A 57,671-nucleotide genomic window follows, 5' to 3' on the forward strand; every position below is an offset into this window, starting at 1 on the left:
TCGAGATAGATATTGGCTCCAACAATGGGTTGTTGCCGCTTATCCATCACTTTACCCTGTATTGCTGTCTGAGCCTCAGCACAAATACTATAAAGGATTGCTATGAGAAAGATTACCAAACGCATGATCTTGTTTTTGAGTGCAAGTAAATACCTGCAGATACCCTAAAACAAAAAACATTAACCGAAGTCATGAATCAAAAGGATGAAATGATAAATATGCGGAGTGAATTACCAGTCTTAAGCAAGGCAAAAGTCAAAAAGTTAAAGTCAAAAGTCAAAAAGTAGAAAGGCAAAATGGTAAAAGCCCTGACAGCTATCGGAGAAGGCTAAAGGTGAAAAATTAAAGGATAAAGTGAAAAGGCTAAAGTAAAAAGGGAGTAACTTAAATGAATAAGGATCTATGGCTATTCAATAATTCTAAAGCTCTCCGTTTACAAATTTGTCAATAATCTCGCCGGCAATGCTTCTTGCAATAGGATGATTTGGAAGGTTATCGCGGCCAAACCAGTCGGCATGCTCTATTTCATGATTATCCACCTGTATCGTCTGATTCCCATCTGCATCAGCTAAAAAACCTATCATCATGGAACCTGAATAAGGCCAGGGCTGACTGTTGTAGTATCTGATATTCTTAATTTCAATACCAACCTCTTCCCTAACCTCACGGCGGACAGCATCTTCAATTGATTCTCCAACATCCACATATCCTGCCACTAATGAATAAAAACCTTCACGAAAATTAACGTTATGAGCCAACAAAATCTGGTCATTCTTAAATATGGCAACAATAATAGCCGGAGCAATCTGAGGATAAAGAACATTGTTGCAGGAAGAACAGACAATTGCTCTTTCATCTGTTTTCCATTGATTGGGGGAACCGCATTTCCCACAAAACTTATTTCGTTCGTACCAGGTTTTCAGTTGACGGGCCACCATAGTTGACCAATCCAGCTCTTTTTGCTGAAATGATTGAAATGAGGTAACATCATGATAAACAAAATCATCTGAAGGCAAATCAACCTCATCAAGCACCCAAAAACATGATTTATCATTAAGGGTAAAGAAGAATAAACCCGATTTAACCTCACCAATATCTTTCTTTAGTGGAAGCTCATACTGATCACCCGACTTTTTTACCAATATGTTATTCTCAGCAAAACAAAAAACATAATCATCCTCCCTGATGGGCATATCAGGCTTAAATTCATTTGCAAAAGTATGTGGATAAATATCGTGGAGCATGAGTTTGTTTAGGCTTACTATTACTCAAGCGAAAATAAAAAGTATTGATTAATAAATCCTGAATTTCAGATTAATTAACTTTCGAAGTAAATCTCATTAGATGTAATTAAAACTCATAAGAATCAAATTCGCTGACAGAAAACTCGCCACCCTCCAAAAAAGAAATTGTCAATTTTTAATTCAAATAGTAAGTACATCTAGTAATGATTTAACAATTCACCGATTTCCTGTTTCAACACAGCCGACACATCCACTTTTGATCCTTTAAAAATATAGACCGTTGTTCCCAGTTCCCGTGCATGCCTATTGGTTATAGAATCCACTGCATAGGCTTGGTTAAAATAGACGGCGGTTTCCTTAAATTCCGATTCTTTTTCTGATCCGTTAATAACCCTTATCAGGTTTACATATTGCTTATCCAAATCAAACCAATCAATGTAATCTGCACTAAACGACACAGCCTGTAATTGTTTTTTTGCATAAAAATTAATGGCTCCTGCCTGCCCGTAATTATCACACAATACTAAGGTCTCGCCCGATTGGATAGCATCGTCATAAGCTTTTTCTGCTATTTGGGCAAGCGTATTCCATTCCAGCATATCGGCAAAATCCTGAGGTATGTCGTGATCTTTTCCATCCTCCCAACGCAGCATACCCATTGATTTGTAAATATCCTGATGACTCATAATATATTCCGGTGTTTTATTGGGAAATAAAAAACCATACATATAGGCAAAAGAAGCCACAGGCGCCAGTATTAATAAAATCAGAACCCATTTGCCCCAATTCTTTTTAAAAAGATCGGTTAAAAAAACTGCCCCCAGAGCTATATAAACCGGGTACAATCCAATGGCATAATAATCTTTGGCTTTTAAATAGGTGTAAACCGTTAAGATGATAATAAAGCAAAAAAATAAAAAGCGAATCTCTTTAAACGGTTGATAAAACAACAATGCAAATAAAGCCGCGATAATCAACAGAACCGAACCGGAATAAAACAAGGGCTGAGTTGCGAGAAAATCAATTCTATTTACATTTACCAACTGAGTGGCACTTAATTCGCTTAAATGATTCACCACAGGAAAATGATGATTCCATTGCCAGATCAGATTGGGTAAAACCATTACGAAAGCAATGCCCAAAGCCCACAATATTTCTTTTTTCAAAAAGATGGATCGTTGGGAACTTAGCAAAATAGCTGGTAATAATCCTATGGCTAGGAAAGCAATATTGTACTTATTTAAGAAGCCAAGAGCAAAACTAACCGCACATAAGTAAATCCATTTCGGCCGACCACTCTTTACATACCTGATTAGAAAGTAAAAAACCAATGTCCAGCTTAATACATCAAACGAATTAGGCTGGTACAAAGTATTTAGTCGTAATAGTACCGAAAACAAAATACCAGCTGCAGCTAATATCTTAGCCAGTAGCTTTCCGTTGAACACTTCTGTCAGTTTCCATACGACTATGATGGATAAAGCACCATACAATGCAGGAAAAAACTTAACCCAAAACACACCGTTTCCCAATAATTGAATTAACCACGAATTCCAGGATGTAAAAGGCGGAACTGACCGATAGCCCCAGGCCAGATGATTTGCCTGATCGAGGTGTAAAAATTCATCCCGATGCAAATCGTAAACAGAATCAATCAGGATATATTGTAAGACAAATTTCGCAATAACAAAAAGTATCAGTATTACCGTCTCTTTCTTTTTCATCTATCAGGTTCTGGCTATGGATTATTGTACTTACTTCAAAGGTATTAATTAAAATAAATTACTCTGCAAAGGATGATTTAAACCCAATCATTTTATTAACAATATAATTTTGTAAGCCCATTTAATTGGAAAATACTTAAGATCTAATTATTTTGTATCCACAAAACCAAAGTTTTGCACGCTAAAACACTTTTGTATACACGGTATACAAACTGTAAGGGATAAAAAACAGCCAAATAAAATTGAGGTTAAGCATCGATGTAATAATTATTTACATTACTGTTGGTCTTAATAATGTTTTAGATTAAGCTCCCTTCTTTTTAGCGTTTAATACACCTAATGAAACAACCATGAGGAAGTTGTTCTTACTGTTTCTTCTTATTCCATTTACCAGCTTTGGGATGGAAATAGTCTGGGATGGATCGATCCAACATTTATCTATTGGTGATAAAGTTGAGATATTGGAAGACCCTTCTCAATCCATCAGTTTTGAGCAAATAATATCAGATTCCTTAAAGAGTGAATTTCAACCTTCAACCAACACTATTCTTAGCTTAGGATATACCGAATCTCATTTTTGGCTCCATTTTGTAATCAATAACAACACAAATGATGATGCCGTACTCGAATTAGCACAGGCGGGTTTACCCATTGCCAATTTATACTACATATTAAATGACAGCATATCTGAGTTAGTAAAGGCAGGTTATCAAATTCCAGTCAACAATAAATCATTTCACAGTTCGTACCAGGTTTTTACTTTACCTCCGGGCAAAGCCGATTGTTATATTCGACTTACAACCAATTCGGAACCAATTCCTTTGAATTTATATACCGAACAGTCGTTTTATAAAAAATCAACGAGTAATGTGCTGGGATATGGAATATACCTGGGACTTATGATCTTTGTTGTCCTCTATAATTTCTTTCTATTTATATCTCTTCGAAGAAGACTCTTTTTATTATATTCCATACTGGTTATCATCTACATAAACTATTCTGCAGCTGTCATTGATGGCTTTATCGTTTATTTTCTTCCTAATGTTAACCTTCTATTTCTGTATTCGACCATCCCTGCAATTGGTATCGTATTTCAAACCACCTATTGCCTGATATTTTTAGAGGCCAGAAAATATGTACCCGGAGTATTTAAAATCGTAACAGGCATTATTATTTATTTTGCCATCTGGGTTGGAGTTAAATTCTTTTTACCCCTTCCAATCGTTCTTAAAGTAAATACCGTTCATGCTCTGATCTCTTTTTTCACAATGAGTTTGGTTGGTATTCTGGTTGGCAGAAAAGGCAACAAAATGGGCTACTATTTTGCCTTCGCTTACTTTATATACTTCCTGTTGGTTGCCGCGCAGGCAATCTATATTAATACCGGATATCCTCAGTACATTGGAGGATTAAGCTTTGTAGCCTATGCCACACTCATTGAGGCTTTTCTTCTCTCCTTCCTGCTTTCCAGACGATTCAGATGGGAAAGAGCTGAGATAGAAAAGGAGAAATTTGAAGCTCAGCAAAAAGTAATTGAAAAAACACTTGAAAACGAAAAAATAATTCAGAATCAAAATGTGCAGTTAGAGAAGGAAGTAACCATGCGCACCAAAGAATTGCAGGAGATAAACGAAGAACTGCTAACCACCAATGATAAGCTTATTGATTTAAACAGAGAGAAAGATGGTTTGATGCATGTTGTGGCTCATGACCTTAAATCTCCTTTAAGCACCATCATTAACTATGTTGATCTTCTTAAAATGGAAGGTTCGCTGGATGATAACCAGAATAATTACCTGAAAACCATCGAAAATGTGGTTCAGGACGGCATGTATCTGATTGAAGACTTGCTTGATATCCACTCTATTGAATCGGGTGATTCGAAAATAAGACTGGAAGAAATTGAGTTAGAAAAGTATATGAATGCCTGGCTGAGAACTTTTGATAAAGAACTGTTGAATAAGCAGCAGAAGGCCAGTTTGACTTTAAACACTACTATCAACAAGCTAACGACTGACCCCTTTCTTTTAACACGGGTTTTAAACAATCTACTGTCAAATGCTATTAAGTTTTCTGAAAAACAAACAAGTATAGATATATCCGTTATTGAAAACAAAACAAAGGTTGCCTTTATCGTAAAGGATGAGGGGCCTGGAATTAGTTCTCAGGACCAGGAAAAAATGTTTAAGTTATTTCAAAAGCTTACTGCCCGACCAACCGACGGAGAGCGTTCCAACGGACTGGGTTTATCCATTGTTAAGGCATTGACAGATAAATTAGGTGGACAAATCGAAGTTAACAGCCAACCGGGTAAAGGAGCTGAGTTTAAAGTTCTGATTCCTAAAGCTAACATCCACGAATAATTTTACACCTTGCCGATATAATTGTTATAACAATCAGCCTTACAGCTATCCTAAATCATTTTATTTCAATACCATGCTATCATACACATAAATATAGATACTCTGATTAAGGCCTGTATTCTTCAAAATCGAAATCTACTTTCATATTGTTTCCTGAAATGGTAGCCTTTAAAAGATCTCCATTTTTTGAATACTCAATAATTTTAGGAAACTCATTCAATTGATTTTCACAAACAAAACACTGCTCTTCAATTCTAATCAACTTAAAATTAGTTGAATTGGACTCTCCCTGACCCGTTACATCAAAACTCCATTCACCATCTTTTTTAATCAGTTTGATATTTTCCTGCCAAATAGTGTCATTATTTTCTAGTGTAAAGCCAAATCCGGTATATTCCGAATCGCTATGCTTTTCCCAGTTCTCAAAAGTTAATCGGTTCTCCTGCTCATTGGTTCTTATCCAACTGCCTAACATCCAATCAAAATTATCTTTTGACTCTGTGGGCCTGTTTTTGCATGAAACACTTAGAATCAGCAAAATTACTATCATTAGTTTATTCTTCACTTTCATCAAAATTGTACAGGTGAAATACTTATTTATTTTCCATTCTGAACCATTTGAACAGGCCTTGTTGAGTTACTGGTTGAAAAGGCTTCGATCAAATGTTTTTTATTATCAAATAAAACATTGTTATCCACACCTAATTTATCATTAATACTGATACATAAAATACTAAAGCCCTTTCAAAATATAATTAGTCAATATTGTTTAATGCAAAGAATTAAATTGAATTCCTATAATCTGTGTAGTCTGTGGTTGAAAATCATTCCATACCGTCGCAATAAGGTTTAATGTTTATACAGATTGCTGCGTGCGACGGATTTACAGATCTCTTATACCGTGGGTTAAAACCCACGGCTAATACAGTCAGCCTTTCAGGCTTATTTAAACAGCTTTTATGGTTTAAACACTGCTTGAAAGTTAATTTGTGGAATCTGTGCAATTTGTGGTTGAAAATCATTCCATACCATCGCAATAAGGTTTAATGTTTAAACAGATTGCTGCGTGCGACGGATTTACAGCTTTCTCATACCGTCCTTAATGATGATATATTTTCAAAATCCTAATAGTAATTAGTACTACCAGGTTGAAACCCCAAATCATTAAACTTTTTATCAAACCTTGTTTATTCCTTTACAAAAACAATTGGTTTTTCGTTCTCTACTTTTAAAAAGTAGATTCCCTTGGAAAGCTTTTTAATTCCAATCATTTGATTATTTAAGGTCTTTCCACCCAGAAGCTTTTCACCAACTGAATTGTAAATCATATAATCAGCTGTTCCAGATATTCCTTTAATGCTTATATAATCTGTTGCCGGATTTGGATATATAACAATTTCTGCCTGATCAGTTGCACTCAATGCTGTTGGAATAAATCCTGTATCATCAACCCAATTAGATGTAGTACCTGTTAAGCTAAAGTTATTTAATACTCCGTTATTATTGTTTATTGATAAGTCTGTCAGTGAAGTCACAGTTGTATTATCTCCATTGGCAATACCCTGATTAAAGGTGTAATAAGCTATTAAATTATCCTCGTTTCCGTTTAAGGATATATTCATATTATTTTGAATCTGTTCTTCTGTTCTTAACACATTCCAAACCCTTAATTCTGCAATATTTACATTTCCATATGAATTACCATCACCAATCCAGGCACCAATTGTAAACGGAATACTGATGTCGTTATTTACACTACCGGTTAAAGTTGATGAGCCAACCAAATTTCCATTCACGTACATTTTATGTTCTCCACTGGTATAACAAACAGCCAGATGGATCCATTCGTTACCGGGTGAAACAGAACTTGTTATTGCCACAACATTATGCCGGTATGGTCTCCAGGTAATGCTTGCAGTAGTTGGATTACTCTCACTTAAAGCAATGATTTGATTACTGAAAACACTGTTTTTCTGACGAGCTATGACAGCTCCATAACGAGGTGTTGAGTTCGTTGTAGAACCTGCCTGACTTGATCCATTCCATTTTACCCACATTTCAATGGTGGCAGTTTGTAAATCGTTTAAAACTCCGTTATCCACACTCACATAATCATTTATTCCGTCGAAGTTCAATGAATTCTGACCAGATATATTTATTGTATTTACAAATAAAATAAACAGAACCACTAAGCTTCCTGCTTGATTAATTATTGATTTTCTCATAATTCCATCGGGTTATATAAAGACATATTTTACACCTATTTCCTACCTAAAATCACTACTTAAAATATCATACAATTGATAATCAGACTAATTTTCATTCCCATTTACAAGATCAACCCGGATCAGTTTTCCATTTTCGTACCTGGCAAAATCATACTTTATATCCAGTTTATTATTGTCGTAAGTAAAATTGAAATTTGGGATTTGAATAATTGTTTCGTCTTCCAGTAAGTAGGTTTGTGGCTTGACGTTGAGCATTTCGGAGTAAATTTTTAATTGCTCAATTTTATAATTTGTATTACTCTCTATTTCTGCAATTTGCTTCTTTGTTAGTGAATCGATGATTCCATAAGCAGTCAATCCAATTACAATGGCAATTGAAAGAATTAAAATCCATGATTTTTTCATAAGGTGTTTAGATTAGGGTAAAAAGTATTGTTGATATAAAAATATTAAAAAGGTTTATTTTTTAGGCTAATATTTAATTTAAACTTTTCTATACACTAATTCAGTTTTTTGAGATCCCTGGTTTATTTCATATCGAGGAATTCATATTCAATTTCAATATTCTTTACAGACTTATTTACATTCTCAAAACTAATAATACAAGAATCTGAATACCAATCAATACGATATTTTGAATGATACTCGCCTATCAATTGATGTTTATAAATAACATTTTTCCCATTCGACTGAATTAATTTAACTGTGTCGGTAAAATTTCCTTTTATTTTTAAATCAATTCCCAAGACATTTCCTTGCTTAGCTTTCTTTTTCAATTTCAACATTGTGTCAGATGTAATATCAAGTTTTAGTTTTTGATGATCTGTCTGATAAGTACAAGATGTTAAAATCATAATCAATAGTGAGATAAAAACTATTCTAATCATATATAACAAGTTAAAGGTTAGTGGTTTATTTTAGTTCGTTTAATACCTGATATGAAAATGTATATACGTTTCATTTGTCAATCGACATTAAATTATATTAAAGCTTTTGCGAGTAATTTCAATCAAAATCTATTCAGGCATATCCGGTATTATTTTATCTTCTGATATTTCAAAAATATAATCACTGGATTCAACCGGATTTCTTCGAAAGCTTGTTGGTAAATCAAATTTGCGAATTACTAATTTCCAAAAACTATCTTCATTAAAAAGGTTTTCAACATATCCCTGAACTTTGGCATGTGAAAATTTTATTCCAAATCTATTTTCATCAAAAGCACTTATATGGATACTGTCAAAAACCTCAATAGCTCTGATCGAAGGTTTACTATTTAAATTATTTGAAATAAAAATTTCTTTTTCGCTATCCACTTCCAATTCGAGTATTGTTTCACTGTACCCACCACCAAAGTCACTAAACTTATACAGATCATTATGCAAGTACTCATTTTTAGGAAATAACTCAATTGATATTTTATTTTCAGTTTTGTTCTCAATTACCAACTGCATTTGATAACTGGTTTCTTCTTTGCAACTATATAGAATCATGGATGTGAGAAGAAATATTGCTAGATTTTTCAGCATTACAAAAATCAATTAGATTGTTTATTGTTTTGGGAAGTACAACCCCGGCTGATTGAAACACTGCCATTCGATAGTTTGCTTTAGTCTTAATCGCAACCAAGCTATCTTTAAGTATTGGTCATTCAATCTTACTCTTTATTTCTATGTATGGTATCTACTGTTAACTTAAATATTTCTTCATTATCTATTCTTGTTTTCACCAATTTATACTGTCCGGTTACCGAGCCACCTGTAGGGCAGCAATTTGCATCACCTTTATTATAAATTAAAAAACTAAATAACATTGAGTTATCCTTAAAGTCTCTTATTTCTCCTTTACCTATAAATTCTCCGGCCCCTAACAATCCTAAATAATGATCTGTAGCAGACTCAATCATCACATCCTTCAATTCTCCTGAAGATGTTATATGTATGATTTTAATATCTGTTTGATGGCCACTACCATAATAGACTTTTTCTATTTTAATAAACTTATCTTCTTTGAAAGTAAACTCTGCAACATTCTCAATGTAATCCAATCCTTCACCTTCTGCATTGAATTCATATATTAGTTGATACTTCTTCTCATTATCAGTAGCATTATAACCATTTACGTTTTTCCAAATCTGTACTTTATCCGGAGGATTAAGATAACTTTCTCTAACACAACAATGTAAAGTCACAAACATATCTTCGATTCCATTTCTATAGATTGGAAATGCTTGTTTAAGTTCCCGTACATTTTTATCAGATGAATTAAGATTTAAAACAATCTCTTCTTTAGATTTCAAAAGATCTTGTGCAAAACCCTTGCTAACGGCAAGAGTCAACACTAATACAAATATTAATCGTTTATTCATAAAGTTGTAAAATCTTTAATTACTGGGATAAGGATTGCAATTCATTAACCAGGCTTTCGATTTTTAAATTGCATTCTATAAGTTTTTGCTCATCCGCTTGCCGATTATAGCGAACCAATTCCTGCATCGTTTCACAGGATTGAATACGCAGATTAGTATATTCCTTTAATATCTTAATCCTTTCTTCTAAAGCAGGATCTATATCGGTTAAGGAATTAAGCAATTCAAGGTTTTTTGACCACAAATCAATTCCTTCATTTCTGAACCTATCGTAATAATATTGAATTTTATCTTCAGGAATATAGGACAAATCCTCTTTGTACATCCACATAGCTTTCTCCTCATTAACAGCATACTCCTTCATTACAACCTGAAATTCGGTAAACATATTAGGTGCAGCTTTGGGCAAGGCAATAATAGAAATCAGCATTAAAAACGAAATACCCCAGTACACAAATTTGGAAAGACGCGAATTCTTAACGGATAAATAATAAATAACTCCGATAACCAATCCACTCACTAATCCTCCAATATGAGCAGCATTATCTATTCCTTCTTCTGTTAAACCATACAATAAATTATACCCTACAAAAGAAAATACACTTATTACAAAATTTTTACGGGTACTTTTGGGCAATTCAATTGCCTTAAATAACAATAAAGAAATAAGCAAGCCATACATACCAAAGATGGCTCCTGAGGCACCCACCGATACAATATTGTAATTAATTGTAACACTGGTAATGCTTGCAAAAACACCTGCTGCCAGGTATGCAAACAGATACCTTATATTACCAATTTGCGTTTCAATCTCTTTACCTATATATATCAGGGCATACATATTTAGTAACAGATGAAATAAGCCACCGTGAAGAAAAACACTTGTAAGCAAACGCCATTGCTGCCCGGCTAATGTTAAATCTCTTAAATTGCCTCCCCAGATAATTAATGAGTCAACCGTTGGTTCAAATGGATCAACACCCATTAATACCATAACAATATAAATGAGAATATTAAGATAAATTATTATGGGTGTGATGTAGTAATTCTTTTCAGGAAGCAAAGCCTCTATTAGTTCTTTAAATGACTTGTGATTATTAACCTCTTCTTTTTCCTGAACAGTCTGCTCAACATCCTCCTTTACCGATGTGGTATCAACTTTTCCTGATCTTCGTTTTTCAATTTCGTATAATGCTGCAGAATAAGCCTCCTCTTGATAGTCAAACCTATTCTCAATTATTTTTTTTAACTCCAGATCTGTTTTATCTGACATTATCTTTGTAGCATTGTTTTCCATTTTTTTAGTTTATTGCTGCTTGGGTTTATTTCATTATCCTTAATCCCGGCATTAGGATTTGTAAAGTCAAACACACTTTATACCTGCGTTTTATTTTTCAAGATTTATTTATAAACATTGTTATAATTTTGCCCCATGTATAGGACAATAGTTCCAGTTGCCTTTCATTTCTTCGCCATCAACCGGACAGTGTTTTGGAGGTAATAGAACTACCAGAGGCAAATTGTAGGTAAATGTTCGGGCCGAATGCTTTACAATTAATTTGCCTTCTTCAAACTCATTAAACACATTATTACCGTCGTTATCTTTTATTTCAAAAAAATAGAACGCCATGCCCTTGCCCAGCTGCCCTAACATTTGGGCAAACATAGGTTTGATGGCTTCTGAAAAAGAGAGTGCTTCTGCCGATAACCGGGCGTTGGTAAGCGGGTAATATTGATTGCCTGTACTGTCTTCGACAGAAAGTGTTTTGCGCAGTTCCTGCTCACTCGTATACCGCATCGAACCATCGGGGTTGATATACAGGTCTAAGGCACAAATCACCACGTAATTTTCAAATGCCTGCTCTACCTGATCAATTACCTCGGGTGTTACCTGCGGACTACCTTCCAGCGACATTCGCCAATAGCTTAAGGGTATCCACCAGGTTAAGGCCATATTATTATCCTGCTTATCCCAGATTTGAACTTCATGTATATACGCTGTTAAATCAAACTTTGGGGTTGTTTGACCAAAAAGCTGAATGCTGCAGATTAATGTTAGGGTTAAAAGTAGGGTTCTCATTTTTTGGTTTTGATTGAGTTTAGTTTATTTGTTCGTTAAGGCACATAGTTTACAATAGTTAAAGTCTCAAATTTATCACATCTCCCCGCATTACGTATATTTATTGTTAGCCCCAGTTAATAATTAGTGACAATATTCCTTTTGAAGGTTAATTACTTCAGTTCCATAGTTTGTTGTAAATCCTAAATCTAATGCTTTCTGCAAATCTTGACAAGACTTAGAATAATCACCAAGTTCTATATAAATTAATGCTCTAGTTCTATAGGCATAGGAGTTTTCAGGAAATAATTCTATTGATTTCTCAATATCTTTCAATGCCAAATCTGTATTGCCTATTTTCATCCAATTATAGCTTCTGTTACTATATCCATATGGTTCACTTGGGTCAAATTCCAGAACTTTATTAAACATATCTATTGCTTTATTGTAGTCACCTGATTCTTGATACAAAAAGCCAAGATTCCCATATGCTGGGTAATATGTTGAATCAACTTCAATAGCTTTCAATAGGTACATAATTGCATTATCAGGATCATTAATTTCTTCACAAACAGCTCCAAGGTTTGTCAGTACAGCAATATCTGTTGAATCAAATTTATAAGCATTAATCAGATCTTCATATGAACTCTCAAAATCCCTTTTGTGATATTTTGTTACTGCTCTATTCGTTAAATTCAAATAATATATAGAATCACTTTCTGCATATTTCATTGCATATGTTAGATCTTCAAGAGAATAATCATATTCACCAACTTTTTGTAATAGTAATCCTCTCTTACTGTATATATAACTATCGCTTTGAAACCGATTTAATGCTTGTGTATATATTTCATATGCTAGCTGAAATTCTTGCAAATCTTCATGTATAAGACCTTTTAAATCATAATATGAAACATTGTTTGAGTCTATAGCAAGTGCCTCATTAATCAAATTCAAAGCAGAATCTATATTATTATTCTCATAGGCAGCTAAAGATTTGTTATAGAAATCATCTGGACTTTGAGCATGAGAAGAACTCATGATTAAAACAAACAAAAATATAATTACATATCTCATAGTGTTATGCTTTAATTGGGGCTAACGGTGGCGGTATGGTTAGTTGCCGATTTCGAAGCTCTTACTTCTCAAGTTACAACTACTTTTGACACGAGCTGTTCTGTTCAAATACCCACTGCACCGGCAATTAACTATACCGCGTGTTGGCAGCTGGCGTTCTTGACCTCTGTGTCTGAAAGTCACTTTCTGCATGGGTTTAAATTATTCCTAGTTCTTTTAATATGTCACTTTTAAATTTGCTGAATGGTCGATTTACGAAATTTGTTTCATCGTATTCTGTCCCAAACACAATTCTATACAGGTCTTCCTTTGAAAGAATAACGTCTTTAAGCAGATTGGATTTTAATATTGTTAGGTATCTCTCCGAAAAATATTGTTTTGTCCTTAGAAGGTCTAACAATTCACCTGTATGAGAATTGTAAACTTCTTCAATAGCAAAGGCGTCTATTGTATTTTTTGCTTTTGATGGGTCGGGCGTTACGACCTTTACCTTTAAGCCATTTTTACTTTTGTGTGAGTATTTGTAAGAAAATTTGATGTCACCTAATGCGTTGTCAAGGTAAGGATGAGTATAATCATTCAAGGTCATTTTATGAGTTCCTTTGATGCTTGAGTTACAAATAGAGCAACTTGGAATCAGATTATAAAATGATACAGCCAATATTGGGTGACTTGCTTTGTCGAAGTAGTGGTCAAATTGAGGACGAGTCAACTTTTTGCCGTCATCTTTTATTACAGTGTTCGTATAGTTTCTATTGCAATATGTGCAAGTTCTTACGTCTAGTAATTCTGCCAGTTCATATGCATCAAATCTTGATTCTGCATGTGAAATAAAAATTTTATAGTTGAAAACGTATTCAATTGCTGTTTTAAAATCAGGAATATTATCAATTAACGGTTTCAAATAATCACTTATTTCAATTAGCTTAGACGGTTTCCCAATTAGAATGTCATCAAGATGGTCAATGATATGGATGTCGAATAAACGCATTACCATTTGGTTATTTACATTTGCTCTTGGTTCAATCCATTCAATTCTTTGAATAACAAAATCAAGCATTCCTTGATGGAAAGCCCTTTTGGCTTTTATAAATTTTGGTGTATTTGGATTGAGATACAGCATTATTCACCTAATCTTTTTCTAAGTTCTTGAAGTTTCTTGATTTGTTCGTCTATTACATCTGCTTGAAAATTATCTTGGGTTTTATCATCATACATTTCAGCCAATTTCCGTTGGATAATTGGTTCGTCAATTAACTTGATGATAGTTTTGTAATAGATTTTACTTTCAAGATTATCCTTGTTGTTCAACCATTTTATTGTTTCCTGAATCTTGTCTAAAGCAAAGTTTCCAATCAACGAATCCTCAATAAAGAACGAATCTGCAATTAAGTCAGATATGTTTGCTCCAAAAGTTTTTAATGGTCTCCGTTTATTGTTGAAATCTAGGATTCTCGAAGGACTACTATAATCAGGTCTTTCGATGTATATCACATTTGTGTTTGGAAGGTCTGAAAGTGTAATTGGGTCGTGCGTAGTAAAGATTATTTCAAGAGTTGGTTTATTTTCAAGTTCATCAAAAAAGTATGGCAAAGTTGATAAAAGTGCTTTCACATATTTCTTCTTCCATGTAATATGAAATGTGAGGTCTGCTTCATCGAGTAACAGAATATAATGGTTACTTAACTTCCTGTATTTTAATTCTTTTAAATTGGTATTTAGAAAATCATAAATTCTGGAGTAGAAATTAAGCAAGGCTCCTTCGCCTGAACTCATTCTTCTTTTGAAAGGCATATAATTGATGAACTCCTCTATTTTCTCTCTGTCTTCAATAGTTAATTCATCCTTATTCGCATAGAATTTTACATAGTAGCTATTCAACTCATTCAAAAACTGTCTTTGAAGTTTTAGAATTTCGGTTGCGTCTTCTGTTGATGTTCGCAAAGTGCCATTTGAAACAGAATCTTCATTATCGGTTTTTTCTATTGCTTCATATATTTTCTCTAAAAGTTTTTTCACAATACTTTCACTGAAAATATTTTCAGGTTTAGACGATTTTAACTTTATACCACTATGCTTAACGAAAAGTAAAAAGGTGTCGTAGGCAGATGCAGAATCTATTTGTTCCTTTAGTTCTTCATATGGAAAATAGCCTTCTTGCAGGAATGAATTCCTTCTCTCCATTTGTATATGAAGTAGCGAAATAATGCACCTGATTAGATTTCTTTTTAGGATGTATTGATTTACTTCAACTTGGTTTAAAACTCTGTCGTCTTTAAATTTTCTTATTGTATGCCATTCCGAAAGTTCTTTTTCAAGTTTTTCCTCTATGGTTTTTAAGATGGTTCTAAGTTGATATGGCGTGTTCCAGTCTTTCTCCCTTACGTTGTAACCTCTAAAATGTAAAATTGGTTCATAATGCCCTTGAAGTTCGAACAAGTCATTAAATATTTGCTTACGAACTAATTCAGAACTTATGAAGGTAATTTGACGAATAGAATTTTTGAAAAGTAATTCTTGTGATGCTGAGTAAGGCCAGCCACTTTCGTTGGTGTCTTTTTCTCTAAATTCTTTTAAATCTTCCTCTACAATCTTATCGAACGAAATATCATGATTATCAACTTCGTCAAAGTTTGGGTTGTATTTGTAGTCGAAGTGAGGAGAATAGTAAATCGTTTGTGGTTTTTTGGTCACCCCTTTTTTCAATTCAATTTCATAGGTGTTTTGAGGTGCTGATTCATGTAGAAAAACTCTATTGAAGTCATTTCTTAGAATAAGAGGATGCTTTCCTTCTATTTCAACAAGAAACAATGAATTTGATTGTGGTAAGGCATATTCATGCTCAATAAATTCACTTCTGATTACATCCAGTAACGTTGATTTACCAGCTCCGTTTTGCCCAACAATGGCATTTAGATTTGTTACTTTACTTTGTAACTCTGTAAGGTTGAAAAAATCGGGAATGAATTTTTCGTTTACTGTTCGTCTGACAATAATATTATTATCTACATTCTCAAATTCATAAAAGTATTGACCACCAAAGTTTATTGTCTGAGGCTCTTTGAATATGTATTCATGGTCTTCTATGTAAATCGCTGCTAATCTCATTTCCCGTGTCGAGTTATTCGCTGTCCGTTTTCAATATGGTCTGTATGTCGCTGTTCACCTGTCAAAATTTGTTACTCTTATACTTGTCAATGTCTGCTGTGTCGTATCGTTTTACGCTTGCTGCCAACTACCTTATATCCACTATTAACTTTCCCATTATATTAAACCACTGTATAAAAGCCACTAAAACACTTTAAATGCTTATAAGTGTTTAGAACAATTAAATCGTTTAAATACGGATAATGATTTGCCGGATTTGGCGGCTCTAAAGTGGAGGCTTGTGTATGCAGCTTCATAGCGTCTGGTTTAAATTTGGCGTTTACAAAAATAGCAGAATATGGCTATTATGCTAATAAAAACTACCTCTTTTAGCTTAACGAAGTAATACAGAAGATAAATGATAGTATTTTGTATATCAAGTACAAGAGCTACCATAAAACATACTTAAAGCTCTTTTATTGTTAACTATTCTAATTTTTGTAATAAATAGTATAAGTTGTATGGAGTGGTTATAATTAAATCCGCTGAAGGCGCATCCCAATGAGATTGTGGATAAATGGTAAGACCGATGCTCGGTTATTATCGTTTAGTATACATTAAATTTAATTTGTGAAATCTGTGAAATTTGTGGTTGAAAATCATTCCATACCATCGCAATAAGGTCTAATGGTTAAACAGGTTGCTGTGTGCGACGGATTTACAGCTCTCTTATACCGTGGGTTAAAACCCACGGCTAATACAGTCAGCCTTACAGGCTTCTCTAAACACATTTTCTTTTTTAACGCTCCATTCTCTGATTTTATTAGTGCATTTTCCTGAAGGCGCATCCCAGTGAGATTGTGGATAAATGGTAAGACCGATGCTCAGTTATTATCGTTTAGTATAAATTTAATTTGTGAAATCTGTGAAATTTGTGGTTTAAAATATTAGCTCTGATTAAGCTATTGTGTTTACCTGCAAACAACCGAATTAAATCTGATTCTGTATGTAGTAATTCTAAAATTGACGTTTCACTTTTACACATAGTCTGTAACAGGCCTAATTAGTATTTCTTTTTAACCTGCTCAAGCCGCAGGGGCTTTTACTTCTTCTCTGCAGCAAGAAGAAGTAAACAAGAAGTGCCGCGCTGTCATGAAAATTGCTAAAAACCAAATCACTCCGCTAAAAGAAAAGAACTCTCCCGATAAAGAAACTTGTGGCTTTTAATACTCAAAACCCTACAGTTTCTAAATCGGGTTCAAACAGCTTTTCTTTTTTAACGCTCCGTTCTTTGATTTTCTAAACGCATTTTCCTGAAGGCGCATCCCAGTAAGATTGTAGATTATTTAAAAAATTGATCATTTGAGGTGCGTACGGTGGGCGTCCACGAATGGAGCGGGCTTTTTGAAATGTGGCCCTTGTTCGGGAAGGCCTGTGCGATAACCATTTCAGAAAGGCATCATTCGTGGTGAATTTTCTTTGTTACTTTCTTTGTTTGGCAGACAAAGAAAGTAGTGTAGAGAATAACAGATTGCTGCGTGCGACGGATATACAACTCACTTATACCGTGGGTTAAAACCCACGGCTATAACAATCAGCCTTACAGGCTTCTCTAAAAAAGCTGATAGTTTAAGCAAAATATTCATCGTACTCAATCCATTTGACTTCGCAGATGGGGTACCCGCAGGTTGAGCGAAGGAAAAGAGAAATTTGATACCAAGCTGTAAATCTTTAAATTTCTCCCGTAGCAAGACCGTAGCGGGTCATCGAGGAGTCATGGTCCCGAAGCTTCGGGATCTTTGATTCTTTCTGTAGCTGATGACAGAAAGAATGGAGAAAAAAAGGATTCCATGCCGTCGCAATAAGGTCTAATGATAAAACAGGTTGCTGCGTGCGACGGATTTACAGCTCTTCTATTACCGTGGGTTAAAACCCACGGCTATTAAAGTCAGCCTTACAGGCTTCTCTAAACACATTTTCTTTTTTAACGCTCCGTTCTTTGATTTTCTAAACGCATTTTCCTGAAGGCGCATCCCAGTAAATTTATTGATAATATAGTAATGAAATAGTTCATTAAGCCAACACCTTATCCATTTAAACCAATGCATAAAAGAGTAGGAACTCCCCACTCGAAACTTAGTTTCGAATTTCTGATTGTCAGGGCTAGTTGCGAACAGGGCGGAATGGTGGCTTTGAGGCACGAAAAGTTGTACCTGAAGCCCTAGGTTCGTCAACGGTGCCTAGCAAGCCCCTCAATCAGAAAGATTTTTGCTTCCTTTTTCTAAAAAAGGAAGAGAAAAAAACAATCGTATTATTAAAACTTTTACCATAGGACTTATGCGGATCACATCAGGATGTATCGGCTGAAATAGAGAGAGAAAAAGGATTCCATGCCGTCGCAATAAAGTCTAATGGTTAAACAGATTGCTGTGTGCGACTGATTTACAGCTTACTTATTCCGTGGGTTAAAACCCACGGCTAATACAGTCAGCCTTTCAGGCTTATTTAAAAAGCTTTTATGGTTTAAACAAAGCTTCAAATTTAATTTGTGAAATCTGTGTAATTTGTGGTTGAAGATATTTGCTGATTGATCAATTAAGGTCATCAGTAACAAGTTGAATTGCATCCTAACTAATTTTAAAATTGGCGCTTCGCCCAAACCCGACTTCATTTTTTGTCTTAACACAAAAAACGAAGCAAAAAAACTCGATAGCTATCGAGTCAAGGCTACACCTGCTTCACTAAAAAAACTACGGTCAATTGACTGAAATCGTTTAAACTCGTTGACTTCGCTCAACTCAAACAAAAACGATTTTTAATCGTCAATTCAACCTTGTTTTTTTGTTCACCAGCTGAGGCCATCAATAAATAACAAATACCTACGCGTGACGGATTTACAGCTCAATTATACCATGGGTTAAAACCCACGGCTATTACAGTCAGCCTTACAGGCTTATTTATAAAAAGCTTAGAATTATAAAACTTTCTCCTCTGTTAACTCTCCGTTTTTATAATATTCTTCTTTTATTTTTTCGCCCACTTCACTCCACATAGTTTGCGTGCCCTCCTTTTTATTGTTTACAAAGCTAACTTTCGACAGCACTTCTCCATTCTCAAAAAACCAGGTCCATTCACCTTCCTGCAAATCATTTATCATATTACCAGTAGAATACAATCCTCCTGATTCATAGTAGTATTTTATTTCACCGTTTACTTGTCCTCCGGCATAAACCGCCTCGCGGTACAAGGCTTGATTACTCTCATAAAAGACTTTCCACAGTCCCTGACGCAGGCCATTCAGCATTTTACCCGATTCCATTAATTTATCACCATCAGGATAATAGGATTCATAGTTTCCATTACCGTCCTGAACCATTATTTTACCATCGGGGTACCAGGCCTTACTTAAACGAAAAATTTCGCCTTCATAAACACCCAACTCCTTTTTATTACCATTCTCATAATAAATACTCCACTCTCCTGTTCGCAAGCCTTCTTTAACATCTCCCTTCGCCACCAAAACACCTTTATCCGAAAATGACTGGTAAGTCCCTTCACCGTCTTTTACCCACTGTTTGCCGGATACATCCCATACATCCTGTATAATTAACTTTGTTTCCGATTCATGAATAATCCTGCTCTCCAACTCACCGTTATCAAAATAAGTAGTCCATAAGCCCGATGAAATACCTTCTTTCATCATTCCTTCGCTTAGCAATGCACCATTGATATGATAAAATTTCCAGATTCCATCCTGCCTATCCCTGGTAAAATTACCCTCCTGCATTAATGTTCCTGTCTCATTCCATATTTTCCAGTCCCCTTCCATCCGGCCATTTACATATAATCCCGAATCGTTTTTTACACCATTCTCAAAATAATTAATCCAGATACCATGTTCCAACCCCGACTTATAAGAACCTTCTTTAATCAACTTGCCCGACTCATTATACCATTGCCACAGACTATCCGGGTTTCCTTCATGAAAATGTGCTACAATCTGTTGATTACCGTTCTCATACCAATACGTCCACTTACCTTCTTCTTTGCTATGATGAAGTGTTCCTTCCGACATCTTCTCTCCCGACTCATAATAATAGGTTCTGAATCCGCTAACCCCTTTTCTGATCTTAAAAACGGTGAAGCCAATAAGCAAAACAGAAATAACCACCAACGGCATACGTAACCCGGCTAATGAAGGCATCGCATTATGTTTTCCTTCTTTCAGTTCTTTAAGGGTAAGTGGTGATATTTTTCGGAACGAGAGTTTATAACCTTCTGCAATTGCTATACCATAGAACAATAGATCAATGGGTGAAAATGCTTCCATTAACACCCCAACAATTACCGAAGGCGTAAGATAAGTCAGCACTTCAAAATAAGGCAGGGAAGCCTCCTGTGCATAGAACCCAACCTGCGAGAATAAATTTCCCATTATACAGCCTAATAATGACAAGGTAGCTCCCAGAATTCCGAATTTAATATCAATGCCTGCTCCAAAAAAACGAACAGCAAACCCCACCAACAGCCCCACTCCAATGGCCATATATCCAATCTGTACCTGGGTGGCTACAGTAAACATAGCCCATAAAACACCGCTGATGATACTTACCAGCAATCCACCAATGATGGCATAATAAAAATCCTGATGCGATTTTAAGGTATTCAATGAGGCATCATCCAGGTGTTGAAATTCGGGTTGAATGGACATATCCGTATTATTGTAAGTAGAAGAAGTTGAAAAATAAGGATCTCCTTCAAAATCTTTACAAGTTCCTTCAAAGTCTGCTTTTTCGTTTGTTAAACTGCAGATTACACCACGGTTAATGTCACTTTTACGTTTGGTACATTTCTTACAAAATTCAAGTTGTTCTTGTCGGGTCATAACTGATATGGGTTTATGTTACTCAGGACGATTACGGTTTTAACGTATTCGTATATTTTATTGATTTGATATTTTCGGAACAGAACCTTAGTATTCTTTTATCAATAAAGAATAATTAACGGTAGTATCAGGCTGAAATACCAACATTGGATAATCTCCTTCAGGCTTATAACAAGGCATGGATTGCACATTGCCTTTAACCTGATCTGTTTGGATTAAATGCTGACTAAATTGTCTGTCGGTTTTATCTACCTTCAAGTTATTCAGTAAGTCTTTTAAGTTATCCTGATATTTAATTTGATGATTTAAGCCCTGAGGTTTCTGAAAAGGCTTAAGTAATAACGGTGCACTAATAGTGTCAGTAGAAGCAATTTTTGTAGTTTGCGCTCTGGCCTCTGACATACCCAATAATGCAAGTAAGGTTAACAAGGTTAGCGATTTCATTCTGTTGGTTTTGATTCTAACACAATAGTAAACAATATTTTTTCTTTGCTAACCTAATTTCTCAATTATTTTCACCTGAATTCTAACATAATGCATTAACAGACAGGGATCATTTGCCTTTAAACAGCATCTGAAAAGCCTGCGGAACGGGCGTTTTAAAATGCATCTCTTTTTTTGAATAAGGATGTGCAAAGGTCAGCGATAAAGAATGGAGTCCCATCCGGTTTAGTACTTTATCTCTGCTGCCGTAAACCTTATCTCCCACTATCGGATGCCCTGCTTCCGACAGGTGAACACGAATCTGGTTTTTTCTTCCTGTAAACAAATCTACTTCCAGAAGACTGTATTTATCAGATTCTTTCACAACTGAATAGGCTGTTTTAGCATACTTTCCCTTAACCTTATCCTGGGTTGAAAACACATGACAGGAACTGTTTTCCATCAGGTATGATTCAATCACCCCCTTCTTATCCTGAAACGTTCCCTCAACAACAGCCACGTATTTTTTACTGAACTGCGACCAGTTCTCCTGCAAATATTGTTTGGCCTTTTCGCTCTTTGCAAAAACCAGCAAGCCGGATGTTTCCCTGTCGAGACGATGAACAATAAAAACACGGGCCCTCGATTTAGGATTTCCTTTTCTTACATAGTCATTCAGCATAAAATGTGCGGTATTGATCTTCTCTTTTACAGTAGCAATCGTTAACAAACCGCTTGCCTTATTAACTACAATAATATCCTGATCTTCATGAATAATAGTAAGCCCTTTTAAAAGGTGTTTTTTTGCCATCTTATTTTTATATACTGGTTTTGAATAAACTTTCTCCTTTAATGTATAACTGCAATTGATTCATACTTGCATAACCTTCTTCCCTTTGTACCGTAAGTGAGTCAACACCATTTCAATGGCAACGGTTATAGCCTTGGCAATCGGATACAGGTTATGTGCTTCTTCAAAATGAATAAACAAAAGTCGTGAATAATGATCACTTGTTTCACATGGTAAGAAGAAAATTTTTCAACGATATAATACATTCAGCGATTTCAATTTACCAAAGATTAGATTTCGATATAAAGATGTATTTAAACAAAAAAATGGATGGTAATATTTGTTTCAAATCTTGAGAAGATGCAAATCTTTTTAATTTATCAACGCTATTTCTTTTATGGCCTCAATGTAATATTATTAACCACAGATTACACAAATTTCACAGATTGGATTTGTTATTGAGGTAGAAGGTAGACAACAGAGTTAAAGAAGTGAAATGGTTTTATTTGTTTCAAATCCTAAGAAGATGCAAATCTTTTTAATTTATCTACGCTATTTCTTTTATGGCCTCAATGTAATACTATTAACCACAGATTACACAAATTTCACAGATTGGATTTTGTTATTGTAGTAGCTAGCAGGTAATAATAGTTTTACTTTATAGCTATTCAACCTCTTTGACGTTGACATATTATTTGATCATTGATTGCTCAATTATTCATTTCATTTTCTTGATAGGTGAACTAACCCTTTGATAATCCTTACAAACTTATGATATACCCTAACGAAAGACGAAAATAAGAAGTATTGGCGTAGGACTCACTGTCGCCAATGGTTCGGGGGATATTATAGATATACGAAAGTTGCATATCAAAATTCTTCCAGTTCAAACTAAGAGGAAGACGTAACTGGGTATTCAACAGTGTAAATACATCCTTATAATATGTATCGACTTCCAAATTAGTGGTTTGATCCACATACGCTTCGTTAAGTAAGAACTCAGCTGCTTCTGATCCAAAAAATAAAGATACTTCGGGCTCTAAACGCAGATAATTGTATTTCCCAAACCGAAGCAGATACAAGTAAGCATAGTTATTCCAGGTAAACTGTTTTCCTACTTCCTGTCCAACCAACAACGAACCATCGAATCGTGTTCCAAAGGACTTGCTTTTTAGTGTGATTCCGGCATTTATACTACTGTTATAGATAGGCTCAAACTCAGGATCATTAACATGAAAAATAAAATAATCGGCTGATAAACGATATCGAAAAAAGTGCTTATTCTTAATGCCTTGACCATAGCCAACAGTTAAGATGGTGCTGCGATAATTAGGATCGAGCTGATTATACCAGCTACCGGATAAACCAGCAAAGAAACCCGCTGAATTCATGTAATAAATCTGGCCTGACAAATTGGATTGATAGTCACCATTCTCACGGCCTGCATAAAAAGTACGGTTACTATAGTTTGTGGCAAAATAGAGGAATTGAAAAGTCTGGTCTTTTTCTAACAGACTATAAATATCTTCATCTTCAAACAAGATATCATCCAATAATGAATCTACCCGGGCAATACGATCTTTGTCCATTATATCGGTCCGCTGTGCATATAACTGAACAGATATAAATAAAGCTAACAACAGAATTTTTACTTTTTTAACCATATGATATTTCCCGGTTTGTTTAACTATGACGAAATTCTAAGTGCAGAGATTAATATAAAAAAGAAGCTGCCTTTGATGCAGCTTCTTTTACAGAGGATTATTTACCTCCATTTCCATTACCTGACCCACCATTTCCTGAACCTTGTTGCTGTTGAGCTTCTTGTTGAGCCTGCATCTGTGCCTGTTTTTGTGCTTGTTGACGGGTACGTTCCTGAACGGCTGTAGCTGTCTCACAATTTTCACCTTGCTGCAGTTGCTGACGAACCTGTTTTTTCTGTTCAGACGAAAGACTACTGCGTAATTGCTGACGGTTCTGATCTTTAACCTGATTTTGCTCCTGAATCATTTCTTTTTGCTCTTCTGATAGGCTGGCCTTGATAGCTTCACGTTTTTGTTCACGTGTCATTTCCTGATTTTCCAGAATAGCTAATTGCTCATCGGTAAGTGTTTCCCTAAAGGCAGCTCTGAATTGTTTTGAGCCTTGCTTATTTTGTTCCATTAAAGCTTCTTGCTCATCGGTAAGATTCAAATGCAACTGATCACGTTTTTGCTCTTTAACCTGATCACCTGATCCGTCTTTCAATTGTTTTTTGGTTTGTTCTTTTACAGCTGTTTCTGTTTGTGCATTTAATGCAGGAGCTGCTATTAAGACAGATAAAACCATAATTCCCATTAGTCTTGTGATTGCTTTCATGATATTGTTATTTAAAATTATTATTGGTCCCCATTCAAACAGTAACCGAATAATTTTCAATCCACCCTACCATATGAAATTTAAAAAATGCAGTTTTTTTATTTCAACAATCAATAATTATCATTTAAACATCACATATTCTGTATATTATATTTTGAAAAAAATTTACCATTTCAAATGATGATTACGAATAAAAAAATCCCCGGGAATGCACTTCCGGGGATTTAAAAGGCCTGCCCAACAGGCAGACAACATCAACTATCAAAAAAGTAAAGACTACACGTCTTAATTGGAGCCACCACCTAAAGCCTTGTAAAGGCTGACACAATAATTCAACTGCTCAAGTTTATCATTTACCTTACTTAATTGAGCAGTAAGTAAACTCCTTTGAGCAGTGATTACTTCCACATAATTGGCTTCACCAGCCATCAATAAATCATGTGTAAAATCAACAGCAGTATTAAGCGAAGTAATTTGTTTATTGCGTAAATCATTTTTAGCCAGCGAGGCTTTAAAGCCGTACAACACATCCGAAACTTCCTGTCCGGCTTGTAATAAGGTACTCTCGAAAGCCAATGCAGCCTCGCGTTGTTGCGATTTAGCTATTTCAAGATTACTGCGTAATTGTCGCTTATTAAAGATCGGCTGTACGATTCCTCCAACAATATTGGCTGCAATATTTTCAGGACTAAAGAAGCCTGAGAATGTACTGTTCGAGTATCCAAGCGCACCACTGCTAATAGTTATTGAAGGATACAAACTGGCCTGTGCTGCATTGGTAAGTGAATATGCCATGCGAAATGAAAGTTCCGCTTGCTTCACATCCGGGCGATAAGCCAGTAATTGTGCAGGAATACCATATTCAAGCTCATTAGGCACAACCTGATCGGCAATGGTGCTACGTTTCACTTCTCCGGGTTTACGGCCCAGCAAAACACAAATAGCATTCTCAACCTGACGAATCTGACTCTCCAGTTCAGGCACCGAAAGTTGCGTGCTATACAAAAGCGCATTGCTTTGTTCAACGGCTGCACCATTTTGCATACCAGCATCTTTTAAAGCCTGCATGGTTGCAGCATTTTCGCCTAAAAGCTTAATGGTCTCAAGGGTGATTTGCAGTTGCTCATCCAGCGCTATCAGGCTATAGTATGAGCTGGCAATACCTGCTATCAGATTGGTTTGAACCAGGTTTGCATACTCCTGACTGTTTAAATATGCAGCCAGTTGAGCTTTCTTTTGATTGTTCAGCTTACCCCATGCATCAATTTCCCAGGAGGTAGTCAGTCCCAATGTTATATTATTTGCCTCGTAACCCAGCACATCTTCTCCTCTGTCGCCATTACTATAACGGGTATATTCTACCTGCCCACCAACACCTAATGTAGGATACAAGGCAGCTTTAGCCATCTTTAAACTTGATTGAGCCTGGTTAATCCGCTCAGTCGCAATCTTCAGGTCAAGGTTATTTGTCAACCCTTCCTCAATCAGACTTTTTAGTTGAGCATCTGTAAAGAATTCACTCCATGCTTTTGAGGCAATGGTGGTTGAATCCCCTGATTCTTTGTCGGTGCGGTATAAACCAGAGGTATCTTTATTCAATTCTCCGAGGTTTTTACTACTCCGACACCCGGTTTGTGCCAGGCCAACCCAAATCAAAAAGCCCGACAACACCGCGTATCTATATATTTTCTTTTGCATCAGATTATTAATTTTCATGGTTCGCATCACTTAGGTCAGTTGCAAATGCTTTTTTACTTACCTTTTCCTGCAAAGTCTGGAATAATATAAATAACGTTGGTATGATAATAATACCTATCATCGTTCCGATTAACATCCCCCCGATAGCACTTATACCAATTGATTTATTCCCCAAAGCTCCGGCTCCTTTTGCCACTGCCAACGGAAGCAAACCAAAGATGAATGCAAAGGATGTCATCAAAATGGGTCGCAAACGGGCAACAGCACCACTTACAGCCGCTTTAACAATATCCATTCCCTGTTTACGCCGCTGCAGGGCATATTCCACAATCAGAATGGCATTCTTAGCCAGCAGTCCGATTAACATTATGAGCGATATCTGAACATATATATTATTCACAATTCCACTTCCGTTCATCATTGAAAGGAAGATGAAAATAAATACACCCGCCAAACCTACCGGTAATGAAAATATAACCGCCAACGGTAAAAGGTAACTTTCGTATAAGGCTGATAGCAACAGGTAAACAAATACCAGACATAACAGGAAGATGATCGCTGTTTGACTACTGCTGTTTACTTCCTCGCGAGTCATACCCGAGAAGTCATAACCATAACCCGATGGTAATTCGGTCTCTCTGATGGCATTCAGAACATCACCTGAACTATAACCCTCCATAAAGTTTGGAATAATGGTAACATCCATACTCGAGAACAGGTTAAAACGAGTCAGTGATTGTGGTCCGGTAACATCATTTATCTTAATAAACTCAGTAATTGGAGCCATCTCACCACTTCCTGTCTTCACCATCAGGTGATTCAGGTCTTCCAACTTGGTTCTGTATTCGGGATGAGCCTGTATCATCACCCTGAATTGTTTACCGTACAGGTTAAAGTTGGAAATATACATACTTCCTACATAAGCCTGCATGGTAGTCATCACATCACTTAAGGTGATACCTGCATCTTTAATTTTTGCCACATTGGCCTCTATCTCTTTCTGCGGAAAACGAGGGTCGAATGTTGTCATCGCCATCATCACCTCCGGACGTGCACGCAGCTTTGCCAGAAATTCGTTCGTTACATTGAAAAAGTCATTTACATTACCACCGGTCCTGTCCTGCATCTTCAACTCTACACCACTACTTAAACCAAAACCCTGAAGTGTTGGGGTTCCAAAAAACAGGAAGCTGGCATTGTTAATACTATCCGTTCTTTGCTTCAGAATTGCCGCCACATCACTCGTTGTAATTTCACGCTCCTGCCATGGATCCATCTTAATGATAAGAGATCCATAGGAACTACCTGCACCACTTAAAAAACTAATACCTGTAAGATTGGTAACCGTTTTAACATGTGGAATTTCTTCAGCAATTCTTACTACCTCGTTAACCACGCTATCGGTACGTTCCAGTGAAGCTCCGGGAGCAAGCGTAACCATACCCATAACACCTCCACTATCCTCCTGTGGAACAAAGCCGGTTGGAATCATTCCAATCAGAAAATAAAAGATTGCACCAAAAACAGCTACTAAAGCCACTGTCACCCATCGGTTTTTCTTGCGACCCATAAACTGTAATGTTTTACCATATTTAACTGTCATGGCATTAAAGCCAAGGTTGAAATAATAGTAAAAACGCTGCACCAGATTTTTATCTTTTACATCAGCCACATGGTGTGATTTCAGGAATATAGCACACAAAGCAGGACTCAAAGTCAAGGCATTAATAGCCGAAATAAAAATGGCAATAGCCAGGGTTAAACCAAACTGCTTAAAGAATACCCCGCTGGTACCTCCGATAAAACTAACCGGAATAAACACAGCCGACATCACCAAAGTAATGGAAACAATAGCCGGAGCTATTTCGCTAAGCGCATTAATAGTTGCCGTACGTGCATTTTTCTCACCGGCATCCATATGTGCATGCACAGCTTCCACAACAACAATGGCATCGTCCACCACAATACCAATGGCCAGAACCAGTGCAAAAAGAGTTAAAAGGTTAATTGAAAATCCGAAGATTAACAGGAAGAAGAAGGTTCCGATAATGGCCACAGGCACTGCAATGGCAGGTATAAGGGTTGCTCTGAAATTCTGTAAGAACAAAAACACCACAAAGAATACCAACACGAAAGCCTCTAATAAGGTATGCAACACCTTTTCAATAGATGCATCCAGAAACTGACTTACATCCATCTCAAAGTTGTATTTTAAACCCGGAGGAAAGAACTGTTCAGCATCTTTCATCACAGCCTTCACATCATTGATTACATCCTGAGCATTCGATCCGGCAGTCTGACTGATACCAATCAATACAGCTGGATTACCATCGTTCTGGGTGTTAATAGAGTATGATAACGAACCAAGTTCCACATCGGCCACATCTTTCAGCTTCAGCACCTGAGCATTACTCGAACGAATAATGATATTTTCAAATTCTTCCGAGCTTTTTAATCGTCCGGTATATTTTAATGCATACTGAAATGTTTGGTTGCTGTTGGCTCCCAACTCACCGGGTGCAGCTTCTATATTCTGATCCTGCAATGCTCCGATAACTTCAGTTGGTGTCATTTTATAGGCTGCCAACTTACCCGGATTTAACCATACACGCATCGAATAGTCACGACCACCCATAATGCTAGCCTCACCTACCCCTGCAACACGCTTGATCTGCGGCAAAATATTAATATTGGCATAGTTCTGAATAAACTCACCATCGTAATCTTCGTTCAATGACGAAACAGCCAGAAACATTATGCGACTGCTTTGTCTCTTCTGCACTGTTACACCAACTTGCGTTACTTCAGCAGGTAATAAAGAAGTTGCCTGTGACACCCTGTTTTGTACATTCACAGTAGCAATATCGGCATCAATTCCTTGTTTAAAATAAACAGTTATCTGTGCCGAGCCACCATTTGATGCTGTAGATGTCATATATGTCATCCCTTCAACACCGTTTATTGATTCTTCCAGAGGAATAATCACACTGTTTAAAACAGCCTCGGCATTGGCTCCACTATAACTCGTAGAAACCGAAACTGTAGGAGGTGCAATATCCGGATATTGCTCTACCGGCAAAGTATATATACCAATTACTCCCAATACAACAAAAAGTATGGATATGACGGTTGAGAGAACAGGTCGTTCTATAAACGTTTTTAACATTCTATCTGATTTAGATTATTGAATCTGTATTTCCATTCCGTTTTTAAGTGTACTCACACCATCGGTCACGATCTGATCGCCACTTTCCAATCCACTCAATACAGCATAATACTGACCATCGGGTGTTGATTTTACAGATATCACTTTTTGATTTACTTTATTGTTATCATACTTATACACCAACACTTTATCCTGCTGACTGAAAGTTGCTTTTTGAGGAATCAGGAAGACATCCTTAATAGTTTTAGGTATGATCACCTGACCACTGGTCCCACTACGTAAAATCCCATTTGGATTATCAAATACAGCTCTGAAGTTAACCGAACCTGTATTTACATCAACCACACCTGAGATGGTTTCAATACGTCCGGCATGTTCGTATTCTGTACCATCTGCCAACATCAGTTTCACAGATGGCATATTTTGTATTTTTTCAGCCTGAGTGTTACCTTCCCAGCTTCTCATATACTCAAGTAATTCTTTCTCATTCATTGAAAAATAAGCAACCACATGTTGAGTGTTGGCAACTGTTGTAAGTACACTTGAGCTGTTAACCAGAGTCCCTAAACGATAAGGTAAGGTTCCTACAATACCATCAACCGGACTTTTCACTTTTGTCCAGCTTAATGAAGCTTTTGCACTTTCATAAGCCGCTTTAGCCGAGCTGAAAGAATTCTCATACGACTCTAAAAGCACATCACTTATAATACCTTTTTCGGCCAAAGGTCTCATTCTCTCAACATCTAATCTGGCAGTATTATAATTTGCTTCTGCAGTCTCCAGATTCTGTTCCGAAACAGGTGAGTTAATCTCAAATAATACCTGCCCTTTCTTTACGATAGAACCTTCATCTACATAAACAGCTTCAATAAAGCCATCTATACGTGGTTTGATTTCAATGTCAATCTCACCCTTTAATACTGTTGGAAAAACCGTATGCAAATCAACATCACTGGCCACCATCTTCTGCACAGGATAATTTTTTGCATTGGTTTGAGTATTACTTTGAGTTGGTTTCTGTTGACATGAAACCATAATGAAAAACCCTATTATTCCAAGAGCTATTGTTTTCATTTTCATCTTGTTTATCTATTTGTTTTATATTTATACATATATAGTTGCTTTGGTCAATAGTATACTTTATCAACCTTTATTGTAAAAAAAATCTTAATTAGAATTCTTCAGCTCTTGTTTTAACGTGATTAATTACTTTGTAAAAAGTATAGATCTCTTCATCGGTAAGTCCAACCATCAATTCTTTTGTTATCAATTGCTCCTCTGCATAAAACAAATCAGTTAAATCAACCCCTTTCCCGGTGATATTAATGATATTACGTCTCCTGTCATTTGGATCCGTAATTCTTACTATCAAACCATCTTTTTCCAATACATCTACAATTCGAAGAACCAATGATTTGTCTTTTTTCATATGTTCCGCTATATCCTGCTGAACCAATTGTTTTTGTTTGCTATGTCTGACAATCATAAGCACAACCATCTGATCAAAAGTATAGGTAATACCCAATTCACTCATGCGATTGGCCATCAATCGGGGAAAAATCCCTTTTAATCCCCCTAAGATCATTCCTAATGGTTGTATCTCCATTTTAGTACCTATTAAATTTATTGCACAAAGTAGCAAACAATAGTTGACATTTACAACTGTTTATTTTGTCATTTAATTTTAATTAACAATTTCTTATTCTTACTACTTTACCAGCCACCATATAAAACAATTTATTTCAGAGAATAAACTATTTTCAACTCAAACAATTCAACAGAAATTCTTAGTGCCTTAGTGGTCAAAGAAAGCTCGTGACATAGCATGGCTAATGCCTTAAATTCTCTAAAAATTACCATTTCCGGGATACTAAATCACTAATAAGAATTAAGATCATCTTGCAAAAATGATAATTTCAAGCTTATATCAACGAAGGATTTCCAACTCCTATATCTTTGTCTCCAAAGAAAATAAATCAAAGAGTTCAGTTGGTACTCTGGTTATTCTTTTGGTTTCCATATCCATCATACACCATTTGGTTAACGATTTCATCAGTAATTTTCCGGTTTCCTTATCTTTTACTTCAACAGCACGATACGAATAAGCTTTTTCAAACTTTTCGACATATGTTTCTATAGTAATCTGTTGGTCAAGCAGTGCAGACGCCTTATATTCAATAAAATGTGAAGAAACAACCCAAAAATACTTTACATCATAACCCGTTCCCTTTGTTATTTTGTACCAGTGAGCTTTTGAAATTTCCTGAATCCATTCAACATATTTAATATTGCTTACATGATTCAGTTCGTCAATATCTGATTCTCTTACAGTGTATTCTTCTATATAATGCTCTTTCATTCTTTTATATTTTATGAACAAAAATATTAAAATGAAATCATAACATTAAATAAATCAAGTAGCAGTTAATGATATTTATTTGATTTAATAGGAGAATTAATTTAATCTTTCCTTTAAATCTAATACCTGATCCAATTAAAAGCAGCCTCTTCTGTAGCGAATACTTTAACTATAAAACCGAGTTTTTCATATACCTCTTTCACAAAAATCATTGACGCTGCCACCGAATATGGATCGTCAACAATCAATGCTTGTTTTTTACCTTTTATAATAGGCTCTACAGCTTGCAAAAATTCAATGATATGAACCAATTGACTCTGAACAATATTGAACCTTCCGTGTCGGTAATCTGATAACAGATCATAATTCATCTGCGTAAATTCAGGCATTTTAAGAAATTTAGCCCAGGCTTCTTCTATATCCTCTGATTGTATAATTCCGGAATGCTTATATCTAATGATTTTATGTTTATGATCAATACTTATCGAAAATCTCATAATGCTGGTAGTTATCAGGGTTTGATTCTGTACTATACAAAATATTCCATTTTATGCTTAATGTCAATTAAGAGCTGCAATTTAGTTATATCAGATAAACGACATTGTTAAAATTTAAGCATCGAGCCAAAACATTTCACAAGCCACTTAAACACTGTTATACAACACATTATAGAAACAGAAACTTCTAATATAAGACAACAACAAACATTGATGACAATTTGATGACATCTTATGACAACAGATGACATGAATATGACCAAACGGTGTTATGACTGCCATACTTTAGCTGATGTAAATAATACATTATTAATCTAAAACAAAACGTCATGAAAAAGTTAGTATTAACATTAGTCGCAGCTTTAATGCTTGGTTCAGTATTTGGAGAATTATCAGCTAGAACTACCCCTGAGAAAGAAATGAAAAAATGTTGTCAAAAAGTAAAGAAAGAAGTTCGACAAGCATTAAGAGGTCCGTCCTTCGAATATCTTAAGCCTGATTGTCATGAAAAAGTAACAGTATATGTTGCTATTGACAAAGACAACAAACTAAAAGTAGTAAAAGTGAAAGGCCAAAACGAAAAATTAATTCAATATGTAGAAGAAACAATTAACAATGAAAAAATTGAGGCCAATCCTAAGTTATCTGGCAAAATGTTCATACTGGATTTGAATTTTTATCATCGTCCAGCATGATGCTTCCAACTAATTGTTAAGAAATCGCCATTTCTTATTTTGGGTAATAAACTCTAATTTAATGCGCACAAATCAAAAGCAATGCTAAAAATCATTTTACAATATCACACCTTGGTTGTATGTTTTCTCCTTGGTATTTTGTTTGCACAAAACACATCAGCCCAAATCCTAACAAAAAAATATCATCTCGAAGGATACTGGAATTTCTCTATTGGGGATAATCCGGAATGGAAAAATCCATCTTTCGACGATAGCATGTGGGACAAAATAAAAACAGGACAATCATGGGAATCACAAGGATACAATGATTACAATGGTTATGCCTGGTACCGAAAAACTATTACCATCACATCAAAACCACAACGAGATCTAATCCTTAAGATAGGTGCCATTGATGATGCCGATCAGGTTTATCTTAATGGCACATTAATTGGCAATAAAGGAGGTTTCCCACCAATGCCTGAAACAGCTTATGATCAGGCACGAGAATATAAAATACCTCAACACCTATGGAAAGAAGGCGAAAACACCCTTGCCATAAGAGTATATGATTTTTATAACGTTGGCGGAATACTTAGTCATCCTCTGGCTATCTATGAAGATATAACCGAAGACTATTTAACTCTCAACCTGGCTGGACAATGGCATTTTAAAACCGGCAATAACAATCAGTTTAAAGCACTTGAATACAATCATTCAGACTGGGACAAAATAACAGTGCCTGCCCGATGGGAAGATCAGGGATGGCCCTATTTTGATGGTATAGCCTGGTACAGAAAAAGCTTCTATCTACCATCCGGAGCAAATAATTCGAACATGTACCTGATATTAGGTAGGATTGATGATGAAGATGAAGTTTATTTGAATGGAACTAAGATTGGTGAAACCAAAAAAAGCCATTCAGGTTGGAGTAGCAGTCCTTATCGCCAGTTACGCATTTACCGTATACCCGATAATTTATTGGTAAGGAATAATCCAAACATCATAGCAGTGAAAGTAAAAGATGATCAGTTGGATGGAGGTATATATGAAGGCCCCATCGGATTAGCTACGCAGGAACAAGCCGAGGATATCCGCACCATGTTTAAAGAATACAAAAGCGGCTGGGAAACTTTATTAGAATGGATATTTGATTAATCGAACCTATCAAACAAAAAAAATGAAGCAACTTATAATATATATCACTCTGTTTTTCATCGGATTCAACAACCCATCCTGGGGTCAAAAAAGAGACCTTAAGATTTATAATCCTTTAAGGGGCACCTGGAAATTTAGTATCGGAGATAAACCGGAATGGATGAGTTATGATTTTGATGATTCAAACTGGGAAAACATTTATGTACCAGGCCCCTGGGAACAACAAGGCTTTAACGGATATGACGGTTACGCCTGGTACAGAACTTCATTTACTTTACCTGCCGGGGCTTCAGATAAAGAATTATGGCTCGACCTTGGTTATATAGACGATATTGATGAATGCTATTTAAATGGTAAGCTCATTGGCAGCAGTGGCACTTTTCCACCAGATTATCAAACAGCTTATAATGCACACAGATTGTATTTATTAACACCCGAAGATTTAATGTTTAATACAAAGAATGTATTGGCCATAAGAGTTTATGATTCATATAATGAAGGAGGTATAATTTCGGGGAAAATAGGTATCTGGGAAAATCAATACCCTCTGGTACCGGATATCAACCTTGCAGGCAGATGGAAATTTAAAACAGGTGATGAGAAATATTACAGTAAAATAGACCTCAATGAATCGAATTGGGATGAAATATATGTTCCTTCGGCATGGGAAGACCAGGGCTATGAAAATTACGATGGCATTGGATGGTATCGTAAAACCATTACCATTCCTGACGGACTATACACAGATTCACCCGTTTTGTTACTAGGGAAAATTGACGATGTTGATGAAGTTTATGTCAATGATATGATGATCGGAAATACTGGATTGATTGACCCTTCGTATTTTGTTTATGGAGATGCATATGATGATTTGCGTGGTTATATAATTCCATTAGAGATACTCAAAAAAAGTAAGACAATGACCATTGCAGTAAGAGTTTATGACGAAAGACTTACCGGAGGTATTTATGAAGGTCCGATTGGATTGATTTCACAGGATAAGTATATCAAGTATTGGTTAAAACAAAGAAAGGAACATTAATATTTGTTCCTTTCCAACTCGGTTTAATGATAAAGTCCTCTTTCGAGGACTTTTTTTATTGTTGTTTTTTCACTTGTTTAACCGTCATATTAAAATCGGGGGTGAAATGTAAAACATATAATCCGCAATTATAATATCCTCCCCAATTTGAAGTACGTTCAAAATTTAAAGTCGATTGCACACCAAATGGATGATGATTAGCAATACAATATTCAAAATTCTTTCCATAATCTTTTAGGGCACTGATAAAATAGTAAGTCAAATCAAACCCCCACAAGCTATATCTACTCATATTTGCACTTACATTGGCATTCTGAAAGTATGGTGAGATTGACATTGGTTCTGTTTTAAACCACCTTCGGTATTCTTCTATTATCTGACTACTTTGTTTATTCTTATAATCTACAAAATAATAACTAAACATGTGCCCGTTCAAGGCATGTATATCTTCCGGATTAATGGTTTGATATTTCAACCATTCGGGCAGTCCCCATAAGGTAACATCGGCTTTTGTTTTACTTTGCGCTCCCTTGATAGTGGTAATAATCCTGTTCACCTGAGCTTCTTCTACAGAAGGAACAATAACAGTATTGCCTTTTTCTTTCGAGAACATCTTCTCTAAACTGGCTAAATCGTCCTGTTTAAACTTATACTCAACAAAATCGGGCACAATACCTTTTTTAAAGCTTTCCCAATAGACCTTATTTCTAATCAGTTCGCTAAATTTATTTTCATATTCCGATTTTGTATCTTCTGTTCTGATGACAACAATTCTTTTACCAGCAGAAGCCAACAGAATCTGATCAGCCATAGCATCAAACAACAAAGTGTCAATTGGCATTACCTGAAACATATGAATATTATCAGCCAGTGCACTATTGTTTGTAGAAAATGGATAAACCATTGGAATGGAATGCTCTTTGGAGAACTGTGAAACAAAGGGAAGTTGCTGCGGATAAGCAGGACCTATAATAAGGTTCATTGATTGCATTACAGGATTGGCAAGAATAGACTTAACCTTATTTGAATCCGGAGCGGTATCGTATACAAACATTTCCACATTCACTCCTTGTTTCTTTATTTTGTCAAGAGCAAGCAATGCCCCCTGATAAAACTCAACAAACACTTTTGAATACTTCGATACTACCTTCTCTTCACGCTCACGTTGTGAAACTACACCATCCTTTTCTTCTTCAATTATATTGGCACGCATAGTTGCTTCCACATTAAACGGAAGCATCAGTGCTACTTTTAAAGTAGGTTTATCAAGAAAGTAATTGTACGATTTACAATCCAGCTCAGTTAAATTAATAATCTCTACCTTAGCACCTTCCATTTCTTTAGTTGAATCAGCCTTTTGTTCGTAAACTGATTTAAACCAGTATCGATTAGGTACTTTTACAATATCGCCTTTCTTTAACCTCGCCAGATCCTGATCAGAATTCACTGTTTTCAGAATATCTATATCCACATTATATTCCCGCGAAATACCAAACAATGTTTCCTTGCGCTTAACCTTGTGATATGTAAAAAGATTTTGATCCTCGCTCGTTTCAAGTTTTGAAGCCTTGATTGATGATTTTGGAATCCTTACCAAGTATCCCAATTTCAGATCATTTGCATCAACCGAAGGATTAGCTTCTATTACATCATTGGGCTTGGCGTTATACTGTTGAGCAATACTATATATTGTTTCACCCTGAGAAATACTGTGATAGATATATAAATCATCCTCCAGCTTCTGTGATTCTTTAACAACTGCCTGTTGAGGCTGTTCTTCTTTTTTGGGTATTCTGATTGAACTACCAATTTCAAGTACACCTGATTTAAGAGCCGGATTGCTCTTAATAATTTCACCTATTGCAACATCATACTTTTTCGACAAAGCATACATGGTTTCCTTTGGCTGAACAACATGTAGAATATAGCTTTTCTCTTCAGACACTTCTTGAGTCTCTTCTTCGCTATGTTCTTTAGGTATTTTTATGATGGTACCATTGATTAAAGTTTTATCACTTCCGGGATTATTGTCATAAATAACTTTAAGCGGCACATCATATTTCTTGGAGATAAAATACACTGTTTGTCCCGGCTCAACCGTATGATAAATGTATGAAGTTGATTGAATCTCCTGTTTGGTGCTATTTCTACCTGATATCACAGGAATTTTTATTAGCTGCCCCTCTTTTAAACCAAAAGCAGCTTCCGGATTGGCTTCCAAAAGTTCCTTCTGTGATACCCCATAATTAACACTTATCCGGTAAAGTCCTTCTGATTTTTTTACTTTATAGAGATAGTAAACCTTACCTTCAATAACAATTTTTTCCATGCCATCGAATTGCTGAGCTTGTGCAGTAAAAACGACAAACAGCATTGCAATGCATAGTTTTAAAACAGTATAATTGATTTGTTTCATGTTCATTTTTTCAAAGGTGTTTTTATGAACTCATTGCTTTAAACGATAACTCATGAAAAGTATTTCATAAAAATCACTTCATTTATCAAGCTTTCAAAAGTAAGAAAAGCCCACCACCCAACAAAACTATAATGACTACTTCGGTTGAAAGATAATCTTTCCTGACTCAAACAACAGAAAACCATCCTGTTTTTCTGAAGAACCTTCCACAGTAAAACCTTTTATTAATGGAGACTTTCCTTTCAACACAATAGCTTCTACCTGTTTATCGGTTAATTGCTTCCCGCCCATTTCAAAAGGAATACGAACCTTACATCCATTTCTGAAATTATCGCAGCCAAAAGCTGATTTTCCTTTAATGATCGTTCCGCTTTTACATGAAGGGCAGGTCCACACCACTTCCTTTTCCTGTTCCAGTTCAAGAGTTGCATCCTTATTAAGAATTACAACACCATCAACCTGATTATTGTCTATGGTAAATCCTTTGAGCGAACTTGTTTTGCCTTTCTGTATGAGTTGCGCAATTTGTTTATCGGTCAACTTCTTACCTAAGAACTCAAATGGTATAATGGTTTTACATCCATCTTTATATCTGGAACATCCCCAGGCTGAGTGACCTTTTAACATGGTTCCTTCCTTGCACACCGGACAAACAAGATCTTTCTTCTCTTTTTTCCTGGTCTGAGTTTTTTTATTCTCCTCAACCGCTGCAGGCTCCTCTACCAGATCTAATTTACGGGCACTCCTGTCGTGCTTCACATCAAAAACGATATCAGACACCATTTGCTTAAGTTCATTCATAAACTCAGCAGCATCATATTCTCCTTTTTCAATTTCCCGAAGCTTTTTTTCCCAAAGACCAGTCAGTTCGGCTGATTTCAACAGATCGTTACGGATGGTATCTATTAATTGCATTCCGGTTACTGTTGGATAAAGGTTTTTACGAACCTTTGAAATATATTTTCGTCGGAATAAGGTTTCAATGATGGCAGCACGAGTTGAAGGACGACCAATACCATTCTCTTTCATAGCATCGCGCAATTCATCATCGTCAACTTGCTTTCCAGCTGTTTCCATTGCACGTAAAAGGGTTGCTTCGGTATATGGTTTTGGAGGTTGTGTTTCTTTCTCCAGTAATTCAGGCTCATGAGGTCCTGACTCTCCAACAGTAAAGTCAGGCATTATCTCCGCATCCTTTTTTTCTCCTTCTTTATCCATGAAGACAACCCTCCACCCGGGCTCCAGTAACTGCTTACCGGTTGCTTTAAATTCAACCCCAGCAGCATTACCAATAACAACTGTATTAGACACAGTAGCATCCGGATAAAATGCAGCTATAAAACGCCGGGTTACTAATTCATAAACCAGCTTTTCATCACGTCCCAGAGCATTCGCATAAACTCCGGTTGGAATGATTGCATGGTGATCCGTCACCTTTTTATCATCAAAAACCTTGTTCGACTTCTTTATTTTTCCCTTTAACAATCGCTCGGTTAAATGCTGATGATCTTTTAATCCTTTTAAAATCCCAGGAATCTTCGGATAAATATCATTACTCAGGTAAGTTGTGTCAACCCTTGGATAGGTTGTTACTTTTTTCTCGTATAACGATTGTATTGTTTTTAAGGTATCATCCGCTGAAAAACCAAATTTCTTATTGCATTCAACCTGTAATGAAGTAAGGTCAAACAAACGAGATGGAGCCTCTTTCCCTTTTTTTCGCGAGAAGTCTTTAATTACAAATTCCGAATCCTTTATTTTCTCCATAAAAGACTCACCTTCCTCCTTTTGCATAAAGCGCCCCTTTGTGGCCGAGAAAAGTACTTCTTTATACTTCGTTTTCAGCTCCCAATAAGGTTCAGGTTTAAAAACATCAATGGCTTTCTGCCTTTCAACAATCAGCGCAAGAGTCGGAGTCTGCACTCTACCAATTGACAGCACCTGCCCTTGCTGACCATATTTCAATGTATATAAACGGGTAGCATTCATACCCAATAACCAGTCACCTATGGCTCTTGAACTTCCTGCTGCATATAAGTTGATAAACTCTTCATTTAATCTGAGTTTTTCAAATCCTTCACGGATAGCTTCTTCTGTAAGAGATGAAATCCATAATCGTTTTATTGGGCATTTTGCTCCTGCTTTCAATAAAACCCATTGCTGAATCAATTCTCCTTCCTGGCCGGCATCACCACAATTTACTATTTCAGTTGCAGTTCCAACCAGCTTTCTGATGGTATTGAATTGTTTCTCAATTCCTTTATCATCAATTAATTTAATACCAAAGCGAGAGGGAATCATGGGTAATGAGCCAATGGACCATCTTTTCCATTCCGGCAGGTAATCGTGCGGTTCTTTTAAGGTACATAAATGACCAAAAGTCCAGGTCACCTGATAGTTGTTTCCTTCATAATAACCATCACGTTTTGATTTAGCTCCAACAATCTGGGCAATTTCAAATGCTACGCTCGGCTTTTCTGCTACACAAACTATCATTTACTCTGTTAATAATATAGTTAACTAATAATACCGTTAAAATACAAAAACGGCTAGCGAAGATAACATTTCCTGCACTAAAAACAGGAATGAAACCAGAACGAGTTGTTAACAACAACACTTATCCTCAATAAATATGTTAACTATAATCCAAAATTACATTCTCGTTTAAAACCTATGTAAAAATGTTGTTAATTCTTATCAGAATGTGCAGAAAAAGTGGTGTTATATAAAAATAGTTTCTACATTTGTTTTAATTACATTTTTTAAGTTATGAGATCGTGTAATAATCTCGGTCTCAACAAATTTTTTTTTATGAATAAAGGTATTGTTAAATTCTTTAATGAATCAAAAGGTTATGGATTTATTAAAGATTCAGAATCAAACAAAGAGTACTTTGTACACGTAACCGGTTTAGTTGACGAAATTAAAGAGAATGATGAAGTTGTTTACGAACTTCAGGAAGGCCGCAAAGGATTGAACGCAGTAAATGTTAAATTAGCATAGATTTATCATTTTAGAGAATGCATTAAAAGCTGTTTCATAGGAAGCAGCTTTTTTTTGATCTGCACTTTATGGTTGTCTAAATAACTATTTGCTGCATTTTTAATTAATTTGCCTTGAAATTAAAGATATAAAACATCATGTCACAGGAAATACAACTTGCCGACGAATTAATAGATTTTATACATCAGAGTCCAACTGCTTTTCATGTTATTGAACAAGCAAAAACCATTCTTACAAAAGCTGGTTTTATTGAATTACCTTTAGGAGATAGCTGGAAAATAAAAAAAGGAGGCAAATATTACACAACTAAAAATGATTCAGCGCTCTTCGCTTTTGAACTTGGAACAGCGCCAGTTGAAGAAAATGGATTGAAATTAATAAGTGCTCACAGTGATTCTCCTGGTTTCAGAGTTAAACCCAATCCGGAGATGCTGGCTGAAGGACGTTTTTTGAAGTTAAACACTGAAGTGTATGGTGGCCCAATCTTAAATACCTGGTTAGACCGTCCGCTATCTCTTGCTGGCAGAGTTCTTATTAAGAGTAAAAATGCGTTACAACCATTATCCAGATTAGTTGATTTCAGAAAACCACTATTAATTATACCAAATATGGCGATACATCTGAATCGTTCGGTAAATGATGGTGTTGAACTTAACAAACAAGTGGATATGCTTCCTCTGATGGCAAGTGTTAATAAAACCTTTGAAAAAGATAATTACCTGCTAAAACTAATTGCCACTGAATTAAAAGTCAAACCTGAAGATATTATCGATTTTGACTTGTTCTTGTACGAATTTGAAAAAGGTTGCCTGCTTGGTGCCAACCAGGAGTTTATTTCAAGTGGTAAACTAGATGATCTGGCCATGGTTCATGCAGGACTAAAGGCAATATCAGGCAAAACCAGTAAAACATCTACTAATATCCTTTGCATTTTTGATAATGAAGAGGTTGGAAGCGTAACAAAACAAGGTGCCGGATCGCCTGTACTACGAAATATATTAGAACGGATAATGGAAAAATTGGGTAAATCCCAGGAAGATTACCAACGCACCATATACAAATCATTCATGATTTCTGCAGATATGGCCCACTCTGTTCATCCAAACCATGCAGATAAACACGATCCTGTTCTACATCCAACAATTAATGGAGGTCCGGTAATTAAAATCCATGCCAATCAGAAGTATACCACCGACGGTGAAAGTGCAGCTATTTTTGAAACCATTTGTGATAAAGCAGATGTTCCATTCCAAAAGTTTGTGAACCGATCTGATATGGTTGGAGGTTCAACACTGGGTAATATTTCTACCGGAAAGATAGATATCAGAACCGTTGACATTGGAAACCCAATGCTAGCCATGCATTCAGTGCGCGAATTAGCTGGTGTAAAAGATCATACATTCATCACTAAAGTCTTTGAAACTTTTTACAAAATATAGAAATTAAATTATTTAATGCCAGCGGAATTCTTATTCGAGGATTCCGCATTTTTTTTTTAACAATTGACTGCTATCTAATATAATCACTTAAACTCAGTCTCTTCAACTATAAAACATCCCTATCACCACAAAATCATCTTCAAAGAGTACATTCTTTATCGGCTCAATTAAAATTATGTTGCTAATAATTAAGTGTAATATTGAATGGAGAGACAAATTGAGTTCCTGATTTTCAATATGAATCAATCCAAAAAAAACACAAGCTTCTTCAATACACCTATCTCGCTACTAAACAATACATTAAACTTTCTATTGTAAAAAAAATAATATTTTTTTCATTTTTCAGTGTTACGATTCTGCCTTTTTGCAATTAACTAATGTAAGCTGGCTTAAAAATTAGGTGTGCACCCTAAATAGTAATCTATGGCAAGGGACTATATTGTATTGGAATGTGATCTGAAAGTTCTAAAACTTGCAATTGATGATATATATTATATAAATCATCAAAATGGGCTTACTACGTTTGTATTGAACCAAAACAATAAAATTTGTCATAAAAGCCTTATTGAGCTAGAAAATTTACTTCCTTCTAATTTCATCCGGATTAATCGAAATTGTATTGTTAACCACCTTGCCATAACTGAGATCAACAAGAAAGACAGACGAATTTCATTGATTAACAAAGAGCACTTGATTGTTTCGCATCGTAACATTAAATCAATTACTGAAGCAATCAGAACAATGGCCATCAACGCTTAATTCGGATTAAGACACACTTAACCACTTATTATTTACGCTCACCTTTTTTTAATCATTTCAATCAGGTTTTATATATTATAATATATATTTTAGCAAATACATGTTAGATTTATATTTTAAGTGATCGGCATTATATGTCATTATCCCCACAACCGTCTGTATCCCTTACACAAACTTCACTCCTCAGCAGACGGTTGTTTTTTCATAAAAAATGTTAGAGACAAGGAATATTATAGTAGATTAAAAGGAAAGTTCCTACATTTAGGCTATTCAACAAAAAAATTAAAACCTACACTATGTCGAACAAGCAAGGTTTTGGAACAGCCCCCGTATTTTTTACGGCAATATCCACCATTTTAGGAGCAATTCTTTTTCTTCGGTTTGGATATGCAGTAGGTACTACAGGATTATTTGGGGGAATCTTGATTATCATATTAGGGCATTTAATTACCATACCAACAGCTCTGGCCATAAGTGAAATTGCTACCAACCAACGTGTTGAAGGAGGGGGTGAATATTTTATTATTTCGCGTTCCTTTGGATTAAATATCGGAGCAACCATTGGCATGGCTTTATTTATGTCGCAAGCCATTAGTGTAGCTTTTTATGTAATTGCCTTTACCGAAACTTTTGAACCCTTTTTTGAATGGTGGAGTCAGAATTTTGGTTGGGAATTACCCCGACAAGCTATTAGCTTACCGGTGATGGCTCTGCTGGCATGGCTCATTCTGAAGAAAGGAGCTAACATGGGAGTAAAAGCTCTTTATGTTGTGGTTGTTCTTTTGGCTATTTCATTGCTTTCTTTCTTTATTGGTTCTCCTTCCGAAGCTGAAGCTGCATCAATTGGGACTCAAAATATTGGTTTTTTTAATAGTAAGGACTTCTTTAGTGTGTTTGCCATTTGTTTCCCCGCTTTTACAGGGATGACAGCAGGTGTTGGGCTAAGTGGTGATTTAAAAAATCCGGGGAAAAGCATTCCGAAAGGAACAATGTATGCCACCATTGCAGGTATGATATTTTATGTAGCTGTTGTATATAAACTGGCAGTATCAGTACCACAGGAAGACCTGTTACAATATCAGCTGGTAATGAAAAACATAGCTATAGGAGGATTCATACTTATTCCGATTGGTTTGGCTGCTTCAACGTTATCTTCTGCTTTAGGCTCAATTCTGGTTGCTCCCCGCACCCTGCAGGCATTGGCTGGCGACCGTTCTTTTCCTACTGCTAAAGTTAATTTATTCCTTGCTAAAGGAAAAGGGCCGGCACGCGAACCCGTAAATGCTTCTGTTGTAGCCATTGCCATTGCCTTTATTTTTGTTGCTTTAGGAAGTGTTGATTTTGTTGCAGAAATCATCTCAATGTTCTTTATGATAACATACGGTTCATTGTGCCTGATTTCATTTCTGAATCATTTTGGATCTGCCCCATCTTATCGTCCTCGCTTTCGTTCAAAGTGGTATATAAGCTTGGCCGGATTCCTCTTGTCTGTTTGGATGATGTTTCAGATTAATGCGCTATACACCATTCTTGCATATATCTTTATTACTATTCTTTACCTGTATATTAACAGCTATCATAAAAACCGTAAAGGCTTCGAAGCCATATTCAAAGAAGCTATTTTCCAGGTCAATAGAAAGCTTCAGGTATACATGCAACGAAATAAAGGTAAAAATGAAAAAGATGAATGGCGTCCGGCAGCACTATGTATTTCATCGCATTCATTTGAGCGTGATAAGATTTTCAGATTGATGAACTGGATATCTTATAAGCATGGATTTGGTACTTATTTCCATTATATCGAAGGTTACTTCTCCAGAAAAAGCTTCACAGAAGCCAAAGATGAATTGAATCGCCTGATAAGTATTCAAAGCGATGATGATAACTCAGTGTATATCGACACCATGATTTCTCCATCTTATACAACTGCGATTGCACAAGCAATTCAGTCGCCCAGTATTTCGGGTATGGAAAATAACATGGTGGTGTTTGAATACGATAAGCAATCTCCCGAAGAGCTTGGACGTATTATTGAAAACATCAATCTGACCCGTGCCGGAGCCTACGATGTATGTGTATTCGGCCAATCGGGCAAAACCATCAAATACCGCAACGGTATTCATGTTTGGATTCGTCCTATTGATCATACCAATGCCAATCTGATGATTCTTTTAGGGTATATCATTCTTTCGCATCCCGATTGGAAAAAGGGCCATATTAAGATACACAGTATGTGTCCTAAAGAGCGCATGGAAGAAACACGTCAGGAATTACAAGTCCTGGTTCAGGATGGAAGATTACCAATTACTCTTTCAAACATTGAGATTTTACCCGTTGAAGAGAATGTTGCCGTAAAAACACTCATTAATAAACACTCTGCCGATGCCGGCTTAACGATTGTTGGTTTCCGCGAGGAGCAATTGAAACATGCGCACAGTGAAGTATTTGAAGGATATGATGAACTGGGTGATATCTTATTTGTCAATTCACAGGAAGAAAAAGTAATTTCTTAAAGAATTCTTTTAACAATGGACGAAAATCAAATGTCGGAACACGACAAGGTATTTTTTAACGATGGATTAAATCTTGCTAATGATTCATTGAGTAACAATACAGATAAAAAAACAATACTCCATGTGACACGGCAGGCGCAGGATGCTGTTGATGGATTAATAGATGCATTGGGTAATGAAGCAAAGCGTCAGAATATTCCGGTTGATTGCAAAAAGGGTTGCAGCTGGTGTTGTTATCAACCTATATTTGCTACCTCGCACGAAATGATGTTTGTTTGGGAATTTATTAAACTGAATTTTAAAGAAGAAGATCAGAAAATGATTCTTCAGCAAGCATTCAACAACTACCAGAAAAGAGGCAGAATGAATGATAAAGAATTGCTAGCATCAAAGATGCCTTGTCCTTTATTACTGAATGGAGCTTGCAGTGTTTACCCTGCTCGTCCGATTACCTGCCGTATATATCTATCAATGTCGGCAGAAAGTTGCAAAACCTTCTACGATGAACCAAACAAAGAAAACAGCTATCCTCAACTCTTTGAATTCCCATTACAAGCCGGCAGAATGCTAAATGAAGGCATCAACAAAGGACTTCATAACAAAGACATTAAAAACAGAGAGATACTAATAGAAGAAGGTCTTTTACTGGCCCATAACAATGGTGAGCCCGACGTAAATAAGATCAATGAGATACCGTTATTTGTAGAACCCGGTTAATCCTTTTACCTAAATATTAAACCCTAACCTTATGAAAAATCCTGATAAACATTTTATTCTTAGAACTTCTGCAATGGTCACGCTTTTAATAACCATTGCTCTGTTTTCTTATTTATTCTACTTTGTCTTAATATTTAATGATACCTGTACAGGTAAAGTATATGGAGATCACCTTAGCATTGGTGGTAAATATAAAATACACTCACTAAAGTATTATTATCAACACAAAGGAAATACCTACTTTGATAGCAGAGATGAAGTGATGTTAGATCAATTAAGAGTTGGCGACTCAATAATTGTTAATGCATTGAGTTTTTACCCAAACAAACACCGAATCACAGAGATAAACCGAGATTTATCCAAATCTAAACAATACAACCCTGAAGATGGCTTTAATACTGAATATCACATGGATATTAATCGTTTTGAAGATTATTACGGCCCTAATAACCAAGAATTCACGAGCAAAGACGGAAACAGATTTTATTACTCCGCCATCGAAATCACCCCATCACACGAAAAAGTCGCTGAAATTCTTGATAAAATAAAATTTAACCAAGGTAGCTTAATTGAAAACTCAATTATTCGTCACAATAAGGATTCATTAATTATTAAGCAGATCTACTTCTATCTCAATGATTTTTCTCTTGACTCAGAACCCTTAAAAGTCTTAAAGAAAGAATTTTCAAAGGCTTTTCCTGATCAGGTTATTGTTTGCTCGGTTTTAGACAAGTCAAATGCAAAACATGAACGTTTTTTGAAATAAATCACAAAAAAACGCTGCCTCAACAATAAAGCAGCGTTTTGTTAATATAATCTTAAATTATTTCTTTAAATCATACCCTAAGTCCTCTCCCTTTTTAACTGCCGGTATTCCATCCTGCATCCAAACAGGCATTGGTTCACCTTTAAGGTAATGATCAAAGAACTGCATCATTCGGCGACTTAGATCTTTTGAATTGGCCCTTCGGGTAAGGTTATGATCTTCGTTATTATAAACCAATAACCAGGCCGGCTTATCCAGGCGACGTAAAGCCATAAAATACTCAATCCCCTGATACCAGGGTACCGCTCCGTCATTATCGTTATGCATCATTAATAAAGGAGTTTCAACCTGAGGTGCAAAAAACACAGGAGAATTCTCAATGTATTTATTCATCTTTTCCCAAAGCGTACCACCTATACGGCTTTGTGTGTGTTCATACTGGAACATACGGCTCATACCCGTTCCCCAACGAATGCCACCGTAAGCACTGGTCATATTACTAACCGGAGCACCAGCCATACCAGCTTTAAACAGATTAGTTCGTGTAACCAGGTAGGCCACCTGATAACCTCCCCAACTCTGCCCCTGGATACCCATATGTTCACGATCGATGAAATCAAAGCGATCAGCCATAGCCAAACTTCCACTCACAATTGCTTCGTAAGCACATAGCCCCGGATCGCCATCACGATAGTAAATATCAGGAACAAATATGACATAACCATTGGAAGCATAAAACGACCAGTTAACGGTTGACCTGCTTGGAGCCGGACGATAATAACTATGCATTCGATCTGATGATCGCTCATAAAAATAAGAGATCATTGGATACTTTTTATTCTTATCCATATTCTCCGGAGTGACTAACAATCCCTGATGGGTTAATCCATCAGATGCAACCCATTCAACTAACTGAATATCTCCCCAACGGTATTCTTTTTGCTGCGGATTAGTGTTTGAAATCACCTTTTCATTGGTAAAAGATGCATCACTCAATCGCAATTCAGGATATTGTTTAAATGTTGATTTACTCCAAACAAATACATCAGCATTTTTTGCCTTAAGAGGATTGTAAATATTAAAATCACCCAAAATTACCTTTTCTAATTTCCCTTTGTTCAGCTTGTAATACCCACTTTGCTTATTAACATCATTAAAAGCATTTAACAGTAATTCGTTTTTCAAATCAATATAATCCTCCTCAGAATCGAGCTTAATATATCGGAATGCTGTATTGTTTTTACGTCCTTCACCTGAAGTCAGACAAACCGGAGCCTTTTTACCTAATAAATCCAGTTGCCATATATCGTAACGATCATAAACCAAAACACTTTTATTATCTGAAGTAAATTCTAAAATTCCATATGTACCTGCATCACTTGGAGTATCATGCAATTCATCAACCCAGGAAACAGAAGCACCCTTACTAATAATGGTTTTAGCATTTGTTTCAGTATTGATTGAGTAATAAGCACTATCAACAGGCTCATAAAAAACCAACCACTTACCTGATTCCGATATAGATGAACGACCATTGACTTCTTTCTGAAGCAACTTCTTTTTACCAGTCAACAAATCAACTTTATAAATATCGTTCGACCATTTTCCACTCCACGATTGCGCTCTTTGATATGGTGTATCCACAAAACTAAATCCGATGTTCATATTCCCTTTATCCGGCACATTTACTGACCGAAATTCTTCTGATTCCAACGCAACAATCTTTCCTTCTTTGATATGGTAAACACATTTATAAGCAGGATCTTTGTCTCTTTTCAAATTCTTTTTTTGCATTGGCTGTATCTTCTTATCCTGCCAATTCCAAATGTCAACATGTACTTTTTCATCTTCTGTTAAAGTATCCTTTGGCTCTTCTTTTGGTCTCATTCCAACACCGAAATACAATTTGCTTCCATCTCTGGAGAAGTTCAAATTACCTTTTGACAATACAGAATACTCAGAAGATAAAGAAGGATGTATGGTATCCATTACCATGACCGGCACATCCATCTTATTATTGAAATGATACAATCGATCTACCTTCACTTTTGTTGTATCATCACTAAAAAGAAAAGAACATTGAGCAGCTTTATAATCCGAAGCTATCTTGCTTATTTTGCCTATCTTATTAAATATGGTGTCTACAATAAAACTCTCTGAGGAGAAGTGCAGCACCTTTGAAACTTCAGTTGTATCGCCAACACTTTGAACGATGAAAGCACCTGAGCCATCATCGGCTATATCATAAAATGATACTTTTTCGATATATAGACTATCCTTTGTTGAAGGACGGTAAAAAATTAAAGGCTTACCCTCTGATTTAAACTTTTTCTTCTTATCCTTTTTTTCTTTCTTATCTTCTTTTTTAGGAATCTCAGATTTCTCTTCTTTCGACTTTTCTATTTCAGTCACTTCGGCTGTTTCTTCTTCCACCTGAGCAGTATCTTTAGGCTCTTCTTTTTTATCAATTTCTTTTTCTAACATATAAGCCAACCAATCACCACCATCTTTAGGCAAACTCCACGATTTAAGATTGGCCACTCTAGTTGTCACACCAGAACTGATATCTTTGATGAATAAAGAATCCTTCGGAAATTTATCTTTCTTTGCTTTATCAAGCTTAAGTGTTCGAACTGTATCAGCTTGCGGTTCCACTTTAAAAGCCAGAAAACTGTTGTCATATGCAAATTTAGGTGACTTACCACGATGGACCGAGTCTAACTGCTCAGTATCTACATTGTAGAAATACAAATATGAATCACCTTCCTGAGGGGAAATCACATATGAAACATACTTTCCATCATTTGAAATAACGTGACCTCTGTCGATTGATTTCCAAGAATCATAGACAGTGTAGTTTAATTTCTTCTTCTCCTGTGAAGATAAAGAGGAAGCTATGAAAAGTGACACTAATGTCACTAAGATTAATTTGTTAAGATTACTGTGCATGAGGTTATTTTTGTGCCTCAATATAGCAAATGATATTTAGAGTTGCCAATTTAAAGTAATTAGGGGTAATTTAACAACACAATCTTTTTCTTAATTAGTAGGATATTTTATTTATGAACCTTCAATTGAATCAAATACAAAAGCCTGCCTACCCTTTGGTAAACAGGCTTTGATAATTAAATCTAAAATCTATCTCACAGTAAAGCCACTGTCTGTTTAAAAAACCGGGAGAACAATAACATATGCAAAAATTAGTAATATCAGTTAATCTACTTTTTCCAATGTCCTCCCGGATCTATTTATAATTCAAAGGATGATTTTAAGCCATCGGTTGAGTTGCTTCCAACCATCACATCAAACTCTCCGGGTTCAAATAAAAACTCTCCTGTCCCATTGTAGAACCCAAGTTCCTTCTTTGTCAATGTAAAATTCACTTCTGCTTTATCGCCAGCTTTAATCATAACCTTGTTAAAACCTTTCAATTCTTTGACCGGGCGAACAATACTTGCCACTTTATCGTGAATATATAATTGAACAACTTCTTCACCATCAACGTCCCCAGTGTTTTGAACTGTAACACTCACCTCAACATTCTCTGGTCCTGTTACATTTACCTTTAAATTAGAATAATCAAAAGTTGAATAGCTCAACCCATAACCAAACGGATATAAAGGCTCATGTGATTGATCCATATAATGAGGCCAGAAAATTGCACTTCCTTCACGGGCCGGACGACCTGAATTAAATTGATTATAGTATACCGGTATATGTGCTACATTTCTTGGGAAAGTCATAGGTAACTTGCCTGAAGGATTGTAATCGCCAAATAACACCTGCGCAATAGCTTTTCCACTTTGGGTTCCCAGTTGCCATGCTTCGATAATAGCAGGTAAATTCTCGTCAGCCCAGTTGATTGTTAAAGGACGACCATTCATAAGCACCAATACTATATTTTGGTTCACTTTGTAAACTTCTTCCAGTAATTCCTGTTGAAGTCCTGGTAAATTTAAGTCTGATCGTGAACGCGCCTCACCGCTGTGCAATCCATGTTCACCTAATACCATAACGACCACATCAGATTTTTTGGCCAATTTAACAGCCTCTTTTATTCCACTTTTATCAGTTGTATTCACCTCTAATTCAATCGGGAAAGCAGTTGGTCCGGTCACGAGCTTCACTCCTTCAGCAAATGATACGTCTGCACCAAACTCCTGCAAACCTTCCAAAACTGATACTGCAGTATTACTTTCACCTGCCATACGCCAGTTACCCAGCGGACTATCTTTATCATCGGCCAGATCACCAATCAAAGCAATTTTTTTCTGATTTTTTGATAAGGGTAATAAAGCGTTTTCATTCTTCAATAATACAATCGACTTTTTAGCCATATCCAAAGCTGCAGCCATATGGTCGGGATGATAGATCATTTCCTTTTCACGTTCTTCATCACAATATTTGTAAGGATCATCGAAAAGGCCCAGTTCGAATTTTACACGCAGTACACGACTTACCGCATCATCAACGACTGATTCTTTTACTTTACCTGAATTGACCAGATTCACCAAATGCTTAACAAAAGAATATGATTCCATATCCATATCCGAACCTGCATTGGCAGCTAACTCAGCCACCTGTTCCAGATCTTTAGCATAGCCATGAGCAATCATTTCAGCACCGCTACTCCAGTCAGATATAACAAAACCATCAAAGCCCCACTCTCCTTTAAGAATATCGCGAAGTAGAAAATTACTGGCTGTTGAAGGTATCCCGTTAATGATATTGAACGAATTCATAAATGTTCTGACATTAGCTTCTTCAATGGCAGCTTTAAAAGGTGGTAACACAACATTATACAGGGTTGCTGTTCCTATATCCACTGTATTGTAATCCCTTCCGCCTTCAACAAAGCCATATGCAGCAAAATGCTTGGCACAAGCAGCCAAGGTATTAACAGCACTCAAATCGTCGCCTTGAAAACCTCTTACTCTTGCAACTCCAATTTTGCTACCCAGATAGGTATCTTCACCAGCTCCTTCCATAACACGTCCCCATCGAGGATCACGTGAAATATCAACCATTGGTGCAAAAGTCCAGTTTAAGCCTTCAGCAGTAGCCTCCACTGCAGCAATTCTTGCAGATTTCTCGATGGCCTCCAGATCCCAGCTTGCAGCTTCTGCCAATGGAATAGGCGAAAGCGTTTTATGACCATGTATAACATCAAATCCAAAGATCATGGGTATGCCTAATCGTGAGCTATCCACAGCCAACTGTTGCATCTTACGAACTTCGGACACACCTCGAACATTTAACATTGAGCCAACCAAACCACTTTTAATATGATCATATTTATTTTTGGCATCACCATCGGCAGGTGCCGGACCGGTTATATCATAAAAACCTGTATACTGGTTCATCTGCCCCACTTTTTCTTCCAATGTCATTTTGCTTAACAGGTCATTTACCTTTTGATCAATATCATTGGTTGGTTTTTGTGATGGCTGACAAGCTACCAAAATCATCAGAACAAAAACACCGAATAATACACTTCTAGTCATAGTTTTACTATTTTCAATTTATCTTATTTCAATTGATATACACGTACATAATCAACTACCATCTGACATGGAAAGATGCTGTCATCCACACCATGTTTACCACCCCAGCCACCACCGACTGCCACATTAAGTAAGAGATGGAAGCGCTTATCATAGGGCCACTCTGCATAGGTTTTACCTTCATTTTTAAATGTAAACACCTTATTATCATCCAAATAAAAATCAATTTTTTTAGGTGTCCATTCTATTCCATACACATGGAAAACATGCTCTGCATCAGGTTCATAAACGGCCTGAGATTTTTGTGTTCCAATTCCATGGTTATAAGACTCCGTATGAACTGTAAAATATACTGAATCAGGCTCATATCCCACATGCTCCATAATATCTATCTCACCACTTTCGGGCCATCCTCCATACTCCCAGTCTGTAGGTAACATCCAAATGGCTGGCCATATTCCTTTACCTCCAGGTAGTTTAGCCTTCACTTCAATTTTACCATACAACCAATCTCCCTTTCCTTTAGAGATCAAACGAGCTGACGTATATGGTTTGGAAATACTATCTTCTTTAACTGCAGTAATAAATAATTTACCATTTAAAACCTCAGCATTATTGATATCAGAACTTGTATAAGTTTGTAATTCGTTATTTCCCCATCCCCACGCATTACCTTCGATATCATAACTCCATTTAGTTGAATCCGGTAAACCGGAATATTCAAATTCATCACTCCATACCAACTGATAATTATCTTTATCACTGCACGAATGCAACAATGCAGATGAAATAAACAGTACTAATATCGATATTTGAAAAATTGTTTTCCCCTTCATAATTTCAATTGTTATGATGAAATATAAATACTACACATATTATTCTTGTACATATTGATAGACTCGTACATAATCGACTTCCATGGTAGCTGGAAATATGCTGTCATCAACACCCATAACACCACCATAATTTCCACCAACTGCCATATTCAGCAGGATATAGAATGGATCATCAAAAGGCCAATTCGATTTATTATAATCATTGGGTCTGTTGTAGGTAAGAAATACATTATCGACATCGTCCCTATAGAACTTGAGCCACCTTTTAGTCCACAATAAACCATAAACATGAAACTCCTCTTCAGCTGTTTCAAGAGACACATGTCCTGATCCAATAGGATTACCTGCAGCATGATTATTACTCTCTGTATGGATTGAACATGAAACATGATTTGGATCAAAACTCACATATTCCATGATATCCAATTCACCACATAAAGGCCAACCAGTTCCATTCTGAATACTTCTACCAAGCATCCAAATAGCAGGCCAAACGCCAGGTCCTTTATCCTCAGGCATTTTCGCACGGATTTCAAATTTACCGTAGGTAAAATCCTGAGTGCTATTTAAACGAGACGAAGTATAATCGCCAACTTGTTGACCATCTCCAATTAACTTTGCTGTAATAGATAACAATCCATTATCAACAGAAGCATTCTCTCCTGAAGTATAATTTTGCCACTCATTGTTTCCCCATCCATGCATTCCTGTCTCATGAACCCATTTGTTTTCATCAACAGTGCTTCCATCAAACTCATCAGACCATACTAATTCAAATTGATTAAAGTACTCCGGATCATCTCGTGTAATCGTAAAACTTTGTTCCACTGATTTTGAATAATCACCTTGCCCGACTTCCAAAACGATGTCATATTTTCCGGCTAAAGGCAAATATGCTTCCACCTCTGAGCTGGCAGAATTTAATTCCTCACCTTCAACAATCCACTTAACATTATCATAATTCCCTTTTGTAGTATTAACCAGAATAACCTTATTGTCAGAACCTTCTTTAAGATTAACTGTAAAAGACGGACTAAACACATCCTGGTCAACCACAATAGTTTTTACTATGGTTTTATTATCAGTCAAATCACTTTCACTTCCCCAGACCGTCATCTCCACCTCATATTCACCTTTTTCAGGATAAAAAACTTCCATGGTTTGACCTTCTGATACTGGAATACGGTTTGTTCTTTCACCATTTCCAAATATCCATCTTATATAAAATTGCTCTCCAACAGTAGTATTGGTAAAAATGATTGTATTACCTAATGTAGAGTGATTTGAATATTCAAATTCAGGTTCATAAGATGGTTTACTATCTTCTTTCTCACAGGCTGATAAAAAAATCAGAAAGAAAAATACAAATCCACTTAATTTTGAAATCCACCTGGAATATTTTGAGTCTGTTCTTGTCATTATCATTTTTAATAAGCATTATTACATTGGTGAAATACAGAATGATTGTATATTGCTTCCACCTTTGGTGATGAATAAGCGTAACTTTATAGTACCCTTTGATAGTTTTATATTATCAGTTTTACTTATTTCCCACTTCACTTCTTTATTAGTTGATCCAGAAGGTATTATATCACTAATTACTTTGTCATTTGATTTTAAAACTAATTCGCCTATATTACCTGATGACTTTAGTTTGAATTGATACAATCCATCCTCCGGAATTGTCAATGTATATTGCAGCCACTCACCATCTTCAGTCCATCCTACATAATAGGTTTCATCTTCTTGTCCAATATCGATACCATCATTTCGATATTTATTGCCGTTATTCCATGGAATCCATTTTACTTCTCCCTGATGAATATTTTGAGAAACCACATCATGATAGGCATATCCCTCATTACCTAAATCAAAATCGGCACACTGAATCCATGTGTTAATTTCATGATCTAAGAATGGTTTTGTAAGTTCTGGTTTACCATTATGCATCATTGCAAATATCACATCTTTGCCAACAATGCAATTCTCCACCTTTTGGGCTTTGGCATAATCCATTACTGCATTATATGTCTGCTCAGAATTCAATGGAACCTGCCCATCTCCCCATGAATTTAAAAGATCTATATAACTTTGTGGGGTAATAACTCTGAATATATTATTAAGTCTTCCTTTTTTGACAGGCCACCACGACCATCCAATATTATTTGATTCGAATAAATTAATAGCATCTGAAAACCATTGATTGGAATTCTCTCCGGATTCGCTCATCCAAATTGGTAGATTATATTTTGCTCTCATCTCGAGCCACGATGAAATAGCGCCCTGATCATTGCTATTCCAGTATTTATGAAAGGTTAATGCGATATTGTTATCGGATATTGTTACTTCATGATTCTCAATTCCATTATAATTGTTTCCCCAACAATTACCTGAAATAAAAATAAGGTGATTATTATCTATTGTCCGTATGGCTTTTATTAACTTCAGATGCATATCCCATAATGCCTTATTATCTGAGCAATTACATCCATTTTGATTTCCTGTGCCATCTACATTCCAGTTAGGTTCATTGATTAATTCATAACCTCCGACCCAGGATTCATTCTTATATCTTTTTGCAATTTCTTTCCAAAGTGCAATTAATTTCTTTTGATTGTCTTCACTTTCCCATAAAGACGGTAGTTCCGGATTATAATCATTTATATTGGCATCTTTTCCTTGGCCTCCGGGAGTTCCATGCATATCAAAAATAACATACATTTCATTGGCCTTGCACCATTTCACTATACTATCAAGAATCTCAAATCCCTTTGGAAGCCATGTATTTTCAAGTTCTCCATTTGAACTTCTTTTTTCTTCTTCAATAGGTAGGGTAAACCATTTATAATGAAGAGCTGGTCGTATAGCATTGAACCCCCAACTTTTCATTGAATCTAAATCAGCCTTGGTAAACTGATTATTCAACCAATAAGTATAAAATTCTTCTGTTTTTTGTTCACCAATAATCGAAGAAAGCTTCTTTCTAAATTGAGTATGTGTATTAACATTTACTTCGGTTGACTGCATCATATAACCTTCCTGAATCATCCAGTTACCAGATCCGATACTTCGTAACAAAAAAGGTCCATTGTCATTCACAATTTCCTGCCCGTTTCTTTTCAGGTAACCCTGTGCAGATGAATATTGGATATAACCAATGAATAAAATAAGAGATATGAAGAAGGCTTTTATGCTCATTTTATCTTTCAATAGGATAATACAATTCCATTATGCCGAAATGACATTTAATAAAATTCAATAAATCAGTTTGTGATAAATTAAAAAGACTGTTTAAAGTTAGGTTATGTATTCCCGGGAAATCCCGGAAATACAAATAACCTAAGTTTAATTGTCAACTTAATGACGTGTATATGAAAAAAAGATTCTTATTCCTGCGGAACAAATACCCATGTCCAACCTGTTGCCCAAGCAGCATTAGGCACAAATAAAACCATCTTTTCAGCTGTTAGTTCTACGATATTGAAAACACCAGCATTTCCTCCACCGTCCATTGAACCTAAAAGATTTGCCGGACCTTCAATGGTTAGTTTTGTATAATCTCCATTAAACTTAAAAGTACTACCTGTTACTGGATCTCCAGCCGCATCAGCATAATAAGTATAATTGGCATTACCGGCCAAATCAAAAAACATTTTACCAGCTGCATCTCCCGGAGGGCAGCAATCTCCTGCTGCATTCCACCATATTCCCCATGGATTGCTTGGGTCTGACATAAACCACCACAAACCTCCATCAGACGATGGTCCTCCATCAAATACCCAGGTTTTACCTTCCAAATTATCACCTACCAGCATATAATAAGCATCAGGTAATGGTTCATCTAATTGAGTAATCTCTACAGAAACAGTTTTTTCAACATACTCTTTTTCAGAAGGAGTACCATCAGACATGTACGGAGTAGTAACATGATAGGTAAACTCATGAGTTCCAGTGAAAGGGAAAATAACTTCAACCCTGTCTGTATATTTTTTATCAATAATATAATCCCAATAACCTGTTACTCCGGGAGTGTTCATTTGAATTGATAACTTATTGCCTCCATTTGTAGCCTGTACTACATCAAGTTCAATTTTATCAGGATTAAAGCTGTTTGATAAAGTCTCCCTATCTTCTATTGGTTCACAGGCAGACATCATAAGCAAAATGCCCGCTATTATAGCTCCAAATATATTTTTATATTTCATTTCAGTAATTTTAAATTTTGTAATTGTATTACCAACCAGGGTTTTGATTATAAACACCATTCGACAAGCGAACTTCAGACTCAGGTAAAGGCAATAAACCTTTTGTCTCAGGACGATATGAAACACTGTATACTTCTTCTGTACCTGAATTATTTACTGTAATATCAAAATTAAAGAAGTTATTATTTGTCTCAACATCTCCCCAACGCACCAAATCAAACCATCTTAAACCTTCAAAAGCAAACTCATGTAATCTTTCATCTTTCAAATTCTCAATTGAATATCCAACAGATTCAAGACCAACACGAGCACG

Annotated in this window: 43 protein-coding genes (1 of these 43 running past the window's edge); 10 read left to right on the forward strand and 33 right to left on the reverse strand. The window is 36.0% G+C overall.

Annotation, left to right across the window (positions count from 1 at the left end):
* Nucleotides 1-419: 419 nt before the first annotated feature.
* A complete protein-coding gene (gene nudC / locus ACRD62_RS13215; RefSeq protein WP_430820584.1) occupies nucleotides 420-1,244 on the reverse strand; it encodes an NAD(+) diphosphatase in 825 nt (274 codons plus the stop codon).
* 197 nt (nucleotides 1,245-1,441) lie between these two features.
* Nucleotides 1,442-2,968: a glycosyltransferase family 39 protein gene (locus ACRD62_RS13220; protein ID WP_430820585.1), complete on the reverse strand. Its 1,527-nt coding sequence runs from the start codon at nucleotides 2,966-2,968 to the stop codon at nucleotides 1,442-1,444.
* 350 nt (nucleotides 2,969-3,318) lie between these two features.
* On the opposite strand from ACRD62_RS13220, the gene ACRD62_RS13225 reads away from it, so the two are divergent.
* Nucleotides 3,319-5,331 (forward strand): sensor histidine kinase, encoded by a 2,013-nt coding sequence (locus ACRD62_RS13225; RefSeq protein WP_430820586.1) that lies wholly within the window; start codon nucleotides 3,319-3,321, stop codon nucleotides 5,329-5,331.
* A 106-nt stretch (nucleotides 5,332-5,437) separates the two neighbouring features.
* On the opposite strand, the gene ACRD62_RS13230 is transcribed toward ACRD62_RS13225, so the two are convergent.
* From ACRD62_RS13230 to ACRD62_RS13335, 22 genes are all read right to left on the reverse strand, one after another.
* Complete coding sequence (locus tag ACRD62_RS13230) at nucleotides 5,438-5,881, reverse strand: DUF6265 family protein (RefSeq protein ID WP_430820587.1); 444 nt, start codon at nucleotides 5,879-5,881, stop codon at nucleotides 5,438-5,440.
* Nucleotides 5,882-6,518: 637 nt separating this feature from the next.
* On the reverse strand, nucleotides 6,519-7,556 hold the full coding sequence (locus ACRD62_RS13235) for a LamG-like jellyroll fold domain-containing protein (protein WP_430820588.1): 1,038 nt from the start codon (nucleotides 7,554-7,556) through the stop codon (nucleotides 6,519-6,521).
* An 87-nt stretch (nucleotides 7,557-7,643) separates the two neighbouring features.
* A complete protein-coding gene (locus ACRD62_RS13240) occupies nucleotides 7,644-7,964 on the reverse strand; it encodes a hypothetical protein (RefSeq protein WP_430820589.1) in 321 nt (106 codons plus the stop codon).
* Between the two features lie 122 nt (nucleotides 7,965-8,086).
* Nucleotides 8,087-8,446 (reverse strand): hypothetical protein, encoded by a 360-nt coding sequence (locus ACRD62_RS13245; RefSeq protein WP_430820590.1) that lies wholly within the window; start codon nucleotides 8,444-8,446, stop codon nucleotides 8,087-8,089.
* Nucleotides 8,447-8,575: 129 nt separating this feature from the next.
* Complete coding sequence (locus ACRD62_RS13250; protein ID WP_430820591.1) at nucleotides 8,576-9,088, reverse strand: hypothetical protein; 513 nt, start codon at nucleotides 9,086-9,088, stop codon at nucleotides 8,576-8,578.
* Between the two features lie 128 nt (nucleotides 9,089-9,216).
* The gene (locus ACRD62_RS13255; RefSeq protein WP_430820592.1) at nucleotides 9,217-9,927 is read right to left on the reverse strand and encodes a hypothetical protein; all 711 of its coding nucleotides are present in this window, start codon (nucleotides 9,925-9,927) and stop codon (nucleotides 9,217-9,219) included.
* Between the two features lie 19 nt (nucleotides 9,928-9,946).
* Nucleotides 9,947-11,224, reverse strand: a complete 1,278-nt coding sequence (locus ACRD62_RS13260) for a rhomboid family intramembrane serine protease (protein ID WP_430820593.1) — start codon at nucleotides 11,222-11,224, stop codon at nucleotides 9,947-9,949.
* A gap of 120 nt (nucleotides 11,225-11,344) precedes the next feature.
* A complete protein-coding gene (locus tag ACRD62_RS13265) occupies nucleotides 11,345-12,007 on the reverse strand; it encodes a hypothetical protein (protein WP_430820594.1) in 663 nt (220 codons plus the stop codon).
* Nucleotides 12,008-12,130: 123 nt separating this feature from the next.
* A complete protein-coding gene (locus ACRD62_RS13270) occupies nucleotides 12,131-13,063 on the reverse strand; it encodes a tetratricopeptide repeat protein (protein ID WP_430820595.1) in 933 nt (310 codons plus the stop codon).
* 196 nt (nucleotides 13,064-13,259) lie between these two features.
* The gene (locus ACRD62_RS13275; protein ID WP_430820596.1) at nucleotides 13,260-14,123 is read right to left on the reverse strand and encodes a hypothetical protein; all 864 of its coding nucleotides are present in this window, start codon (nucleotides 14,121-14,123) and stop codon (nucleotides 13,260-13,262) included.
* 62 nt (nucleotides 14,124-14,185) lie between these two features.
* A complete protein-coding gene (locus ACRD62_RS13280; protein WP_430820597.1) occupies nucleotides 14,186-16,171 on the reverse strand; it encodes an AAA family ATPase in 1,986 nt (661 codons plus the stop codon).
* 2,953 nt (nucleotides 16,172-19,124) lie between these two features.
* On the reverse strand, nucleotides 19,125-21,035 hold the full coding sequence (locus tag ACRD62_RS13285) for a hypothetical protein (RefSeq protein ID WP_430820598.1): 1,911 nt from the start codon (nucleotides 21,033-21,035) through the stop codon (nucleotides 19,125-19,127).
* An 87-nt stretch (nucleotides 21,036-21,122) separates the two neighbouring features.
* Nucleotides 21,123-21,479: a hypothetical protein gene (locus tag ACRD62_RS13290; protein WP_430820599.1), complete on the reverse strand. Its 357-nt coding sequence runs from the start codon at nucleotides 21,477-21,479 to the stop codon at nucleotides 21,123-21,125.
* Between the two features lie 109 nt (nucleotides 21,480-21,588).
* Nucleotides 21,589-22,269 (reverse strand): RluA family pseudouridine synthase, encoded by a 681-nt coding sequence (locus tag ACRD62_RS13295; RefSeq protein ID WP_430820600.1) that lies wholly within the window; start codon nucleotides 22,267-22,269, stop codon nucleotides 21,589-21,591.
* Between the two features lie 740 nt (nucleotides 22,270-23,009).
* On the reverse strand, nucleotides 23,010-23,912 hold the full coding sequence (locus tag ACRD62_RS13300) for a hypothetical protein (protein ID WP_430820601.1): 903 nt from the start codon (nucleotides 23,910-23,912) through the stop codon (nucleotides 23,010-23,012).
* Nucleotides 23,913-24,009: 97 nt separating this feature from the next.
* The gene (locus tag ACRD62_RS13305; RefSeq protein ID WP_430820602.1) at nucleotides 24,010-24,606 is read right to left on the reverse strand and encodes a hypothetical protein; all 597 of its coding nucleotides are present in this window, start codon (nucleotides 24,604-24,606) and stop codon (nucleotides 24,010-24,012) included.
* A 285-nt stretch (nucleotides 24,607-24,891) separates the two neighbouring features.
* Nucleotides 24,892-26,304, reverse strand: coding sequence for an efflux transporter outer membrane subunit (locus ACRD62_RS13310; RefSeq protein WP_430820603.1), 1,413 nt, complete (start codon nucleotides 26,302-26,304; stop codon nucleotides 24,892-24,894).
* Nucleotides 26,305-26,311: 7 nt separating this feature from the next.
* On the reverse strand, nucleotides 26,312-29,470 hold the full coding sequence (locus ACRD62_RS13315) for an efflux RND transporter permease subunit (protein WP_430820604.1): 3,159 nt from the start codon (nucleotides 29,468-29,470) through the stop codon (nucleotides 26,312-26,314).
* Between the two features lie 15 nt (nucleotides 29,471-29,485).
* Nucleotides 29,486-30,544 (reverse strand): efflux RND transporter periplasmic adaptor subunit, encoded by a 1,059-nt coding sequence (locus ACRD62_RS13320; protein WP_430820605.1) that lies wholly within the window; start codon nucleotides 30,542-30,544, stop codon nucleotides 29,486-29,488.
* Between the two features lie 97 nt (nucleotides 30,545-30,641).
* Nucleotides 30,642-31,076 (reverse strand): MarR family winged helix-turn-helix transcriptional regulator, encoded by a 435-nt coding sequence (locus tag ACRD62_RS13325; protein ID WP_430820606.1) that lies wholly within the window; start codon nucleotides 31,074-31,076, stop codon nucleotides 30,642-30,644.
* Between the two features lie 342 nt (nucleotides 31,077-31,418).
* A complete protein-coding gene (locus ACRD62_RS13330; protein ID WP_430820607.1) occupies nucleotides 31,419-31,829 on the reverse strand; it encodes an acyl-CoA thioesterase in 411 nt (136 codons plus the stop codon).
* A gap of 119 nt (nucleotides 31,830-31,948) precedes the next feature.
* Nucleotides 31,949-32,326, reverse strand: a complete 378-nt coding sequence (locus ACRD62_RS13335) for a hypothetical protein (RefSeq protein ID WP_430820608.1) — start codon at nucleotides 32,324-32,326, stop codon at nucleotides 31,949-31,951.
* Nucleotides 32,327-32,655: 329 nt separating this feature from the next.
* Here ACRD62_RS13335 and ACRD62_RS13340 point away from each other — a divergent pair, with 329 nt between their 5' ends.
* From ACRD62_RS13340 to ACRD62_RS13350, 3 genes are all read left to right on the forward strand, one after another.
* A complete protein-coding gene (locus ACRD62_RS13340; RefSeq protein WP_430820609.1) occupies nucleotides 32,656-33,021 on the forward strand; it encodes a hypothetical protein in 366 nt (121 codons plus the stop codon).
* Between the two features lie 81 nt (nucleotides 33,022-33,102).
* On the forward strand, nucleotides 33,103-34,158 hold the full coding sequence (locus ACRD62_RS13345) for a beta galactosidase jelly roll domain-containing protein (RefSeq protein ID WP_430820610.1): 1,056 nt from the start codon (nucleotides 33,103-33,105) through the stop codon (nucleotides 34,156-34,158).
* Between the two features lie 22 nt (nucleotides 34,159-34,180).
* Entirely contained in the window at nucleotides 34,181-35,200 is a 1,020-nt protein-coding gene (locus ACRD62_RS13350) for a glycoside hydrolase (protein ID WP_430820611.1), read from the forward strand.
* A 55-nt stretch (nucleotides 35,201-35,255) separates the two neighbouring features.
* Here ACRD62_RS13350 and ACRD62_RS13355 read toward each other — a convergent pair whose 3' ends face one another.
* A complete protein-coding gene (locus ACRD62_RS13355; RefSeq protein WP_430820612.1) occupies nucleotides 35,256-37,616 on the reverse strand; it encodes a LysM peptidoglycan-binding domain-containing protein in 2,361 nt (786 codons plus the stop codon).
* Nucleotides 37,617-37,751: 135 nt separating this feature from the next.
* The gene (locus ACRD62_RS13360; RefSeq protein ID WP_430820613.1) at nucleotides 37,752-40,112 is read right to left on the reverse strand and encodes a type IA DNA topoisomerase; all 2,361 of its coding nucleotides are present in this window, start codon (nucleotides 40,110-40,112) and stop codon (nucleotides 37,752-37,754) included.
* A 315-nt stretch (nucleotides 40,113-40,427) separates the two neighbouring features.
* Here ACRD62_RS13360 and ACRD62_RS13365 point away from each other — a divergent pair, with 315 nt between their 5' ends.
* The 6 genes from ACRD62_RS13365 to ACRD62_RS13390 all read left to right on the forward strand — a co-directional run bounded on the left by ACRD62_RS13365 (nucleotide 40,428) and on the right by ACRD62_RS13390 (nucleotide 46,813).
* Nucleotides 40,428-40,619, forward strand: a complete 192-nt coding sequence (locus ACRD62_RS13365; protein ID WP_321409544.1) for a cold-shock protein — start codon at nucleotides 40,428-40,430, stop codon at nucleotides 40,617-40,619.
* 137 nt (nucleotides 40,620-40,756) lie between these two features.
* Nucleotides 40,757-42,058, forward strand: a complete 1,302-nt coding sequence (locus ACRD62_RS13370; protein WP_430820614.1) for a M18 family aminopeptidase — start codon at nucleotides 40,757-40,759, stop codon at nucleotides 42,056-42,058.
* A 423-nt stretch (nucleotides 42,059-42,481) separates the two neighbouring features.
* Complete coding sequence (locus ACRD62_RS13375) at nucleotides 42,482-42,817, forward strand: LytR/AlgR family response regulator transcription factor (protein WP_321409540.1); 336 nt, start codon at nucleotides 42,482-42,484, stop codon at nucleotides 42,815-42,817.
* 296 nt (nucleotides 42,818-43,113) lie between these two features.
* On the forward strand, nucleotides 43,114-45,330 hold the full coding sequence (locus ACRD62_RS13380) for an APC family permease (protein ID WP_430820615.1): 2,217 nt from the start codon (nucleotides 43,114-43,116) through the stop codon (nucleotides 45,328-45,330).
* Between the two features lie 15 nt (nucleotides 45,331-45,345).
* Nucleotides 45,346-46,047, forward strand: a complete 702-nt coding sequence (locus tag ACRD62_RS13385) for a YkgJ family cysteine cluster protein (RefSeq protein ID WP_430820616.1) — start codon at nucleotides 45,346-45,348, stop codon at nucleotides 46,045-46,047.
* Nucleotides 46,048-46,078: 31 nt separating this feature from the next.
* Entirely contained in the window at nucleotides 46,079-46,813 is a 735-nt protein-coding gene (locus ACRD62_RS13390; RefSeq protein ID WP_430820618.1) for a hypothetical protein, read from the forward strand.
* Nucleotides 46,814-46,870: 57 nt separating this feature from the next.
* Here ACRD62_RS13390 and ACRD62_RS13395 read toward each other — a convergent pair whose 3' ends face one another.
* The 7 genes from ACRD62_RS13395 to ACRD62_RS13425 all read right to left on the reverse strand — a co-directional run.
* Nucleotides 46,871-49,732, reverse strand: coding sequence for an alpha/beta hydrolase family protein (locus ACRD62_RS13395; protein WP_430820619.1), 2,862 nt, complete (start codon nucleotides 49,730-49,732; stop codon nucleotides 46,871-46,873).
* A 329-nt stretch (nucleotides 49,733-50,061) separates the two neighbouring features.
* Nucleotides 50,062-52,317 (reverse strand): beta-glucosidase BglX, encoded by a 2,256-nt coding sequence (bglX, locus tag ACRD62_RS13400; RefSeq protein WP_430820620.1) that lies wholly within the window; start codon nucleotides 52,315-52,317, stop codon nucleotides 50,062-50,064.
* A 23-nt stretch (nucleotides 52,318-52,340) separates the two neighbouring features.
* Nucleotides 52,341-53,153, reverse strand: coding sequence for a glycoside hydrolase family 16 protein (locus ACRD62_RS13405; protein WP_430820621.1), 813 nt, complete (start codon nucleotides 53,151-53,153; stop codon nucleotides 52,341-52,343).
* A 39-nt stretch (nucleotides 53,154-53,192) separates the two neighbouring features.
* Complete coding sequence (locus ACRD62_RS13410) at nucleotides 53,193-54,572, reverse strand: glycoside hydrolase family 16 protein (protein ID WP_430820622.1); 1,380 nt, start codon at nucleotides 54,570-54,572, stop codon at nucleotides 53,193-53,195.
* Nucleotides 54,573-54,593: 21 nt separating this feature from the next.
* The gene (locus tag ACRD62_RS13415) at nucleotides 54,594-56,351 is read right to left on the reverse strand and encodes a cellulase family glycosylhydrolase (protein WP_430820623.1); all 1,758 of its coding nucleotides are present in this window, start codon (nucleotides 56,349-56,351) and stop codon (nucleotides 54,594-54,596) included.
* Nucleotides 56,352-56,539: 188 nt separating this feature from the next.
* Complete coding sequence (locus ACRD62_RS13420; protein WP_430820624.1) at nucleotides 56,540-57,358, reverse strand: hypothetical protein; 819 nt, start codon at nucleotides 57,356-57,358, stop codon at nucleotides 56,540-56,542.
* A 28-nt stretch (nucleotides 57,359-57,386) separates the two neighbouring features.
* Nucleotides 57,387-57,671: the end of a RagB/SusD family nutrient uptake outer membrane protein gene (locus tag ACRD62_RS13425; RefSeq protein WP_430820625.1), read on the reverse strand. The gene runs 1,452 nt beyond the window's last position; 285 of the gene's 1,737 nt are visible here — the last part of the coding sequence; the start codon falls outside the window, past its right edge; its stop codon occupies nucleotides 57,387-57,389.

It is taken from the genome of Carboxylicivirga caseinilyticus (assembly GCF_050589785.1).
GTDB lineage: Bacteria > Bacteroidota > Bacteroidia > Bacteroidales > Marinilabiliaceae > Carboxylicivirga > Carboxylicivirga caseinilyticus.

Coding starts and splice junctions, on each gene's coding strand:
- nudC (WP_430820584.1), bottom strand. CDS start 1,244: ATGCTCCACGATATTTATCCACATACTTTTGCAAATGAATTTAAGCCT.
- ACRD62_RS13220 (WP_430820585.1), bottom strand. CDS start 2,968: ATGAAAAAGAAAGAGACGGTAATACTGATACTTTTTGTTATTGCGAAA.
- ACRD62_RS13225 (WP_430820586.1), top strand. CDS start 3,319: ATGAGGAAGTTGTTCTTACTGTTTCTTCTTATTCCATTTACCAGCTTT.
- ACRD62_RS13230 (WP_430820587.1), bottom strand. CDS start 5,881: ATGATAGTAATTTTGCTGATTCTAAGTGTTTCATGCAAAAACAGGCCC.
- ACRD62_RS13235 (WP_430820588.1), bottom strand. CDS start 7,556: ATGAGAAAATCAATAATTAATCAAGCAGGAAGCTTAGTGGTTCTGTTT.
- ACRD62_RS13240 (WP_430820589.1), bottom strand. CDS start 7,964: ATGAAAAAATCATGGATTTTAATTCTTTCAATTGCCATTGTAATTGGA.
- ACRD62_RS13245 (WP_430820590.1), bottom strand. CDS start 8,446: ATGATTAGAATAGTTTTTATCTCACTATTGATTATGATTTTAACATCT.
- ACRD62_RS13250 (WP_430820591.1), bottom strand. CDS start 9,088: ATGCTGAAAAATCTAGCAATATTTCTTCTCACATCCATGATTCTATAT.
- ACRD62_RS13255 (WP_430820592.1), bottom strand. CDS start 9,927: ATGAATAAACGATTAATATTTGTATTAGTGTTGACTCTTGCCGTTAGC.
- ACRD62_RS13260 (WP_430820593.1), bottom strand. CDS start 11,224: ATGGAAAACAATGCTACAAAGATAATGTCAGATAAAACAGATCTGGAG.
- ACRD62_RS13265 (WP_430820594.1), bottom strand. CDS start 12,007: ATGAGAACCCTACTTTTAACCCTAACATTAATCTGCAGCATTCAGCTT.
- ACRD62_RS13270 (WP_430820595.1), bottom strand. CDS start 13,063: ATGAGATATGTAATTATATTTTTGTTTGTTTTAATCATGAGTTCTTCT.
- ACRD62_RS13275 (WP_430820596.1), bottom strand. CDS start 14,123: ATGCTTGATTTTGTTATTCAAAGAATTGAATGGATTGAACCAAGAGCA.
- ACRD62_RS13280 (WP_430820597.1), bottom strand. CDS start 16,171: ATGAGATTAGCAGCGATTTACATAGAAGACCATGAATACATATTCAAA.
- ACRD62_RS13285 (WP_430820598.1), bottom strand. CDS start 21,035: ATGACCCGACAAGAACAACTTGAATTTTGTAAGAAATGTACCAAACGT.
- ACRD62_RS13290 (WP_430820599.1), bottom strand. CDS start 21,479: ATGAAATCGCTAACCTTGTTAACCTTACTTGCATTATTGGGTATGTCA.
- ACRD62_RS13295 (WP_430820600.1), bottom strand. CDS start 22,269: ATGGCAAAAAAACACCTTTTAAAAGGGCTTACTATTATTCATGAAGAT.
- ACRD62_RS13300 (WP_430820601.1), bottom strand. CDS start 23,912: ATGGTTAAAAAAGTAAAAATTCTGTTGTTAGCTTTATTTATATCTGTT.
- ACRD62_RS13305 (WP_430820602.1), bottom strand. CDS start 24,606: ATGAAAGCAATCACAAGACTAATGGGAATTATGGTTTTATCTGTCTTA.
- ACRD62_RS13310 (WP_430820603.1), bottom strand. CDS start 26,304: ATGCAAAAGAAAATATATAGATACGCGGTGTTGTCGGGCTTTTTGATT.
- ACRD62_RS13315 (WP_430820604.1), bottom strand. CDS start 29,470: ATGTTAAAAACGTTTATAGAACGACCTGTTCTCTCAACCGTCATATCC.
- ACRD62_RS13320 (WP_430820605.1), bottom strand. CDS start 30,544: ATGAAAACAATAGCTCTTGGAATAATAGGGTTTTTCATTATGGTTTCA.
- ACRD62_RS13325 (WP_430820606.1), bottom strand. CDS start 31,076: ATGGAGATACAACCATTAGGAATGATCTTAGGGGGATTAAAAGGGATT.
- ACRD62_RS13330 (WP_430820607.1), bottom strand. CDS start 31,829: ATGAAAGAGCATTATATAGAAGAATACACTGTAAGAGAATCAGATATT.
- ACRD62_RS13335 (WP_430820608.1), bottom strand. CDS start 32,326: ATGAGATTTTCGATAAGTATTGATCATAAACATAAAATCATTAGATAT.
- ACRD62_RS13340 (WP_430820609.1), top strand. CDS start 32,656: ATGAAAAAGTTAGTATTAACATTAGTCGCAGCTTTAATGCTTGGTTCA.
- ACRD62_RS13345 (WP_430820610.1), top strand. CDS start 33,103: ATGCTAAAAATCATTTTACAATATCACACCTTGGTTGTATGTTTTCTC.
- ACRD62_RS13350 (WP_430820611.1), top strand. CDS start 34,181: ATGAAGCAACTTATAATATATATCACTCTGTTTTTCATCGGATTCAAC.
- ACRD62_RS13355 (WP_430820612.1), bottom strand. CDS start 37,616: ATGAAACAAATCAATTATACTGTTTTAAAACTATGCATTGCAATGCTG.
- ACRD62_RS13360 (WP_430820613.1), bottom strand. CDS start 40,112: ATGATAGTTTGTGTAGCAGAAAAGCCGAGCGTAGCATTTGAAATTGCC.
- ACRD62_RS13365 (WP_321409544.1), top strand. CDS start 40,428: ATGAATAAAGGTATTGTTAAATTCTTTAATGAATCAAAAGGTTATGGA.
- ACRD62_RS13370 (WP_430820614.1), top strand. CDS start 40,757: ATGTCACAGGAAATACAACTTGCCGACGAATTAATAGATTTTATACAT.
- ACRD62_RS13375 (WP_321409540.1), top strand. CDS start 42,482: ATGGCAAGGGACTATATTGTATTGGAATGTGATCTGAAAGTTCTAAAA.
- ACRD62_RS13380 (WP_430820615.1), top strand. CDS start 43,114: ATGTCGAACAAGCAAGGTTTTGGAACAGCCCCCGTATTTTTTACGGCA.
- ACRD62_RS13385 (WP_430820616.1), top strand. CDS start 45,346: ATGGACGAAAATCAAATGTCGGAACACGACAAGGTATTTTTTAACGAT.
- ACRD62_RS13390 (WP_430820618.1), top strand. CDS start 46,079: ATGAAAAATCCTGATAAACATTTTATTCTTAGAACTTCTGCAATGGTC.
- bglX (WP_430820620.1), bottom strand. CDS start 52,317: ATGACTAGAAGTGTATTATTCGGTGTTTTTGTTCTGATGATTTTGGTA.
- ACRD62_RS13405 (WP_430820621.1), bottom strand. CDS start 53,153: ATGAAGGGGAAAACAATTTTTCAAATATCGATATTAGTACTGTTTATT.
- ACRD62_RS13410 (WP_430820622.1), bottom strand. CDS start 54,572: ATGACAAGAACAGACTCAAAATATTCCAGGTGGATTTCAAAATTAAGT.
- ACRD62_RS13415 (WP_430820623.1), bottom strand. CDS start 56,351: ATGAGCATAAAAGCCTTCTTCATATCTCTTATTTTATTCATTGGTTAT.
- ACRD62_RS13420 (WP_430820624.1), bottom strand. CDS start 57,358: ATGAAATATAAAAATATATTTGGAGCTATAATAGCGGGCATTTTGCTT.